Raw genomic sequence first — 57,671 nt, forward strand, 5'->3', positions numbered from 1 at the left:
CGGGTGTCCCCGGCCGGTGCCGGCCCCTCGGCCGGACCCGCGGCAGGACCCTCGGCGGGCCCCTCGGCGGGCCCCGCGGCGGGCCCCGCGGCGGGCCCCGCGACCGGGCCCGCGACCGGGCCCGCGACCGGGCCCGCGACCGGGCCCGCGCCGACCGGGGGACCGGCGCCGAGCATGAGGCGCTTCGGAGCGGTGGCCGCCGGCCAGCTCGTCTCGATCGTCGGATCGTCGCTGACCGAGTACGCGGTCCCGCTGTGGATCTACATCACCACCGGCTCCCTCGTGGACTTCGCCCTCTTCTCGGTCCTGGCGCTGCTGCCCGGCATGCTGGTCTCCCCGCTCGCCGGCGCGCTCGTCGACCGCCACGACCGGCGCCGCATCATGCTCGCCGGAGACGCGGGCGCGTTCGGCACGCAGCTGGTCCTCGGCCTGCTGCTGTGGACGGGGAACCTGCAGGTGTGGCACGTCTACCCGCTGCTGGTGGTGCTCTCGGTGGCGCTCGCCTTCCAGCGCCTGGCCTACAACTCCGCGATCCCGCAGCTGGTGCCCAAACGCTTCCTCGGCCATGCCAACGGCGTCGTCCAGATGGTCACCGGCACGGCCCAGCTCGTCGTCCCCCTGGCCGCGGTCGGGCTGATGGCGGCGGTCGGGCTGGAGGGCATCCTCGTCCTGGACGTCGCCTCCTACGTGTTCGCGATCGCGGTCCTGCTCCTGGTCCGCTTCCCGAAGACGATGGCGGCCAGGCGCCGCGAGTCGCTGGCGGCCGAGATGGTCGAGGGCTGGCGGTTCTCCTGGGGCGACCGGTGGTTCCGCGCCATGCTGGTCTTCTTCGTGGTGCTGAACGTCTTCCTGTCCCCGCTGTTCCTGCTCGTCTCACCGCTCGTGCTGGGCTTCGCCACCCTCGACGACGTGGGCCGCGTCTCGTTCTGCGGCGGTCTCGGCGTGCTCCTCGGCGGCCTGGTGATGGCCGTCTGGGGCGGCCCGCGCCGCCGGCGGATGCGCGGCGTCCTGCTCGCCACCCTGGCACTCGGCGGCTGCTGCCTGGTCACCGGTCTGCGGGAGGACCTGGTGGTGATCGCGCTCGGCGCGTTCGGCATGTCGTTCTGGTTGACGGTGCTCAACGGCGTCTACGCCACGATCGTGCAGGTCAAGGTGCCGCAGCGGTTCCACGGCCGGGTCATGGCGCTGAACCAGCTCGTCGCCTGGTCCACCCTGCCGATCGGTTTCGGCCTGGTCGCGCCGTACGGCAGCGCCCTGTTCGAGCCGCTGCTGCTGCCCGGCGGGCCGCTGGCCGACGGCGTCGTCGGCGCGGTCCTCGGCACCGGGCAGGGACGCGGCGTCGGCCTGATGTACGTGCTGTTCGCGGTCGCCATCGCGGTCACCGCGCTGGTCGCGCTGCGGAACCGGACCCTGTCGCGGTTCGACGCGGACATGCCGGACGCGCTCCCCGACGACCTGGTCGGCCTGCGCGCGGTCCGGGAACGCGCCGGTGCGGCGGAACCGGCCGGTACGGCGGGACGGCAGGGACCGGCCGGCGGGGCGGGGAGGGAGGAGCCCGCCGAGGAGACGACCGCGGCGGCCGCCCCGCGGCGGTGAGGCGCCGCCCCGCGGGCGCTCCGCCGCGGTGAGGGGGCACCTCACCGCGGGCGTCCCGCCGCGGTGAGCCGGCGGGACGGCCGCGGAGCTCAGGCGCGCAGCCGCAGCCCGCGAGGGGTGGGGTGGAACCCGGCCGCCTCCAGGGCCGCGGCGAGCGGGGAGTCGTTGATCGCGGCGCCGTCGGCCCGCTCCACGGTCAGCTTGCCCAGCGCACCGTCGCGTACGGCCAGCGCCAGGGCGTCGACGGCCGGCCGGAGGCGGTCGTCGCCGGCGAACGAGAGCAGGGTCTTGCCGCCGCGCTCGACGTAGAGCGCCAGGTGCCCGTCGACGAGCACCACCAGGGCGCCCGCCTTCCGGCCCGGCTTGTGGGCCACGTCCCCCGGGTGGGCGGGCCACGGCAGCGCGGCGCCGTACGGGTTGGCCGGGTCGGCCGCCGCCAGGACCACGGCCCGGCGTTCGCCGCCGCCGGAGGGGGCCCGCCACGGCTCGGCGGGGACGGAGGGCGAGGCGGTCGCGCGCATGCGGTCGACGGCGCCCGGCAGGGCGAACTGGGCACCGCCCAGCCCTTCGACGAAGTAACCGCGCCGGCACCGGCCGCTCTCCTCGAACGCGCGCAGCACCTGGTAGACGGCGGCGAACCCGCCCGGCAGCCGCTCGGCCGCGACCGCGCCCCGGGTCAGCACGCCGTGCCGCTCCAGCAGCACCTCCGCCTGGGCGTGCGCGCGCTGGGTGGCGTCCTCGGCCGGGGCGGGCAGCGCCCACCAGCGCCCGCCCACGGTCGGCGGGCCGCTCCGGGAGGGCAGCACGGCCCGCCTGCGGCGGGTGGACGCCGGGCGGTGCGCGGGCCGGCCGGTGCCGAGCACCGCCCGCAGCGGGGCCAGGGTGTCACCCGTGATCCGTCCCGCCCACACCAGGTCCCACACCGCCGCCACCAGCGTCCGGTCGTCGGGGACGCCCCCGAGCAGCGTGCCGGTGCGGTCCGTCAGCTCGCGGAAGAACAGCGCGCCCCCGCCGCCGAGGGACTCCAGGACCGCCTCGTGCACCGGGGTCACGGTGATCTCGGCGGCCGGGGGCATCAGCAGCGGGGCGGTGTCGGCGAAGTAGAGGGAGACCCACCCGTCGCCGCCGGGCAGCGACCCCTGCCCGGCCCAGACCACCTCACCGGAGGAGGTCAGCTCGTCCAGCAGGGACGGGTCGTAGCCGGGCACCCGGGAGGGCAGGACCAGCGTCTCCAGCGCCGAGGCGGGCACCGCCGCGCCCTGGAGCCGCTCGACGGCGTCCACCAGCGCGTCGATCGGCGGCCTGCCGGGGCGCGCGCCGCCGATGATGCCGTGCCAGGCGGGGGAGAACGCGGCGAGCGCCTCGGCGGGGACCGGCTCGACCTCCTTGCGGAGCCGGGCCAGCGACCTGCGGCGCAGCAGGCGCAGCACCCCCGCGTCGCACCACTCCTCGCCCCGGCCGCCGGGACGGAACTCGCCGCTCACCACGCGGCCGGAGGCGGCCAGGCGGCGCAGCGCGTCGGTGACGACGGCCGGGCCGAGGCCGAACCGGGCGGCGGCGGTGGCGGCGGAGAAGGGCGCGCGGGTGCGGGCGTGCCGGGCGAGCAGGTCGCCGAGCGGGTCGTCGACCGGTTCCAGGAACACGTGCGGCACGCCCACCGGGAGCGGCGTGCCGAGCGCGTCGCGCAGCCGGGCGGCGTCCTCGACCGCGGCCCACTGCTCCTGCCCGGCGACCCGGACCCGGATCGCCCGCCGCGCCGCCTCCAGAGCGTCCAGCCAGGCCGGGTCGCCGCCGCGCAGGCTCACGTCGGCGGGCACCAGGGGGCCGTGGGAGCGGAGCAGGTCGGCGAGGTCCTCGGCGTCGCGCAGCGGCCGGTCCAGCCGGGCCAGCTCGCGCTCGGCGTCGGCGATCACGTCCGGGTCGAGCAGCTCGCGCAGGTCGGCCTGGCCGAGCAGCTCGGCCAGCAGGCTCGTGTCGAGTGCGAGCGCCTGGGCGCGCCGCTCGGCCAGCGGGGCGTCCCCCTCGTACATGAACGCGCCGACGTAGTCGAAGAGCAGGGACGCCGCGAACGGCGACGCCTGGGACGTCTCCACCTCCACCAGCCGGATCCGCCGGGCCGCGACGTCGCGCATGAGGGCGACGAGTCCCGGCACGTCGAACACGTCCTGCAGGCACTCGCGCATCGTCTCCAGCACGACGGGGAACGAGCCGTAGCGGCCGGCCACGCCGAGCAGGTGGGCGGCCCGCTGGCGCTGCTGCCACAGGGGGGTCCGCCGGCCCGGGCTGCGGCGCGGCAGCAGCAGCGAGCGCCCGGCGCACTCGCGGAACCGGGCCGCGAACAGCGCCGAGCCGCCGAGCTCCTCGGTGACGATCCGCTCGATCTCGTCGGGGTCGAAGACCGCCACGTCCGAGGGCGGGTCGGAGAGCGTGTCGGGGATGCGCAGCACGATGCCGTCGTCGGAGTGCACCGCCTGCACGTCGACGCCGTAGCGCTCGCGCAGCCGCCGCCCGATCGCCAGCGCCCACGGGGCGTGCACCCGCGCGCCGTACGGCGAGTGCACCACGACCCGCCAGTCGCCCAGCTCGTCGTGGAAGCGCTCGACCAGGAGCGTGCGGTCGTCCGGCACGTATCCGGTGGCCTCGCGCTGCTCGGCGAGGTAGGCGAGCAGGTTGGCGGCGGCGGAGCCGTCCAGGCCCGCCGCCCGGACCCGGGCCCGCGCGGTCTCGTCGTCCGAGCCGGACAGCTCGCGCAGGAACGCGCCGATCGCCCGGCCCAGCTCGGCGGGACGGCCGGGGGTGTCGCCGTGCCAGAAGGGCAGCTTGCCCGGCTGCCCCGGGGCGGGGGAGACCAGCACCCGGTCGGCGGTGATGTCCTCGATCCGCCAGGAGGTCGCGCCCAGCACGAACACGTCCCCCGCCCGGGACTCGTAGACCATCTCCTCGTCCAGCTCGCCCACCCGGGACGCCTTCTCCCCGACGAGGAAGACGCCGTACAGCCCCCGGTCGGGGATCGTGCCGCCGTTCGTCACCGCCAGCCGCTGGGCGCCCGGCCGCCCGCGCAGCACGCCGGTGACCCGGTCCCAGACGATGCGGGGACGCAGCTCGGCGAACTCCTCGCTGGGGTAGCGCCCGGCGAGCATGTCGAGCGTCGCCTCCAGCGCGCTCCGGGGCAGCGTCCGGTACGGCGCGGCGCGGCGGACCAGGCTCTCCAGCTCGTCGACGGTCCACTCGTCCAGCGCGGTCATCGCGACGATCTGCTGGGCGAGCACGTCGAGCGGGTTGCGGGGGTAGCGCAGCTCCTCGATCTCACCGCGCTTCATCCGCTCGGCCACCACGGCCGTCCGGACCAGGTCGCCGCGGTACTTGGGGAAGATCACGCCGCGGGAGACCGCGCCCACCCGGTGCCCGGCCCGGCCGATCCGCTGCAGGCCGCTGGCCACGCTCGGCGGCGCCTCCACGCACGCGACCAGGTCGACCGCGCCCATGTCGATGCCGAGCTCCAGACTGGAGGTGGCGACCACCGCGGGCAGCCGCCCGGACTTGAGCGCCTCCTCGATCTGGGAGCGCTCCTGCTTCGACACCGAGCCGTGGTGCGCCCGGACGATCTCCGGGGGCGCGCCCCCGCCCGCCCCCGCCTGGGCCATCATCTCGGCCGGGGTGGCGGTCGGGGCCGGGGGACCGGGAAGGCCGTCCGGCGGCGCGTCGGCTCCGGCCCGCCGCTCCCAGGCCAGCTCGTTGAGGCGGGCGCACAGCCGTTCGGCCAGCCGCCGGGAGTTGGCGAACACGATCGTCGAGTCGTGCGCGCCGATCAGCTCGAAGAGCCGCTCCTCGACGTGCGGCCAGATCGACCGCCTGGCCGGCGGCCGGGCCGGCCAGGCGTCGCCGGAGTCGTCCGGGCGGGGGGCGGCGTCGAGCTCGGTCATGTCCTCGACCGGGACGACGACCTCGACCTCGACGACCTTCTCCGACGGGGGCTGGACCACGGTCGCCGGGCGGGGACCGCCGAGGAAGGCGGCGACCTCGCTCACCGGCCGGACGGTCGCCGACAGGCCGACGCGCTGGGCGGGCGCGGGGAGCAGCGCGTCGAGCCGCTCCAGGCTGAGCGCCAGGTGCGCGCCGCGCTTGGTCGCCGCCACCGCGTGCACCTCGTCGACGATGACGGTCTCCACGCCGCGCAGCGACTCGCGGGCCTGGCTCGTGAGCAGCAGGAACAGCGACTCGGGCGTGGTGATGAGGATGTCGGACGGCCGGGCGGCGAACCTGCGCCGCTCCTCGGCGGAGGTGTCGCCGGACCGGACCGCCACCGAGATGTCCGGCACCGGCAGCCCGAGCCGCCGGGCGGTCTGCCTCAGCCCGGCCAGCGGCGCCCGAAGGTTGCGCTCGACGTCCACCGCCAGGGCCTTGAGCGGGGAGACGTAGAGCACCCGGCACCGCCGGGGGGCACCGCCGTCCGCGGCCCGGGAGCGCCGCCGCCGGCCCGCGGCGGGCGCGTCCCGGGTCTCCGCGGCCCGGGTCTCCGCGGCCCGGGTCTCCGCGTCTGCGGTCCCGGAGACCGCGGCGGCCCCGGGACCGGTCTCCTCCACCGCGGGGCGGGCGTCCGCCGTGCGCTCGGCGGCCAGGCGGTCGAGCGACCACAGGAACGCGGCCAGGGTCTTGCCGGACCCGGTCGGGGCGACCACCAGCGTGTTGTCGCCCCGGGCGATCGACTCCCACGCGCCCTCCTGGGCGGCGGTCGGCGCGGCGAAGGCTCCGGTGAACCATTCCCTGGTCACCTGGGTGAAGTGGGCGAGCGCTGATCCGGTCACCGTCTCATAGTGCCGCGTGCCACCGACAGAGTCCGCGGGCCGGAGCCGCCGGCGGCGCCGTTCCGCCGGACGGGCCGTCCGGGCCGGGACCGCCACGACCGGTCCCTGCGGCAGGCCCGGCGGGCGGACGGGCGCGGCCCCGGCCTCCGGGGCCCCGGGTCTGCGGAGCCCGCGTCCCGGCGGGGCACGCCCGCCCCGGTGTGACAGCGTCGTGACAGCCGCGTGACAACGGCGTGACGTTCCGGAAAGGTTGAGTCACTCCCGGCACGGAGAAATAGCTCAGACACAGCGCGTCCGGGTCCGGCCCCGGGTCCGGGCGGGCGACCGGCACACCGAGCGATGGGATGGCGATGAGCGTCGACTATCCGGCCATCGAGACGGCACGAGAGCGGATCAGGGAGGCGCACCTGCGGGCGCACCGCCCGCCCAGCAGCGCCAGAGGGCTCCACCACTTCGCCCTGATCTGCTCCGACGTCGAACGGACGATCGCCTTCTACCAGGACCTGTTGGAGTTCCCCCTCACGGAGATCTTCGAGAACCGCGACTACCGGGGCTCCAACCACTTCTTCTTCGACATCGGCAACGGCAACCTGCTGGCCTTCTTCGACTTCCCCGGGCTGGACCTCGGCCCCTACGCCGAGGTCCTCGGCGGGCTCCACCACATCGCCATCTCGGTGGACCCGGTGACCTGGGAGCGGCTGCGCGGGCGGCTGGAGGCGGCGGGCGTGCCGCACCAGATCGAGAGCGGCGCCTCGATCTACTTCAGGGACCCCGACGGGACCCGGCTGGAGCTGCTGGCCGACCCCCTCGGCGAGATGTACGGCTCCCGCGTCATCTGATCCCGGCGGCGGCCGGAGGGCGGGGACCGCACTGCGCGGCCCCCATACTGGGAGCATGCGCCTGTCGGATTTCTGGAAGCGGATGAAGCTGCACTTCGGCGACGCCTACGCCGAGTCGTGGGCCCGCGACTACGTCATCGCGGAGCTGGGCGGCCGGACCGTGGACCAGGCGCTGGCCGACGGTTTCGCGGCCAAGGACGTCTGGCACGCGGTGTGCCGGGTGTCGGACGTCGAGGCCCGCCTTCGCTGACGCGTTCCCCGGGCTGAAGGCCGGAGTGCTGAGGACGATCCGGCGGCGGCGCCGTGGCCCGCCGCGGGGACGCCGGATCGGCGGCGGAACGCCGGTCCGCGGCGGTGCGCCGGTCCGCGGCGGTGCGCCCCGGATCCGGGCGTCGGCCCGGGGCGGGACGGGAGGCGGGGCCGGCGGCGGAGCCGCGGGCCGGGACCGCCGGGTCAGGGGTCGGGCGGCCGTTGCGGGGCGGATCCGCCCGGCGGGTGAGCGGGATCGTCGCCCAGCAGCTTGCCGATCAGTTCGGCCACGTGGGCCGGGTCGCCGGTGCCCTCCTGGCCGCTCGGCGACCACAGGAGGAGCCAGCCCTCCCGGGCCGGGGTGGCGAAGACGATCGTCTGCTTCCCGGTGCCGGGATGCCAGATCCACAGCACGGGGTCGCCGCCGCCGAGCATGCGGCCGACCAGCCCCCGCCCGGGCAGCTCCGCGGCCAGGGACTCGAGGTGGGCCAGGCGTTGCCGGCTGAACGTGTCGGTCAGCGGGTCGGTCACTGTGAGGCCCCTCCGGATCGTTTTGGCTCCAGGATTCCCCCAGGTCAGGCGGGGTTACAACAGGTCCGGCGGAATGCCCGGGAATGTCGCCCGGCAGAGAGGCCCGGCGGTACGGCGGGGCGCGCGCGGCGGCGGGACGCGTGTCGCGATCGAGCGACCATCGAACAGTCGTTCGGCTATATTGGACGGGTCAGCCCTAGTGGCGTGCTCTCCGGAAAATGTCGGTGGCACCCCGTAGCTTTCTGGCAACACCGATTCGAACCGCAACCCTCCCAGGGGGCTCCCAGTGGCAGCTAACGACCGCGAGAAGGCGCTCGAGACCGCGCTCGCTCAGATCGAGCGGCAGTTCGGCAAGGGCTCCGTCATGCGTCTCGGCGACGAGACCCGCGCACCCATCGAAGTGATCCCGACCGGCTCCATCGCGCTGGACGTCGCGCTCGGCATCGGCGGCTTCCCGCGCGGTCGCATCGTCGAGATCTACGGCCCGGAGTCCTCCGGTAAGACCACCGTCGCGCTGCACGCGGTGGCCAACGCCCAGCGCCAGGGCGGCATCGCGGCGTTCATCGACGCCGAGCACGCCCTCGACCCCGAGTACGCCAAGAAGCTCGGCGTCGACACCGACGCGCTGCTCGTCTCCCAGCCCGACACCGGCGAGCAGGCGCTGGAGATCGCCGACATGCTCATCCGCTCGGGCGCCATCGACCTGCTGGTCATCGACTCGGTCGCGGCGCTGGTGCCGAAGGCCGAGATCGAGGGCGAGATGGGCGACAGCCACGTCGGTCTCCAGGCCCGCCTGATGTCGCAGGCCCTGCGCAAGGTCGCCGGCGCGCTCAACAGCACCGGCACCACCGCGATCTTCATCAACCAGCTCCGCGAGAAGATCGGCGTCATGTTCGGCTCGCCGGAGACCACGACCGGTGGCAAGGCGCTGAAGTTCTACGCCTCGATCCGCCTCGACGTCCGCCGCATCGAGACGCTGAAGGACGGCACCGAGCCGGTCGGCAACCGCACCCGGGTGAAGGTCGTCAAGAACAAGATGGCCCCGCCCTTCCGGGTGGCCGACTTCGACATCCTGTACGGCGTCGGCATCTCCCGCGAGGGCGGTCTGATCGACATGGGCGTCGAGCACGGCTTCGTCCGCAAGTCCGGCGCCTGGTACACCTACGAGGGCGACCAGCTCGGCCAGGGCAAGGAGAACGCCCGCAACTTCCTGCGGAACCACCCCGACATGGCCAACGAGATCGAGAAGAAGATCAAGGAGAAGCTCGGCGTCGGCCCGAGCGTGGACGCCCCGGCCGCCCCGCCGGCGGCCCCCGCCGCCCCGGCCGCCGCTCCTTCGGGCCGTGGCGCGAAGGCCGCCGCGGCCAAGGCCGCCGACGCCTGAGGCGAGCTGATCCACGGTGACGGGACCTGACTCCGGTCCGGCCGGCGGGGCCGGGCCGCGGGACTGGGGGGCCTGGCCCGATCTGCCCGAGCCGGACGCCCCCGGCGCGGCCCTGCCCGACCCGGGTCCCCCCGGAACGGGCAGGCGCGGCGAGCGTCCGCGCCGCTCCCGCCGCGGCGCGGCGGGAGCGCAGGCGCCGGCGGACGCCTGGGAGGCCTTCACCTCGGGCGCGGGCCCGGTCGGGGACGGGCCCGCCGCGGGAGGCGACGACGGACCGGCAGGCGGGGGGCGCCGCGGCGGCCGATCCGCCCGGCGCGCCCGAGACGGTGACCGCGGGAGCCGCCGGGGGCGGTCTCGGAGCGGTTCCGGGGGCTTCCTCCCGGACGGGCCGGTCGAGGGGTCGCCGGCGAGCCGGGGCCCCGACGCCGACCCCCAGGCGGTGGCGCGGGCGATCTGCCTGCGCCTGCTGACCGCGGCGCCGCGCACCCGGGCGCAACTGGCGGAGGCCCTGCGCAAACGGGAGGTGCCCGAGGACGCCGCCGAGGCCGTGCTCGAGCGGTTCTCCGAGGTCGGTCTCATCGACGACGAGGCGTTCGCGGCGGCGTGGGTGAGCTCGCGCCACGCCGGGCGGGGGCTGGCCCGGCGCGCGCTGGCCTCGGAGCTGCGGCACCGCGGCGTGGACGAGGACACCGTCAAGGAGGCGGTCGGGCGCCTCGACCCCGAGGAGGAGGCGGAGACCGCCCGCCGTCTCGTGGAGCGCAAGCTCCGCTCGACGCGCGGGCTCGACCCCGCCGCCCGGACGCGGCGGCTCGCGGGCATGCTCGCCCGCAAGGGCTACGGTCCCGGTCTGGCCTTCCGGGTGATCCGTGAGGCACTGGAGGCCGAAGGGACGGACGACCCCCTCGGGGAGGCCGATCCGGACCACCCCTTCGGCTGAGATCCGGACCGCCCTTTCGACTGAGGGGAACACGCGGGCCAGGAGACCTTTGCTTGCTCGTTACCTCTTCGACGCTTAATCTCGACTCCAGTGAGGAGTTACTCCGCGCAGCGCGGATTGTCATAACGGTGAACTACGGACGAACGAGCTTTACGGCGCGGGCGGGCGAGGTGCCGGTCAGGAGGGCCGGCGCGCTGCCGCTCCTGGGTTGACATCTGTCCTGGTGGCTGTACCGCTTGGACTTTCCGTGCCGTGCGTGTGACCCCTCGGGTGCTCGGTGATGGCAAGGCGAGGAGGGCGGAGCGCGCATGGATCCGGTTGTGGTCGTCGTGTTGGCAGGGGCACTCGTGGTGCTCGCCGGGACGACGATAGCCGTGCTGGTCCTGCTGCTGCGCCGTACGCAGGCCCCGGCCAGGACGAGCGGTCCCTCCCCCGAGCAGCTGGCCGAGGTCTACGCCGAGCTGGAGGAGGTCAAGCGCGAGGCGGCCGAGCTGCGCAGCCGGGCGGAGAAGGAGGCCGGGGAGATCCTGCGCCGCTCCGAGATCGCCGCGGAGAACGCCTCGCAGATGCGCCGGGAGGTCGAGGCCGAGGCCAAGGTGCTCAAGTACGAGCTCAAGGAGCTCCGCGCCGACCTGGAGCGCAGGGAGAGCCGGCTGGCCGAGCGGGAGCAGCGGCTCGACGAGGAGGCCCGGCGCCAGGCGGAGCGGGCCCGCAAGCTCGCCGAGACCGAGACCGAGCTGGCCGACCGCCGTGCCGACCTCGACCGGATCGCCGAGGAGCGCCGGGCCGTCCTGGAGCGCGCGGCCGGGATGACCAGCGCCCAGGCCAAGGCCGAGCTGGTCAGGGAGATCGAGAACCAGGCCAAGCGCGAGGCCGCGCTGATCGTGCGGGAGATCGAGAGCGAGGCGCGCCGAGAGGGTGAGAAGCGCGCAGCCAAGATCGTGACGCTGGCCGTCCAGCGCGTGGCCACCGAGCAGACGGCCGAGTCCGTCGTCAGCGTGCTCCACCTGCCGGGCGACGAGATGAAGGGCCGCATCATCGGCCGCGAGGGCCGCAACATCCGCGCCTTCGAGTCGACCACCGGCGTCAACCTCATCATCGACGACACCCCCGAGGCGGTGCTGCTGTCCTGCTTCGACCCGGTCCGCCGGGAGATCGCCCGGCTGACCCTGGAGAAGCTGGTCCTGGACGGCCGCATCCACCCCCAGCGCATCGAGGACGCCTACGAGCGCAGCAAGGCGGAGGTGCAGGAGCTGTGCGTGCGCGCGGGCGAGGACGCGCTGGTGGAGCTGGGCATCACCGACATGCACCCGGAGCTGGTCGCCCTCCTCGGCCAGCTGCGCTACCGCACCTCCTACGGGCAGAACGTGCTCGGCCACCTCGTCGAGTCCGCGCACATCGCCGGGATCATGGCGGCCGAGCTCAAGCTCGACCAGATGCTGCTCAAGCGCTGCACGCTCCTGCACGACATCGGCAAGGCCCTCACCCACGAGGTCGAGGGCAGCCACGCACTGATCGGCGCGGAGATCGCCCGCCGGTACGGCGAGCACGAGGACGTCGTGCACGCGATCGAGGCGCACCACAACGAGGTCGAGGTCCGCACGGTGGAGGCGGTGCTGACCCAGGCGGCCGACGCGATCAGCGGCGGCCGCCCGGGGGCGCGCCGCGAGTCGCTGGAGGCCTACGTCAAGCGGCTGGAGCGGCTGGAGGAGATCGCCCAGTCCTACGAGGGCGTGGAGAAGGTCTTCGCCATGCAGGCGGGCCGTGAGATCCGGGTCATGGTGAAGCCCGACGCGGTCGACGACATCCAGGCCTCGGTCATCGCGCGCGACGTGGCCAAGCAGATCGAGGAGGAGCTCACCTACCCGGGGCAGATCCGCATCACCGTGGTCCGCGAGTCCCGCGCCATCGAGTTCGCCCGGTAGGGCCCGGTTCCCTCCCGGCAGGGGCAGCGGCGGGGCGGCTCCCGGACGGGGCCGGGGAGACCACCGTGCCCGCCGGCCGCGGGGCGGTCCGCCTCTCCGCGGAGGGGTCCGCCTCCCGTGGCGGGACCCGGCGGCCCTTCGAGGGGCCGCCGGGCCGTCCGCCGGAGCCGCCGCTCCGGCTCCGTTCACGACTTCCGGTTGCGTATCGGCATGTCGCGGATGATCGACCAGGTCAGCGCGAGGCCGAGCACGAAGGTGGCGGCGCCGACGCCGAGCGCCAGTCCCAGGGAGTGGGGCAGGTCGAGGGCGAGCCGGTCACCGATGAACGGCAGGCCGAGGTGGTCGGTGCCGACGGCGCCCTCGTTGAGCAGCAGCAGGCCGATCCCGACCGGGATCAGCAGCAGCCCGCCGCCCTCCCACCGGTAGAAGCCGGCCCCGATGAAGGTTCCCGAGACGATCCAGGTGACGAACTCCAGCAGATACTCGACGAAGACGAGCGGCACCTGCGTCGGCTCGGTGAACAGGTGGACCTTGTCGAGGGCCTGCGGCCGGCCGGCCAGGTTGTAGACCAGCGCCTCCAGCAGGTAGCCGAGCGTGATCAGGGCGGACAGGAACGGGGCGAACAGCGCGACGGTGACGGCGGCCTGGGCGCCGAACTGGCGGCGGGTCTGCCCGTGCGCGACGTACATCGGCAGATACTGCCGGACCAGGGCCACCCCGGTGAACAGGGCGTACCACCGGGGCAGCTGGACGGCGGCCTCCCAGGCGCTCTGGCTGAGCGTGCCGAAGACCGCGACGCCGGCCGCGATCACGGCGACGACCACGACGTAGCCGGCGAACAGCAGCAGGGCGAAGTAGGCGTTGGCGGCGAGGAGCCGGGTGGGGAATCTCATCGGGTCTCTCCGGTGCGGAGCTCTGCGGCGGGGGACTCTTCTCCGGTTCCGGGGGCCCCGGGTGCTCCGGGTCCTCCGGTCAGGTGGACGAACAGGTCCTGCATGGCGATCGGCCCGAGGTCGAGCCCCGCCGCGGCGGCCTGTCCGCGCCGGGCGTCGTCGAGGTCGCCGTAGACCATCGCCGACGCGGTCGGGCCGAGCCGCCTGGTGCCGAGCACCTTCAGCCCGGCGGTGAACGCCTCGACCTGTGCGACGGGCCCGGTCACGGCCGTTCCCCGGGCCAGCAGGGTGTGGCTCTCCTCGTGCGCGACCAGCCGGCCCCTGTCGATGATCACGACCTCCTCGAAGAGGGGGCTGACCTCCTCGATGAGGTGGGTGGACATGATGATCGTGCGGGGGTGCGCCATGTAGTCGGCGAGCAGCGCGTCGTAGAAGGCCTGCCGGGAGGGCGCGTCCATGCCCAGGTACGACTCGTCGAACATGGTCAGCGGCGCCCGGCCGGCCAGGCCGATGACCACGCCCAGCGCCGAGCGCTGCCCCTTGGACATCTCCTTGACGTTCTTCTTCGGGTCGATGCCGAACAGGTCCAGCAGCGAGCGGGCGTAGGCGCCGTCCCAGTCCGGGCGGAGCCACTCGGCGAAGAAGATCGCGTCCTCGGCGGTGCCGATGTCGACGGTCTCGCCGTTGTCCCGGATCAGGCTGATCCGGGAGGTGACGGCGGCGTTCTCGAACACGGGCCGTCCGTCGATCCGCACGCTGCCCGCCGTCTGCCGGCGGAAGGCCGCCAGGATCGAGAGCAGGCTCGTCTTGCCCGACCCGTTCCGGCCGAGCAGCCCGTAGATCTTCCCGCCCTCCAGCTCCAGCGTCAGGCCGTCGATCGCCGTGGTCTCGCCGTAGCGCAGGACCAGGTCCTCGGTCTCGATCCTCATCGCCCCTCCAGTTCCCTGATGCGCTCGATCACGTCCTCCAGCGGGATCCCGACGGCTCTGGCCTCGGCGACCATCGGATCGACCCTGTCGGTGAAGAAGCTCTTCCTGCGCTCGGCCCGGAGCATGTCCCGGGCGTCCGGGCTGACGAACATGCCGATACCTCGTTTCTTGTAGAGGACGCCTTCCTCGACCAGCTGCTGGAACGCCTTGGCCGCCGTCGCCGGGTTGATCCGGTAGAAGGCGGCGTACTGGTTGGTGGACATGACCTGCTCGTCGCCCTTCAGCGCCTCGCTCAGCACGTCCGCCTTGATGCGTTCGGCGATCTGCCGGTAGATGGGGCTCCGGTCGTCGAACATGACCACCTACTTCTATGGTTAGTTACTCCACCAATGAACCATAGAAGGCAGCAGGGCGCCCGTCAACCGATGGGGCCGCTGCGGCCGCGTTCAGGTGCGGGCATACCGGTGGGAACCGCTGCGGCAGCCCTCAGGCGCGGGCACGCCGACGGAAGCCGCTCGGGTGCGGGGACGCCGGAGCCCGGCCGGAGCGGGAGGTCCCGCGCCGGCCGGGCCGGGCGAGCGGGCGCCGGGTCCGGGCGCCGGCTGTCAGGAGAAGATCTGCTGGTAGAAGGCCAGCTCGGTGGCGAGCGCCGCGCTGCGCGTCTCGGCGCGGCGGAAACCGTGGGACTCGCCCTCGAAGGTGATGTAGGTGCAGGGCACGCCGCGCTCGGACAGGGCGTCGGCGAACGCCTGCGACTGGGCCGGCGGCACCACCGGGTCGGCCAGGCCCTGCAGCAGGAGCATCGGGCAGCGCACCCCGGCCACCTGGCCGAGTGGTTCGCGGGAGCCGTACAGCACGGGGTCGGCCGGACCGACCAGCCACTCCACGTAGCGGGACTCGAAGTCGTGGGTCGTCTCGGCGAACGGCCCGAGGGCGCTCACCCCGTAGTAGGAGACGCCCCCGGCGAACGCGCCGGAGCGCGCGCAGGCCGCCATGACGGTCCAGCCGCCCGCGCTGCCGCCCCGGATCGCGATCCGCGCCGGGTCGGCCAGCCCCTCGGCGGCCAGCCACTCGGCCGCGGCGATCGCGTCCTCCACGTCGACCACGCCCCACTGGCCGCGCAGCCGCTCGCGGTAGGCGCGGCCGTACCCGGTGGAGCCGCCGTAGTTGACGTCGGCGACGCCGATGCCGCGGCTGGTGAAGAACGCCTTCTCCAGGTCGAGCGCCGTCGTGCTGTAGCCGGTCGGCCCGCCGTGCACGAACACCACGTACGGCGGCGCGCCCTGCCCGCGGGCCTCGGGGTTGGACGGCGGGTAGACGTGGGCGTGCACCCGGCGGCCGAACCTCCCCTCGATCTCCACGGTGCGCGGCACCGGGAGGTAGGCGATGTCGGGCAGCTCGTCGACGTCGCGCCGGAGCGCCTCCACCCGCCCGGTCACGGCGTCCACCCGGACGACCGAGCGGGGCACCGCCGGGCCGTACCCGATCCCGGCGAGGGTGCGCCCGTCGGCGGCCAGGGCGGGCAGCCACCCGTCGTAGGGCACGTCGAGGTCGGTGAGCGTGCCGCTGTCGGGGTCGAGCACGCCCAGCCGCAGCTCGCCCTGCCCGTGCAGGACCGCCAGCCGGCCGTCGTCCAGCACCGCGTACGGCGAGCCGCCCAGCTGCCAGAGCGGCCCGGCGAACTCCTCCTCGGCCGGGTGGAGGGCCTGCGGGGAGGTGCCGTGGATGCCGACCCGGTAGAGGTTCCACCAGCCCGACCAGTCGGAGACGAGATAGAGGCTGCGGTCGTCGCGCCACTGCGGGGCCAGCACGGACTCGGTGGCGCCGCCCTTGACGGTCCAGGAGGCGCCGTCCGACAGCCGGGTGACCCGCAGCTCGGTGCCGTTCCACGGCATCAGCGGGTGGTTCCAGCAGATGTAGGCCAGGTGCTCGCCGTCGGGGGACAGGACGGGGCAGGCGTAGAAGTCGCTCCCGGCGACGCGCTCGCGCGGCTCTGCGCCGCCGTGCAGGGGGACGGAGACGATCGACCGGCTGACCTTGCCGCCCCCGCCCGCGGCGTCGCCGTCGTGGTGGCGTTCCTGGACGCACCAGACCTGCCCGTCCCGGACGGTCAGGTCGGCGTAGCGGAGTCCGGCCTCCCGGTCGGGCTCAGGGGTGATCGGCCGGGGTTCGGCGCCCGGCGCCAGCAGGTAGAGGCGCTGGTCGGCCTGGTCGGCGAAGACGACGCTCCGGTCGGGCCCCGGGCCGGGGACCACCGCGTAGGAGCGCCCGCCGTACTCGTGGACGCGGCTCCTGGCGCTCCACGGGGCGGGCAGCAGCTCGTGCCGGGCGCCGTCGGCGCCCCGGTGCATGATCGTGGTCCGCCCGCCCTCGGCGGGGCGGTCCTCGGTCCACCACACCTCGTCGCCGAGCACGGTGGGGAAGCCCAGGTGCAGCCCCGAACGGGCGACGTCCGAGGTGGAGATGGGGGAGGGCCAGGCGGCGTACGGCAGGACATCACGCTCTGCGGGCATGCCGTAATCCTGCCCGATAACACGCCGTGTGTCGCCGGTATGACGTTCAGAGGTCGCGGCGGGCGAGGAGCGGAGCGGGCGGGGAGGGCGGCGCGCCCGCCCTCCCCGCGGTCCGGTCAGTCCATCCCGGAGACGCCGCCGCCGGCCGCCCCGGCGGCCCCGGGCGGGGCGACGGGGGCCGCGGCGGTCTTCCGGCTGCGCCGGCTGCGCCGCTCCAGCCACGTGGCCAGGGCGCTCAGCGCCAGGTTCAGGCCGACGTAGATGATCCCGATGACGATCGCCGCCGGGATGAGCGAGCCGAAGAAGACGGCGGGGAGGATCTTGAAGCCCGTGTTGAGCAGGTCGACGTAGGCGATGATGTAGCCCAGCGCGGTGTCCTTGAGCAGCACGACGAGCTGGCTCACGATCGCGGGCATCATCGCGGTCACCGCCTGCGGCAGCAGGATCATCCGCATGACCTGGTTCTTGCGCATGCCGACGGCGTAGGCCGCCTCGGACTGCCCGCGCGGCACGGCCTGCACGCCCGACCTGACCACCTCGGCCAGCACCGACCCGTTGTAGAGGGTCAGTCCGGCGACCACCGCCATGAAGGCGTAGTCGGCGCCGCCCAGGACGCTGGGCGCCAGGTAGAAGATGAAGAAGATCAGCAGCAGCAGCGGGATGGCCCGGAAGACCTCCACGACCGCGCCGGCGGGGATCCTGATCCAGGCGTGGTCGGACAGGCGGGCCAGGCCGAACACGGCGCCGAAGGCCAGCGCGAGGACCGCGGCCAGGCCCGCCGCCTCCAGCGTGCCGAGCAGGCCGGGGAAGATGTGCGTCGTCCAGGTCTCCCAGCGCAGGAAGGGCTCCCAGATCCGGCCCTCCCACTGCCCCTTCTCGTCGAACTTGGCGTAGACGAAGTACAGCAGGCCGGCGATCGCGGCCAGGGCGGCGACCGTGTAGACGGCGTTGCGCACCCGGGCGCGCGGGCCCGGGGCGTCGAAGAGGACGGAGGCGCTGCTCATCGGGCCACCGCCAGTCTCCGGCTCAGCCAGCCGGTGAAGAAGCCGATCGGCAGGATCACGACCATGAACGCCACCGCGATGCCGAGGAAGATGGGGATCGACGCGCCGGTGTCGTCGAAGGTGTCCTTCATGACGAACGCCGACTCGGCGAGGTAGCCGCCCGCGACCGCCACCGTGGTGTTCTTGATCATCGCGATGATCACGCTGCCGAGGGGGGCGATCACCGTGCGGAACGCCTGCGGAAGGATGATCAGCCGCAGGGACTGCAGGAAGGTGAGCCCGATGGCGCGAGCCGCCTCGGCCTGCCCGAGCGGCACCGTGTTGATGCCCGCGCGCAGCGCCTCGCAGACGAAGGCCGCGGTGTAGACCGACAGGCCGATCACGACCAGCCAGAACGAGTTGGTGCGCGGCGTCTCGGAGATGGTCAGGCCGAGGGTGTCGCTGAGTCCGAGCGCGGAGAACGCCAGCACGAGGGTGAGCGGCGTGTTGCGCACGATGTTGACGTAGAGGGTCCCGGCCGCGCGCAGGACCGGCGTCGGCGCCACGCGCATCGACACCAGGACCGTGCCGAGGATGAGGGAGAGCACGGCGCACACCGCCGCGAGCTTCATGTTCTCCAGGAAGCCCAGGGCGAGGTCCGGCGCGTACTTGATCAGATCATTCAATGGTGCTCCACAGCGAAGACGGCGGCGGCCGGTGCCCCCCGGCGGGGGTCACCGGCCGCTCGCGTGGGGCCGGACTACGCGCAGGGCTCGAACTGCGGGGCGCCCGTCGGCGCCTTGAGGCCCTGGGCTCCCGCGAACCACTTCTGGAACAGCTGCTGGGCGGTGCCGTCCTGGTACATCTTGGTGATCGCCGCGTTGACGGCCTCACACGTCTTGGTGTCGCCCTTCTTCAGGCCGACGCCGTACTTCTCGTCGGTGAACGGCTGGCCGAGGATCTTGAAGTTCCCGCCGGCCTGCTTGGCGAAGCCCGCCAGGATCAGGTCGTCGGTCGTCACCGCGTCCAGGTTGTTGCCGCCGAGCTTCTGCACGCACTCGGAGTAGTTGGCGGCGCCCACCAGCTCGGCGTCCAGGTCCAGCTCGCCGTCCGGCGGCGGGTCGGTGATCCGCTTGTAGGAGTTGGAGCCGGCGGCCTGGCAGATGCGCTTGCCCTTGAGGTCCTCGGGCTTGGTGATGCTGGTGTCGTCGCCGCGGACCATGACGTCCTGGTGGGCCACGATGTACGGCCCGCCGAAGGTCACCTTCTCCTTGCGGCTGTCGGTGATCGAGTAGGTCGCGAAGATGATGTCCACGGTGCCGTTGGCGAGGAAGGCCTCGCGGTTGGAGGACGCGGACTCCTTCCACTCGATCTCGACGTCCGCGCCGCCCGCGAGCTCCTTGATGACGTACTTGGCGACCTCGACGTCGAAGCCCTCCGGCTCGGCGCCGGTCTTCAGGCCCAGGCTCGGCTGGTCCCACTTGGTGCCGACGACGACCTTCTTGGCGCCCTTGACCTTGTCGACGACCGAGCTGTAGGCCGCGGTGTCGCCGCCGCCTCCGCTGTCGCTCCCGCAGGCCGCGAGGCCCAGGGTGAGCGCGCCGGCCGCGGCGATCGCCGCACCGATACGCAGTACTCGCATGTTCCGTTTCCTCTTCTTCATTCGGGGTGAGCAGCCTGGCCGGAAGGTCTCAGTGCGTCAGGATCTTGGAGAGGAAGTCCTGAGCCCGCTCGGTCCGGGGGTTGGTGAAGAACTCGTCGGGCGTGTTCTCCTCGACGACCTGCCCGTCCGCCATGAACACCACGCGGTTGGCCGCGCGCCGGGCGAATCCCATCTCGTGGGTGACGACCATCATCGTCATGCCGTCGCGGGCCAGCTCGATCATGACGTCGAGCACCTCCTGGACCATCTCCGGGTCCAGCGCGGAGGTCGGCTCGTCGAACAGGATCATCTTGGGGTCCATGGCCAGCGCCCGGGCGATGGCCACGCGCTGCTGCTGGCCTCCGGACAGCTGCGCCGGGTACTTCGCCGCCTGGCTGGCGATGCCGACCCGCTCCAGCAGCTCCATGCCGCGCTGCTCGGCCCGGGCCCGGTCGACGCCCCTGACCTTGACCGGTCCGAGTGTGACGTTCTCCAGGATCGTCTTGTGCGCGAACAGGTTGAAGGACTGGAAGACCATGCCCACCTCGGACCTGAGGCGGGCCAGCGCCTTCCCCTCGGCGGGGAGCGGCTGCCCGTCGAACGTGATCGTCCCGCCGTCGATGGTCTCCAGCCGGTTGATCGTACGGCACAGCGTCGACTTGCCCCCGCCGGAGGGGCCGATCACCACCAGCACCTCGCCCCGCGAGATCGTGAGGTTGATGTCGCGCAGCACATGGAGGCTGCCGAAGTGCTTGTTGACCCCTTCGAGCACGACAAGAGGAGTCGCGTCCCCGTTCTGCGTCATGGAGACCAACGTAATTCCGTAAAGGGCACCCCAGGCTAACCCTGCGGTACCGATCCGGTCACGACCTGCCCGAACGCGGCCCGCCCGGCCGTCCGGGGGGCGGCTCGGGGGCGCCGCGGGTCGGGGGAGCGCCTACCCTTGTATACCGAGATGACTGCCACCGCCAAGAGCCCCCGCACGTACGAGGTCCGTACCTACGGGTGCCAGATGAACGTGCACGACTCCGAGCGCCTGTCGGGCCTGCTGGAAGACGCGGGATACGTCCCCGCCCCGGAGGGCGACACGGCCGACGTGGTCGTGTTCAACACCTGCGCCGTGCGGGAGAACGCCGACAACCGCCTCTACGGCAACCTCGGCCACCTGCGCCCCGCCAAGGTGCGCAACCCCGGCATGCAGATCGCCGTGGGCGGCTGCCTGGCCCAGAAGGACCAGGGCGAGATCGTCCGCAGGGCGCCCTGGGTCGACGTGGTGTTCGGCACGCACAACATCGGCTCGCTGCCGGTCCTCCTCGAGCGCGCCCGGATCGCGCAGGAGGCCCAGGTCGAGATCAAGGAGTCGCTGGAGACCTTCCCCAGCACGCTGCCGACCAAGCGCGAGTCCGCCTACGCGGCGTGGGTGTCGGTCTCGGTCGGGTGCAACAACACCTGCACCTTCTGCATCGTGCCGTCGCTGCGGGGCAAGGAGAAGGACCGCCGCCCCGGCGACATCCTGGCCGAGGTGCGGACCCTGGTCGGCCAGGGCGTGCTGGAGGTCACGCTGCTGGGGCAGAACGTCAACACCTACGGCGTGGAGTTCGGCGACCGGCTCGCCTTCGGCAAGCTGCTGCGGGCCTGCGGCGAGGTCGAGGGCCTGGAGCGGGTCCGCTTCACCAGCCCGCACCCGGCGGCCTTCACCGACGACGTCATCGCGGCCATGGCCGAGACGCCCAACGTGATGCACCAGCTGCACATGCCGCTGCAGTCCGGTTCCGACCGGATCCTCAAGGCGATGCGCCGCTCCTACCGGGCCGAGCGCTACCTCGGCATCATCGAGCGGGTCCGCGCCGCCATGCCGGACGCGGCCATCTCCACCGACATCATCGTGGGCTTCCCCGGCGAGACCGAGGAGGACTTCCAGGCCACCCTGGACGTGGTGCGCGCCTCGCGCTTCGCGAACGCCTACACCTTCCAGTACTCCATCCGGCCCGGCACGCCCGCCGCCACCATGGACGGCCAGGTCCCCAAGCAGGTCGTGCAGGAGCGCTACGACCGGCTGGTCGAGCTGCAGAACGAGATCTCCTGGGAGGAGAACAAGAAGCAGGTCGGCCGGACGCTCGAGGTGCTGGTGGCCGAGGGCGAGGGCCGCAAGGACGAGGCCACCCACCGCCTGTCCGGCCGGGCCCCCGACAACCGCCTGGTCCACTTCGTCCCCGGCGACGAGGTCCCGCGCCCGGGTGACATGGTCAGCGTCGAGGTGACCTACGCCGCGCCGCACCACCTGGTGGCGGACGGGCCCGTGCTGGCGCTGCGCCGCACCCGCGCGGGCGACGCCTGGCAGGCCCGCCAGGGCGCCCCGGCCTCCGGGGGCTCCGGCGTCATGCTCGGCATGCCGTCGATCGGCCGTCCCGGGCCCGCCGCGCAGGAGGCCGCGCCGGGCTGCGCCGTCCGCTCCTGAGGGGGCGCGGCCCGCGCCGCCGGGCCGGGGCGTCGCCGCCGGCGCCGAGCGGGACCGTCAGCCCGCGCGCTCCGGCCCCGACCAGGCCGAGGAGCCTGCGCAGCGCGGCCGAGGCGCCCACGACCCGCATGCCGTACGGCAGGGCGCCGGCGGCGCGCGCCAGCGCCGCCGCGCATCCGGCGTCGGCGAAGGCCAGCCCGCCCAGGTCAACGGTCACCGGGCCGTCGGCGGGCAGGTCCTCGGCCAGCCCGGCCAGGACCGCCTCCAGGGCGTCCCTGCAGGTGCGGTCGGCCTCGCCGGTCAGGCGCAGCCCCACCGGGTCGGCGGTGCGCGCCAGCCGCAGCCGCGGGCGCCAGTCGTCCGCGGTGCGGGGGGAGACGGTCGCGGGATGGGCGGCGGCGATGCCGCGCAGCCGGTCGTCCGCGAACAGCCGCTGGTCGTACATGCAGACCACGGTGGCGTACCCGTCGGCGAAGATCCGGCCGGCCTGCGCCTCGTACCAGGCCAGCCGCTCGGTGCCGTCCACCCGCGGGGAACGTGCGGCCCACGCCATGTCCGCGATCACCCGCAGGCCCGGGTATCCCTCCCGGCGCGTCCGGACCAGCTGCCCGCGCCAGCCGTCCAGCATCGCCTCGGCGTCGAAGCGCCCGGTGGCGAGGTAGGAGTCGTCGGCGGTGTGGAACGCCACCCGGCCGAGGGCGCCGGCGGTCCCGACGTCCACCCCGCGGTCCGCGAGCGCCGACCGCAGCGTCCGCGGCGCGGTCCCGTCGGTGAAGCACATCACCTTCTCGCCCGCCCGCAGGCCGGCGTCGACGAAGTCCAGCATGGTCGTCAGGCGCTCGTCGTCGCCGCGGAAAGCCCAGCAGACGTGGTCGCCCGGCGCGAGCCGGTCCACCGCGGTCGTCATCAGCAGGTCACCGTGTCCTCGTCGGTCTGCGCCGTTACCCCTGATCTACCGTCGCGACCATTACACCCGACCGCGCCCGCCGCGCGCCAGGGCTGCGTGCCGTTCCGTTCCTCCGCGGCCGCCGTGAGCCGGGGTGCCGCGCCTCCGCGGCCGGGGCGGGCCGGGGCGGGCCGGGGCGGCCCGCTCCGGGGTCAGCCGGTTTCCAGGCGGGCGCGCAGCTCGCGGGCGGTGACCAGGACGTGCTCGACCTCGGCCGGGGTCGGCCAGGGGGCGCTTCCCGGCCGCAACAGCGTGGCGCGGACCGCGCCGAGGTGTTCGACGGAGCTGCGGTGCAGGCCGCTCCGCTCGGTCAGCCACGCCACGACGCCGGTGTGGTCGTGCAGCGGCCGGGTCACCAGGTCCCAGGTGCCGAGGATCTCGGCCAGTTCCTCCGCGCGGAGCGGGACACCGCCCCGGCGGCCCGCCGCGGCGGCGGTCAGCTCCGCGCGGGCGACCAGCTCGGGCTCGGCGGTGCGGTCCCACGGCGAGGACGGCGCGGCCTGCGGCCACGGGTCGGCCGCGTAGAGGTCGGAGAGCTCGGGAGCCGAGCCGGTCACCGAGAGCAGCGCGGCCAGCTCGGCCGCCGCCTGCCGGTGCCCCGCCAGCGCCGCCTGCCGGAACCAGTGCCGCCCGCCCTCCAGGTCGCCCCGCTCCGCGATGAGCAGCAGCGCGAAGTTGAAGGCGGCCTCCGCGTCGCCGCAGGCCGCCGCCCGGCCGAACCAGTGGCCCGCCGCCTCGGTGTCCTTCAGCTCCACGCAGACGAACCCGGCCGTCCGCTGGTCGCCGACCCGCCCCGCCTGCGCGGCCTGCTCGAACCAGGCCCGGGCGGCCCGCAGGTCGCCGCGGGAGAGCGCGATCCCGCCGAGCCGCGAGGCGGCCCCGGGATGCTCCTCCCGGGCGGCCAGCCGGTAGAACACCTCGGCGCCCTCGGGGTCGCGGTGCGCGGCCAGGAGCAGGCCGAGATGGTAGGCGGCGTCGGTGTGGCCGGCCCGGGCGGCCGTCTCCCACCAGCGCAGCGCCTCGTCCTCGTCCCCGCAGGCGTAGCAGAGGAAGCCCAGGTCGTGGGCGGAGGCCAGATCGCCGTCCAGTGCGGCCCCGCGGTGCCACTCCGCGGCCTGCCGGGTCTCCCCGGCGTCCTCGCAGAGCAGGGCGAGCCGCCGGGCCGCGGGCCGGGAGCCCGCCCGGGCCGCGGTCTCGAACCAGTGCCGGGCCGCGGTCAGGTCGCCGTGCCCGTCCAGCAGGAGCGTCGCCAGGTTCAGCGCGGCCTCGGCGTCGCCGCCGGCCGCGGCCAGCTCGTACCAGCACGCGGCCTCGTCGAGGCTGCCGTGCTTCTCGTGCCACACGCCGAGGTTGAAGGCGCTGTCCAGGTCGCCCCCGGCCGCCGCCCGCTCCCACCAGTGCCGGGCCGCCGAGCGGTCGCCCCGCTGCGCGTGGCGGCGGCCGAGCAGGTGCGCGGCGCGCACGTCCCCGCCCTGCGCGGCCAGCACCAGGGCGGCGTCGTCCGCCCCGTCCAGGTCACCGTCCTCGGCGCCCCGGGGGGCGGGCACCATGGCCGGTGTCGCCGTCCCCGGGTCGTCCGGCCACCACCTCATGTCGTCCTCCTCGCCGACGTCCCGCCGACAAGGCACAGATTCGCATGTGACCGATCGGACGCGGAGCGTAATCACCGCTTCCGTGGCGGGGATTTATCCGACGAAGTTCACGAAGCCCACGTACATCCCCATGGAGCAGACGTAGCGCAGCGTGCCCGGACCGTGCGGGGCGAGCCGTACGACCGCGGGGAGGACCACGTCACGGCCGTCGACGGTGAGCGTCCGGGTGCAGCCGGGGGCGCCGGAGAGACGGAAGACGAGCTCGACGGGCACCCCCGCGCGGGCGGTGACGACCCCCGGCCGGTAGCCGCGGCCCGTCGCCCAGACCTCGATCCGCTGGACGCCGCCGGCTCCGGCGGACGGGACCGCCGGCGCGGCCGCCGCCGCGCCGCCCGGGGCGGGCGTCCAGCCGCCCAGCCGCAGCCCGGAACCGGCCGTCCACACGCCGGCGACCAGCACGGCCACCCCCGCCACCGCCGCCGGCCGGCCCGTGGCCACCCGCCGCAGCACCAGGCCGAGCAGGGCGAACGCGGGCGAGCTGCCCACCGCGAACCCGGCCAGGGCCGCGGCCCCGCCCGCCACCGAGCCGGTGGAGACCGCCGCGGCCTCGACGCCGAGCGTGACCCCGCAGGGCACGAGGACCGTCGCGGCCCCCAGCAGCAGGGCCCGTCCCGCGTCCGGCGGCGCGGCGGCCCCGGGCGGCGCGTCCCCGGAGCAGGCGGCGGGCCGGCGGACGAGCATCCGGATCCCGAAGCAGGCCACCGCGATCCCGGTCGCGACGAGCAGCGCCGCCCGCGCCGCGGGGGACGGCCGGACGGCGGAGCCCAGCAGTCCCAGCAGCGCCCCGGCGGCCGTGTGGGAGGCGAGGCGCCCGGCCAGGAACAGCAGGACGGACCCGCGGCCCGAGGAGGGCCGGTGCTCCCGGGCCGCCCCGGAGGGCCCCCGGGGCGCCCCGGAGGCCAGCCCCGCCAGCAGCCCGCCCTGCACCGCCGCGCACGACGCGGTGCCCGCCACCAGCCCGGCGGCGAACCCCCCGGTGAACAGCGCGACCGCCTCCACGCTCAACGAACGCCCCCCGCCCAGGTGCCCACGGTCCGCACGCTAGCCGCCCCGGGAGGGCGCGAACAGTCACATTCCACTCACCGAGGGCTACGTCCGCGTGACCCCGGGCCCGCCCCGTCCGGGACCCCTCCGCCCCGGACGGCCGCGTCCTCGGGCCCGGCCGGGGCGGCCCGCCCGTGACCGGCCCCGTCCGCGGCGGCGCCGGGCGTCCTCAGGCCCAGCCGGGGCGGACCAGGCCGGACTCGTAGGCGATGACGACGAGCTGGGCGCGGTCGCGGGCCTGGAGCTTCGTCATGGCGCGGCTGACGTGGGTCTTGGCCGTGGCCGGGCTCATGAACAGCTCCCGGGCGATCTCGTCGTTGGTCATGCCCGTGCCGACCAGGGCGAGGACCTCGCGCTCGCGGTCGGTCAGCGCGGACAGGTCGAGCGCGGCGGCGGGCTCCTTGGCGCGGCTGGCATACTCGGAGATCAGCCGCCGGGTGACGCCGGGGGAGAGCAGGGCGTCGCCGGCGGCGACCACCCGGACGGCCTGGATCAGCTCGGCGGGCTCGGTGTCCTTGACCAGGAAGCCGCTGGCGCCGCCGCGGAGGGCCTCGAAGACGTACTCGTCCAGCTCGAACGTGGTCAGGATGACGATCCTCGGGCCGGGCGGCATGCGCCGGGTGGCGGTCAGGCCGTCCATGCCGGGCATCCGGACGTCCATCAGGACCACGTCCGGCCTGTGCTGCGCGGCCAGGGCGAGGGCCTCGGCCCCGTCGGCGGCCTCGCCGACCACGGTCATGTCGGGCTGGGCGTCGAGCAGCGCCCGGAACCCGGCCCGGACCAGGGCCTGGTCGTCGGCGAGGACGATCCTGATCACAGTGCCTCCTCCGGCTGTCCCGGCGCGGGCAGCCTGGCCTCGACGCGGAACCCCCGCCCGCAGGGGCCCGCGGTCAGCGTGCCGCCGAGGGCGGCGGCACGCTCGCGCATGCCGGGGATGCCGTTGCCGCCGCCCAGATCCCGGTCGGGGCCGGCGGCCGGCGGTCCGCCGCCGGAGTCGGTGATCCGGATCAGCAGCTCACCGGGACCGTACTCCAGCAGGACGGCGACGGTGGAGCCGGGGGCGTGCCGCCGGGCGTTGGTGAGGGCCTCCTGCACGATGCGGTACCCGGCCCGGTCCACGCCGGGCGGGAGCGGCCGCGCGCGGCCCGCGGTCTCCACGGTGACGGGCAGGCCGCTCCGCTCGACCAGCTCCTCCAGCCGGTCGAGCCCGGCGGTGGGGGAGCGCGGCGCCCCGTCGCGGAGCACGCCGATCACGGAACGCATCTCGGTGAGCACGTCCTTGGAGGCGTGCTTGATCGTGGCGAGCGCGGTGCGGGCCTGCTCGGGCTGGTCGTCGATCAGGTGCAGCGCGGTGGAGGCCTGCACGTGGATGAGCGAGATGTTGTGGGCCAGCACGTCGTGCAGTTCCTGGGCCATGCTCAGCCGCTCCTCGCTGGCCTGCCGCCGGGCCTCCTCCTGCGCGGTCCGCTCCTGCTCGGCCCGGTGCTCGGCCTCGGCCTTGCGGCGCTCGGCCTCGCGCTCGCGCCGGACCCGGACGAACTCGCCCCCCGCCATCAGGACGCCCATGACGGCCGCGATCGCGATGGAGTGCCACAGGCCGGGGCTGGGTACGGGCGCCAGCCAGGTGGTGTGCACGAGGAAGAACACGTAGTCCGCGGCGGCGGCGGTCCAGGCGGCCCGCCGGTGGCCGCGGAGGAGGGCGTTGAAGAGCGCGATGCCGGGGCTGAAGAAGATCGGCCCGTAGGCGTGGCCCCGGCTGACGAAGACGACCATCGTGGCCATGGTGAGGACCAGGGTGAGCACCGGCTGGCGGCGGCGCAGGGCCAGCGCGAGCCCTCCGCCCAGCAGCAGGGCGTCACCGAGCGGGTCCGCCGGGACGCTGCCCGGCTGGTTCAGCTCCGCCTGGGAGTTGGACGCGACCTGTACGGCTCCCACGATGATCGGGAGCAGCCGGTCGGTCCAGCGGGGTCGGGAGCGCACGCCAGCACCCTAACCCGCACCCCCGACCTGGGCGTCCTTCCGGTGACGGAGGAGCCGCTACATCTTCGGCGGTACAGGTGCTGACAACACTGACAAGTTGGGTAAAGCTCAGCGCGGGAGGACATATGATCACTCATCGCTCTGCCGTACCGCTGGTCGGGGTTCTGCTCGCCGGTTCCGCCGTGCTCACCCAGCCCGCCGCGGCGGCCCCGCCGGCCGAGACGGTCGGCGGAACCGGGAAGACCGGCAAGACGGCCGTCGCCGAGGGGTACGGCGGCGCGGTCTCCACCGTGGACCTCGACGCGAGCGAGGCCGCACTGCGGGTGCTGCGCCGCGGCGGCAACGCCGTGGACGCGGCGGTCGCCGCGGCGGCCGTGCTCGGGGTCACCGAGCCCTACTCGGCCGGGCTGGCCGGAGGAGGCTTCCTCCTCTACTACGACGCGCGGCGCAAGAAGGTCCACACGATCGACGGCCGCGAGACGGCCCCGGCGGCGATGACGGCGGCCTCCCTGGAGGGGATCCCGTTCGAGGAGGCCGTCACCAGCGGCCTGTCGGCCGGCGTGCCCGGCAGCGTGGCCCAGTGGGAGCTGGCGCTGCGCCGCTTCGGCACGCTCTCGCTCCGCCAGGCGCTGCAGCCCGCGATCGAGGTCGCGCGCAGGGGGTTCACGGTCGACCAGACGTTCCACGACCAGACCGCGGCCAACGCCGCCCGCTTCGCGGACTTCACCTCCACCGCGAAGCTCTTCCTCCCCGGCGGCGCGCCGCCGAAGGTCGGCTCGACCTTCCGCAACCCCGAGCTGGCCGAGACCTACCGCCTGCTCGGCCGGTACGGCCCCCGCTGGCTGTACGGCGGGCGGCTCGGCGAGGAGATCGTGGCCACCGTGAAGAGGCCGCCGGTGGCGCCCGGGTCCACCCGCACCGTCCGGCCGGGGCTGATGGAGCTGCCGGACCTCGCGGCCTACCGGGCGCTGGAGCGGCCGCCGACCAAGGTCTCCTACCGGGGCATGGACGTCTACGGCATGGCGCCCCCGTCCTCGGGCGGCTCCACGGTCGGCGAGGCGCTGAACATCCTCCAGGCGCTGCCGGAGGTCGGCCTGCACGAGTACCTGGAGGCCTCCCGGCTCGCCTTCGCCGACCGGGGGAAGTACGTCGGCGACGTGCCCGGCGTGCCCCTGCGGCAGCTGCTGTCCGACGGCTTCGCCAAGGAGCGCGCCTGCCTGGTCACCGAGCGGGCGATGGCGCACCCGGCCCCGGCCGGCGAGCCCGACGGGGACTACGGGCCGTGCCCGGCGGCCACCCCGGCGGCGACCGCGCAGCAGGCCCCCGAGGGGCCGGAGACCACCCACCTGGTGGTGGCGGACCGCTGGGGGAACGTGGTGGCCTACAACATCACCATCGAGTCCACCGGCGGCAACGGCATCGTCGTGCCCGGCCGGGGGTTCCTGCTCAACAACGAGCTGACCGACTTCACCTTCGGCCCGGCCCCCGGCGACCCGAACCTGCCCGGCCCCGGCAAGCGGCCCCGCTCGTCCATGGCGCCGACGATCGTCCTGGACGGCGGGAAGCCGGTGCTCGCGCTGGGCTCGCCCGGAGGATCCACGATCATCACGACCGTGCTGCAGATCCTGGTCAACCGCTGGGAGCTCGGCATGTCCCTGCCCGAGGCCGTCGCCGCGCCCCGGGCCACCCAGCGCAACACCGCCCAGACCCAGGCGGAGCAGGCGTTCATCGACCGCCACGGCGCCGAGCTGAGCGCGCGCGGCCACAGCCTGGCCCTCAACCCGGAGATCGGCGCGGCCACCGCGGTGGAGTTCCTCGGCGGGGGGAGGCTCCAGGCCGTCGCCGAACCCGCCCGCCGGGGCGGCGGCAGCGCCCTGGTGCTGGTCCCGGCGCGGTAGGCGGTCCGGGCCCCGTCCGGTCACGTCTGCTCCCGGTCCCGCCCGGTCCCGCCCGGTCCCGGTCCGGGTCCCGGTCCGGGTCCGGGGCGGCCGGCCCCGGACCCGGACCGGCGGGGCTCAGCGGATCAGCTCGTATGCCTCGGGCCGCACCCGCCGGGTCCGCGCCCAGTACTCGAAGGTGAAGCCCGGCCAGAGGGTCCGGTTGACGCCGCGGGAGTCGAGGTACCAGCTCCTGCAGCCGCCCTCGTTCCAGACGAGGGCGGAAAGGCGCCGCTGGAGCCGGTCGTTGAAGGCGCGCTGGGCCTCGGGCCGGACGTCCAGCGCCCTGGCCCGCGTCCGGGAGAGCAGCCGCAGGCACTCGATGATGTAGTGGACCTGGGACTCGATCATGAAGACGACCGAGTTGTGGCCCAGGCCGGTGTTGGGGCCGAGCAGGAAGAACAGGTTGGGGAAGCCCGAGACGGCGACGCCGTGGTAGGCCTCGATCCCGTCCTGCCAGGCGTCCTGGATCTTCCGTCCGCCCCTGCCGGTGATGCGCTGCTCGTTCAGCGCGTCCACGACCTTGAACCCGGTGCCGTAGACGATCACGTCGGCCTCGGTCTCCCGGCCGGAGGCGTCCACGATCGAGCCCTCCCGGATCTCGGTGATCCCGTCCGTCACGAGGTCGACGTTCTCCCTGGTGAGCGCGGGATAGTAGTCGTCGGAGAGCAGGATGCGCTTGCAGCCGATCGTGTAGTCCGGGGTCAGCTTGGCCCGCAGCGCCGGGTCGGGGACCTGCCGCTCCAGGTGGCGGCGGGCCATGGCCTCGTGCACCCTCATCAGGCGGGGGTCGACGGTGAAGCCGAGCGCGCGGGTCTCCAGCGCCCAGTAGACGGCGCTCCGCAGCGTGCGGGCGGCGCCGGGCAGGGCGAGCAGCCGCCTGGCCCGCTCCGGGAAGGCGAAGTCGGGCTTGGGCTGGATCCAGGGGGCGGTGCGCTGGTAGACGGTCAGGTGCGCGGCCCGCTCGGCGAGGTGGGGGACGAACTGGACCGCCGAGGCCCCGGTGCCCACCACCGCGACCCGCCTGCCCGCCAGGTCCACGGAGTGGTCCCATCCGGCCGAGTGGAAGGCCGGGCCGCGGAAGCGCTCCCGGCCCGGGATCTCCGGGAACGACGGGATGTGCAGGGCGCCGATGCCCGAGACGACCGCGTTGGTGGTGAACGACTCCCCGTCGGCGGTGCCGACCCGCCAGTGCCGGGCCGCGTCGTCGTACTCCAGGGAGACGACCTCCTTGCCGAACCTCAGGTGCGGGCCCAGGCCGTACTTGTCCGCGCAGGCCCGCAGGTAGTCGCGGATCTCCCGCTGCGGGGAGAACATCCGCGACCAGCGCGGGTTGAGCTCGAAGGAGAAGGAGTACATGTGCGAGGGGACGTCGCAGGCGCAGCCGGGGTAGGTGTTGTCCCGCCAGGTGCCGCCGAGCTCGCCGGCCTTCTCCAGGATCACGAAGTCGTGGTAGCCGGCTTCCTTCAGCTTGATCCCCATGCAGAGCCCGGCGAAGCCGGAGCCGATGACGGTGATGCCCGGGCGAGTCTTCATCCGCTCTCCTTATTGGACTTATAGTCCAATGTAGCGAGCGGGGCCGCCCGGCGTCCATCCCGGCACCGGGGAGACCGGCCGGTCGGTATGTTCCTGTGCCAGGGCACACGAAAAGCGCCGAGGGCGGTGCCGTCGGCGCGGGCGTACGGCGGGGCGGCCACGGGCCCCGCCGGGCGGTCAGAGGATCAGGTAGGCGGCGACGGCGGCGACGATCAGCACCGCGAGCACGGCCACCACGATCGGCACGACCGGGGAGCGCTTCTCCTGGGCCGTCTCCTCGGGGTCCTTCCGCTGCGCGAACGCGCGGAACTGCTGGGTGTTCCCTGCGGGGTCGATCTGGGGATCAGACATGGGGTCGACTTTATCGACAGATCGCGACTTTTCAACACGGGTTCCGGGAGCTCGGCGGGCGGACCCGCGCCCGCCGAGCTCCCGGGGCGCCCCCGGACTCCCGGCGGCACGGGCGTGGCGCGGTCCTGGGGACGGGACCGCGGTCCCGGCCGGATAGCGTTGTGCCATGCTCCGGATCCTGTTCTCTCCACGCGTGATGGTGCTCCACCTTCTCGCGGTCGGAGCCCTCGTCGTGTGCGGCCTGCTCGGCCGCTGGCAGCTCGGGGTCTTCGAGGACTCCGGCAGGCCGCGGTCCGCCCAGGACCCCGCCCCGGTGGCGGTGAGCACGCTCACCCTGCCCGGCAAGCACCTGACGAGCGACCTGGTCGGCCGCAAGGTGACGGCCGAGGGCTCCTACGACGCCTCCCGGCAGCTCCTGGTGGCCGGGCGGGACGAGGGACTGTGGATCCTCACCGCGCTCGACCTGGGCGACGGCACCGCGATCCCGGTCGTGCGGGGCGCGGTCTCCGCTCCCGGCGAACCGGCGACGGCCGTGCCGGAGGGGAAGGTGACCGTCACCGGGCGGTTGCAGGCGTCGGAGTCGGCCGACAGCGTGCCGCGCCGGGTCCGGAAGCTGCCCGAGGGACAGGTGCTGACCGTGTCGTCGGCGGAGCTGATCAACCGGTGGCAGGGCGTGAGGCTGCGCGACGGGTTCGTGGTCGCCACCGCCCAGTCGCCCGCCCCGGCCGTCGCCGCCGCGCCGGTCCCGGCTCCCCCGCCGACGGAGCCGGGCGGGCTGACCTGGCGCAACCTCGCCTACGCCGCCCAGTGGTGGATCTTCGGCCTGTTCGCCGTCTTCATGTGGTGGCACTTCGTGCGCGACGCCGTGCGCGGCGCGAAGGCGGCCCCCGGCGCGGGCGCGGAGCCGGGCGGGGGGTCCGGTGGAGACCCCGGCCCCGGGCCGGGCTCCGGCGGGCGGCCGAGTCCGGCCGCCGTCTGAGCCCGCATATCGTTGAACGTCCCGACTCCAGACCCCGAGGTAGACACCGTGGAATCCGCCCTCAAGCCCTTCCGCGTCATGGCGTACATCGTCGGCGTGATGCTGCTCGTCCTGACCGTGTGCATCGTGCTCAGGTACGGCTTCGGCATCGAGGGGCCGTCGAAGATCGTCTCCCCGATCCACGGCTTCCTCTACATGGTCTATCTGGTGACCGCGATGAACCTGGGCATGAAGGCCCGCTGGACGTGGCAGTACATCCTCGGCGTGATGCTGGCCGGCACCGTGCCGCTGCTCTCGTTCGTCTTCGAGCGCAAGGTCACCCGCCGCGTGGAGGGCGAGATCGCCGCCGGGACCGCCACCGCCTGAGCCGGGACCACCGCGGCCCGGCCGGTGGCGCCCCGCGGGACCCGTTCCCGGCGGGAACGGGTCCCGCACCGCCGCTCAGCGGCCGATGCCCCGCCGGCGGGCGCGCTTGAGCCGCTCGCGCTGGGACGGGTCGAGCATCATGTAGCCGACGACCGGGGCCGCGACGACGCCGAGGACGACCAGCAGGGTCAGCCAACCCGGCAGGAAGATCCACGAGAGCACTACGGCCGCTCCGGCGCCGATCGCGTACTTCTGGATGGGCGACATCCTCAACATCCTCCGAACGCGGAGCGCACGCCCCGCCTGGTGCCATTCTGCGTCGCCGGTTCAACGAGCGGGCCCCCGGCCGGGTTCCATTCGAGATATATCGCGGTTACCGCCCCGTGGCGGTGGTCCGGCGGCGCCCGGCCGGGGCCCGCTCCACCGGCACCGCGGCCGGCACGGGGATCCGGACCGCGTCCGCCGCGGTGGCCGCCATGGGAGCCCGGACCGCGTCCGCCACGGCCGGGACGCGCACCGGCGGGTCGGGCCGCCGCCCCTCGGCGGCCTGCCGCAGGGCGGCGCGTAAGGTGCTCTCCCCGAGCCGGTCGCGGGGCTCCTTCGCCAGTACGGCCAGCAGCACCGGGGCCAGGTCCCCGGCTCGGGCGGGCGGCGGCGGCTCCTGGGTGAGCACCGCTCCCAGGTGGCGACGGGGGCGTCGCGCCGGAACGGCCCCCGCCCCTCCACGGCGGCGCAGAGCGCCGCCCCCAGGGACCACAGGTCGGCGGCCGGGCCGTCGCCGGTGCCGCGCAGCCGCTCCGGGGCGATGTAGCCGGGGGAGGTGCGGGTCGAGCGTGACCTCCTTGACCGCGACCTCGCGCTGGAGCAACTCGTCCCGGGCGCGCCAGACCACGCCCGTCCCGCCCGCGCCGAGCCGTTCGACCGTCCGGTAGCGGCCCGCGAGCACGGGGAGGCCGCCGTCCGTCATCCGCTCACCTCGCTCGTCGGGGATCCGGTCCTCCGGAGGCCGAGGGGGGCCGAGGGGGCCCGCGCCGGACCGGCCACGGTCAGCCCTGGGTCTGCAGGGCGTCGGCGACCCAGCGGGCCACCTGCGTGGCGTTGCGCGCGACGCGGCCGTCGGCGTCGTCCTGGACGCCGCCCCGCTCGTACTCGACCTCGGCGACGAGGTTGCTGACGCGCAGCACCACGGTGACCCTGTAGGACCCGCCGTAGGAGGTGAGCTTCTCGTGGCCGCCCGTGATGAAGGCCTCCTCGCCGACGCCCTTGAGGTCCTGCGGCGGCAGCGGCTTGGAGTCGGCGGAGGCGGCCCGCTCGGAGACGTCCTTCTTCTTGCCGGCGAGGTACTCCCTGGCCCGCCGGACCTCCGAGCCGTCCCGCTCCTGGGCGACCAGCCGCACGCGCAGGTCGAACTTGTCGGAGTTCGGCGCGCGCCAGTCGCGGGTCAGCCAGTTGCACTCGGCGGTCTCGACCTCGGAGCTGTTGAACGCCGGGACGACCTCGGCGGCCTGCTCGTCGGTGAGCAGGCTGCAGGCGCGGGGGGCGGCGGCGAAGCGGCCCTTGTCCCCGGAGGGCGCGACGGACCCGTCCTCGCCGCCCTCCAGGACCGGGACGAGCAGGATGCCGATGGCGGCGGCCATGCTCACCAGCAGCACGCCGGTCAGCACCACGATGGAGCGGGGCACCAGCACGCCCGTCTGCGCGGCGGCGCGGCCCGCGGGGCGCCCGGCGGAGCGCGCGGTGGGACCGGTGGGGGTATCGGGCGGCCCGGCCGGGACGGGAGACGGCGCGGAGGCCGGTCCCCCGCCGGGCGGGCCGGTCGGCGAGGTCGGCGCGGCGGGGGGTACGGGGGCCGCGGCACCGGGCGGCGGGGCCTGGTTCCGGAACGGCACGGTCAGGTCGGGACCCTCCGGACGGCCGGGTGTTTCCGGACCGCCGGGTGTTTCCGGACCGCCGGGTGTTTCCGGACCGCCGGAACCCTCCTGGTGGCCGCGGTCCTCCGGAGGGCCGGGGAGCGCCTGCGGGCCGGCGGAGGGCTGCGGGGCAGGGAACGGCGGGGCGGCGTGCGGCGGGCCGCCCGGCGCCGGGAGCGGCTGCGGGAAACCGGGCCCGGCGCCGGTCGGGGAACCGGGGGCGGGCGGGGCGGCCCCGGGGACCGGCGCGGGCAGGCCGGGCACGGAGGGGGCCTGGGAGACCTCCAGCAGCAGGGAGCGCAGCTCGGCGAGGCCGGGGCGGAGCACGGGGTCCCCGGCCAGGAGGCGGACCAGGACCGGGCCGAGCGGACCCGCGTTCTGCAGCGAGGCGCCGGGCGCAGGCGGGCGGCCCTCGACGGCGGTGAAGAGGGTGGCGCCCAGAGACCACAGGTCGGCGGCGGGGCCGGTGACGCCCTCGGGGGCGGTGAAGACCGGCGAGCGCAGCGACGGCGCGGCCAGGACCACCCGGCCGTCCGGGCCGAGCAGCACGGAGCCGGGCCGGACGTCCCCGTGGGCCGTGCCGTGCCGGTGCGCGGACGCGAGCCCGTCCAGCACGGCCAGGCCGATCAGGGCGGCCCGGACCGGCGGCAGCGGGCCGCTCCGCCCGATCAGCGACTCCAGCGAGGTCTGCCCGGGGTCCGGCGGCCTCTGTCCTGAACCCCGGGGGGCGAGCGGGTCGTCCGCGAAAGCGCCGGAGACCGGCGCGGGACCGGCGTGCCTGCCCTGCGACCGGGAGTTGTCTGCCTGGTTCATCCAGCTGCCCTCTGCTTGTTCAACGCGTCCGCGACCCAGGTCGCTGCGGTGCGGGCGCCGCTCCGGATCGCGGGCCCGTCCCTGCTCTCGTCCACCACGGTGTAACCGACCTCGACGACCAGGTTGTCGACGCGGAAGGTCACATTGCTCTGCTCGAGCCTGCCGGTCCTGCGGTTCTCGTAGACGTCGTGGCCGAACGCCTCGTCCCCGACCTGCTCCACCGGGAGCGGGCCGGTGCTCCTGGCCGAGCGGGACGGGGCGGAGATCTCCTGCCACCCCCAGACGACCTGGCCGCTGGGGATGGTGAGGTTGCGCTGGTTGACGAACCGCTCGTGGGCCTGGCGCGGGCTCTTGCCCCACTGCTCGCCCTGGCCGACCGGGGTGACGGTCAGTCCCGCACCGGGGGTCGCCCACTCGCAGCCGCCCGTTCCGGTCGGCTTCCCGGCGCCGGTCAGCGCGGGGAGGAGCTGCTTGACCTTCTCCGCGGGGAGCAGCGCGCACAGGTCCACGGGGACGGTGAAGGCCCCGGGCTTCTCGCTGAGCCGTACGGGCGGGGGCGGCTCGCCGGCGGCCGAGACGAGGTGGCCGACGCCGAGGGCCGCCCCGATGACCGCCGCGATCCCGCCGATCTCCACGGCGGCCCAGACGAGCGCCCGCCTCCTGCGGGGCTCCGGTGCCGCCGCCTGCCCGGCGGGCGCCGCGGCCGGTGCGGGACCGGCCCCCGGGGGCTCCGCCCCGGGCGTCCCCGCTCCGTACCGCTCAGGTCCGGGATCGGCGGGTCCGGTGGGCTCCGGACCGGTGGACCCGTGTCCGATGTGCTCGTGTCCGGCGGGTCCGTGCCCGGAAGGTCCCTGTCCGGAAGGTCGCTGTCCGGAAGATCCGTGCCCGGAAGATCCGGGGCCGGTGGAGGAGAGGTCCGGGGCGCCGGGGGCCGCCGGGCCGTACGGGGAGGCGGCGGGTCCGGCGGGACCGGCCGGATCCGCAGGGGCGGCGGGCGCGGGGGTCGCGAACCCCGCGGGCACGCGGCCGAGCGCGACCTCCTCGAGCAGCCGGGAGACGGCGTCGAAGGACGGCCGGGCCGCCGGAAGGGGGTCCAGCATCGCCACCAGCACCGGGCCCAGCGCACCCGCCCGCCCGGGCGGGCGGGGCGGCTCGGTGAGCACCCGGCTGATCGCGCCGACCGGTGTGTCGGCGGGGTGCGGGGGCACGCCCTCGACGGCGAAGTACAGCGTGGCGCCGAGCGACCACAGATCGGAGTACGGCCCGCCGCGCTCGCCGCGCAGCCGTTCCGGGGCGATGTAGTTGGGGGAGCCGACCAGGTGGCCGGTGCTCGTGGCGCCGCTGTCGCCCTCGGCGACGGCGATGCCGAAGTCGGTGAGCACGGCCTTGCCGTCGCGCGTGAGGAAGACGTTGCCCGGTTCGACGTCCCGGTGGACGACGCCGGCGGAGTGCACGGCGGACAGCGCGTCCAGGACGCTCAGTCCCGCCCGGGCCGCCCGGGCGGGCGGGAGCGGGCCCTCCTCGTGGACGGTCCGCTCCAGGGAGGCCCCCGACAGCAGCTCCATGACGATCCACGGACGGCCGTCGTCGACGACCACGTCGTGGATGGTGACGATGGACGGATGCTTGATCCGGGCGGCGATGTTGGCCTCACGCAGCGCGGCGGCGTAGAGTCCCTGCCGCCGCCGGGGCTCCACGCCGGGGGGCAGCCGCAGCTCCTTGATCGCCACATCGCGGCGGAGCGTCTCGTCGGAGGCGAGCCACACGGTGCCCATCCCGCCCTCGGCGAGGGGGTTGAGCAGGCGGTAGCGGCCCGCCAGCACTCGCGTGTCGATTCCTGCTCACCTCGTTCACCGTCGTCTCGCGCACAGAAACATAACCACTTAGCGGGACATGGACCAATGAACAGGTCTTTTCGCCGACTCGCCGTGACCACCCTGTGCCCTGCGGGCGGCCGGACGGCCTCCGCGGTGCCTTCCCGGTGACTTCGCGGCCGCCCCGCGGCGACTGCGCGGTGTCCTTCCGGTGCCCGCTCCCGCGCGGGGCGGCCGCCGGGCCGGGATCCGAAAGGAGGGCGGCGCGGACCGGCGCCTGCTCCGGGGTCCGCCCCGAGGTGCGCGGAATCTTCACAATTCACCGCGATCCATCTGCACGGCCCGGCCCTAGGCTCCCGCTATGACGATCCCCCAGCAACGACGCGTCCTGGTGGTCGAGGACGACGAGACGATCGCGCGGGCCGTACGGCACCGCCTCGCCGCGGAGGGCTTCGACGTGCGGGTCGCCGGGGACGGGACGCAGGCGCTGGCGGCCTACGCGAAGGCCGAGCCGGACGTGGTGATCCTCGACCGGCTCCTGCCCGGCCTCGACGGGCTGGAGGTCTGCCGCCGGATGCAGGCGGCCCGGCCGGTCCCGGTGCTCATGCTCACCGCGCTGGGGGAGGAGACCGACCTGCTCGTGGGCCTCGGCGTCGGGGCCGACGACTACATGACCAAGCCGTTCAGCATGCGCGAGCTGGTCGCGCGGGTGCACGCGCTGCTGCGGCGGGTGGAGCGCGCCTCCCAGCTGGCGGTGGAGGACTCCGTCGTCCGCGTCGGCGACGTCGAGATCGACACGGCGGAGCGGCGCGTCTACGTGACGGGCGAGGAGGTCAGGCTGACCCGGACCGAGTTCGATCTGCTCCGCAGGCTCGCGGAGCGGCCGGGCCAGGTCTACGAGCGGGAGCGGCTGCTCGCCGACATCTGGGGCTTCTCCGAGGCCGCGGCCACCCGGACCGTCGACAGCCACGTGCGGGCCCTGCGCCGCAAGCTCGGCCCCGGCGTCGTCCGGACCGTCCACGGGGTCGGCTACGCGCTCGTCCGTCCCTGACGGCGGGGGCGCGGCGGGCGCCTCGGCGGTGAGGTCCCGTGAGCGCCTCGGCGGTGAGGCCCGGCGGGGATGATCGACGCATCGATATCTATTTGAGTCCATATCGGGCGAACCGCTCATCACCTCGCTCACTCGAACACTCCGGAATGCGAGACATCATGAGACCCAGAGCCGCGGCCGCCCGGCGGGAGAACGGCTCCCCCGCGGCGGGCACCGCCCGCCCGTCCCCCGCCCCGCAGGGCTCCCGTCCCGGGGAGGGCCGGGACGAGCGCCCGCTCCGGGGACCGCGCGGGGCGCCGCGCCCCCTGGACTTCCTGGGCCGGATCAAGATCAAACTCGGTGTGGTGATCCTGCTGGCCGTGGCGGCGGCGTTCGTCGTCAACGAGGTGGGCATCAACGCCGGCTACTCGCGCAACACCCGGATCGCGGTGGCCGTGGCGCTCGCGCTCGTCATGGTGCAGCTGCTGGCCAGGGGCATGACCAGGCCGCTGCGCGAGATGGCCGCCGCCGCGCAGACCATCGCCAAGGGCCGCTACGGCCTGCGCGTCACGGCGACCTCCCGGGACGAGGTCGGTGAGCTCGCCCGCGCCTTCAACGCGATGGCGGCCGACCTGGAGGAGGTCGACCGGCAGCGGCGGGAGCTGGTCGCCAACGTCAGCCATGAGCTGCGCACACCGATCACCGCCCTCCGCGCGGTGCTGGAGAACGTGGTGGACGGGGTCTCGGAGCCCGACCCGGTGACGCTCGGCACGGCGCTCGCCCAGACCGAGCGGCTGGGGCGGCTGGTCGCCCAGCTGCTCGACCTGTCCCGGCTGGAGTCCGGGGCGCGGCTGATCGAGGCCGACGACGTCGAGCTCCGCCCGCTCTGCGACCAGGCGCTGCGCGAGGCCGTGCTCGCCCGGGAGGGGGTGACGGCCCGGTGCGAGGTGCCGGACGGGCTGGCCGTGCGGGCCGACGCCGACCTGCTGGCGCAGGTGCTGGCGAACCTGCTCGACAACGCCGTACGGCACAGCCCGGAGGGCGGCGTGGTGGTCCTGTCCGCCCGGCCCGAGGGGTCCGGGGTGCGGCTGCGGGTGACCGACCAGGGGCCGGGCATCCGCGAGGAGGACCGGGCCCGGGTGTTCGAGCGCTTCTCCCGCCTGGACGCGGGCCGGGCCGCGGACGAGGGCGGCGCCGGGCTGGGCCTGGCCATCACCAAGGAGATCGTCGAGCTCCACGGCGGCTCCATCCGCGTCGAAGACGGCGTCGGCTGCCGGATGGTGGTCGACCTTCCAAGGAGGATCACGATGACCACCCCCGAACCCTCCGGCGGGCCCGGAGCCGGGGCCCCCGCTCCCGGCGGACCCGTGACGGACGCCGCCCCAGGGGCGGCGGTCCCGGGAGCCCTCTCTTCCGGGAGCGCCCCGCCCGGCGTGCCCGCAGCCGTGCCGGACGCCCCCTCCTCTCCCGCTCGGGACGCGGCCGCCGCGTCCTCCGGCACGGAGGAGCCCGCGGGCACCGGCCGGGGCGGAGCCCGGCTCCCCGCCCCGGCCGGTGCGGTGCCCGCTCCCGACCCCGGTCCCGTTCTGGGAACCGGTGCGACGCAGCAGGAGGGAGAACCCCGGCAGGGGGCTGCGGCCCGCCCGGCGCCTCCGGTCCATCCGGTGCCGCAGGCTCCGCCGGGCGCGCCCCGGCCCGTGGGGCCGGGGACCGGCCCCGGGAGCGGACGGGTCCGGCAGGCCCCGGTCCGGCGGAACTGGGCGGGCGCGGTCGGCGGGGTCCTGCTCGGCGGCCTGGCCGGGATCACCGCGGGCGTGCTGCTGGGACTGGCCGTCGGGGCGTTCTCCCCGGAGCTCGGCATCCTGACCGGGCTGGGTGCCGTGCTGGTCGGTGCCTTCGCCGGCACGGTCATCGGGGCCACCCTGCCCGACGGGACGTGGCAGGCGCACCACGGCGCGGGCCCGGTCCCCGCGGATCCGGGGTCCGCGGCGGGGGCGGCTTCCCCGGCACCCGCGAGCCCGGCGCCTGTGAGCCCGGCGCCTGTGAGCCCGGCACCCGCGAGCCACGGCCCCGCGGATCCGGCGTTCCCCGGAGGGGCGGGCGGCCCCGCGGACCGGGCCGCCGGCGCCCCGCCGCCCGGCGGGTACGTGGCCCCGCCGGTGCTCCCGCGCCCGGAGCTGCCGGACACGCCGAAGTGGCTGCTGGCCGCCTGCGCGGCCGTGGGCCTGCTCGCCGCGCTCGCCCTGCCGTACAGCTCGGTGGGGCTGGGGTTCGCGCTGGTGGCCGTGGCCATGGGGATCGCGGTGCTGCCGGCCGCCCGCCGGCGGATCACCCCCTGGTCCGCGGTGATGGGGCTGATCGCCTACGGCCTGGTCGCGGTGGCGCTCGTGCGGGACGCGGACTGGCTCGTCGGGCTCTCGCTCCTGGCCGGGTTCGCGATGGCCGCGCTCGCCCTGTCGGGGGCCGGGCGCGGCTGGCTCGGGGTGGCCCGGGGCGCGGCCTCGGTGGTGCTGGGGCTGCTGCCGACGCCGTGGTTCCTGGCGGCGTCGGCGAGGGGGCCGGTGAAGAACCTGGCGACCCGCCGGGTGGTGCCCACGCTGGTCGGGCTCGGGCTGACCGTGGTGCTGGTGGCGGTCTTCGGCGCGCTGTTCGCCTCGGCGGACGCGGTGTTCGCCCGGACCGTGGAGCGGCTGCTGTTCTCCCAGGACTGGGTGGAGACGCTGCCGCTGCGGGTGGTGACGTTCGCGGTCGCCGTGGCGGTGGTCGCCGCGGCCGTCCTGGTGGGCCTGCGGCCGGTCGCCGAGCCGGAGTGGCCCAGCCTGCGCCTGCGCGTCGGCCGCGGCCTGTGGGTGACCCCGCTGGCGGCGCTCAACCTGCTGTTCGGCGCGTTCGTGGCGATGCAGCTGACGGCGCTGTTCGGCGACGCCGACTGGGTGGTGGCGACCACCGACCTCACCTACGCCGAGTACGCCCGCTCCGGCTTCTTCCAACTGGTCGTCGTCAGCGTCTTCGTGCTGGCGATCGTGGCGCTGGCGGCGGGGGCGGTCGAGACGCCGGGCCGCGACCGCTGGCTGATGGCCGTCCTGCTCGGCCTGCTCTGCGCGCTGACCATGGTGATCCTGGCCTCCGCGATGTACCGGCTGGACCTGTACGTCGACGCCTACGGCTTCACCCGGCTCCGCGCGTCCGTGTGGGCGGCCATCTGGTGGCTCGGCGGCGTCTTCGCGCTGGTCCTCGCCGCAGGCGCGCTGCGGCTGCTGCGGCGCGGCACGTCCTGGTGGCTGCCCCGGGCGGTGGTCGTGATGACGGGCGCCGGGCTGCTGGCCTTCGCGGTGTGGAACCCGGACCTGCGGGTCGCGGAGTCCCAGCTCGCCGTCCGGGGGGTGGACCGGTTGGACCACGCCTACCTGGGCGACCTGGGGGCGGAGGCCGTACCCGCGCTGGACCGGCTGCCGGAGCCGGTGCGCACCTGCGTGCTGATGGACGTGACCCGGGCCAACCGGCTCCACCGGCCGGACCCGTGGAACGGCTGGAACCTGGCCAGGGAGCGGGCCAGGGAGGTGCTGGCCGCCCGGCCCGTCCCGCCGGGGCCCTCCTTCTGCGCGCAGGAGTCCTCGTCCCGGCTCGTCCCGGACCAGGACTGATCCGGGCCCGGGGCCGGCCGCGCTCCGCCTCCGGCGGGACCGCGGCCGGCCGTACGGGGGTCAGGGCACCCAGTGGTTGCCGGTCACGGTGATCATGACCTGGAGCTGGATGCTGGCGGCGTAGTAGCTGTCGGTGGAGATCGGGGTGGCGAGCATCTTGTTCCAGAGCGCGTCCAGCCACGCCTGGCTGCCGGAGTCGGTCATCGCCGCCACCGCGAACGGCGCGGAGAAGGCCGGGGAGGTGTAGTTCACCAGCTGGCCGCCGTCGAGCCGGTAGCCGGCGACGATCCGGTCCGGATCGCCCCCCGTCCTGCCCTTGATCCAGGAGTTCAGCTTCCGTGCCGCGGCCAGGGAGGCGGCGTCTCCGCTCGTCACCGCGTCGTTGCCGATCCGCCACGGGACCCGGCAGGCGTTCCACCAGTAGTCGCCGTCGTTGGCGCTCTCCAGCACCTCGCCCGGGGCGGGCCTGGCGGTGGTGTCCGTGTCGACCACGAAGTCGGGCAGCAGGCCGGTGCCCGGCGCGTACTTGGACTGCATCGAGGCGATCAGCTTCTGGTGGTTGGCCCGGACGGTGTCCCAGGTGGCGTCCCCGGTCGCCTTCCGGAACGCCCGGAAGTGGTCGATCATCCAGTCGGAGGGGCGGCTGATCCAGTAGTGCTCACCGCCGGAGCTGCTCCAGTCGCCCAGCTTCAGCAGCTTGGTCGTCGGGTTGAGCTCACCGGCCTTGATCGCGTTGATGTGCCTGATCGCGAGCCGCCTGTAGTCGTAGGTGCCGGAGCTGCCCCACTGGCGGTCGGCCATGAGCAGGGCGTAGGCGACGTCCAGGTCGCCGTCGGTGGCGGAGTCGCCGCCGTTGACGCTCCGGCAGGCGGTGTCCTGCTCGGCGGCGAGCAGCCCCGGGGTGATCGAGGAGGGGTGGTCGAGGACGTACTTCAGCAGGCCGTCGAAGATCTTCTTGGCGTCGGGGTCGGCCCCGGCCATGGTCGCGGTGACGACCATGCCGTACCCCTGCGCCTCGGCGACGTAGGGGTGGTCGGCGTCGGGGGAGATGATCTGGTACCACCCGTTCCCGCAGTTCTGCCGGACGAACGCGGCCTTCCAGCGGTTGTAGTAGTCGATCACCTTCTGGTCGAGGGAGGCCTGGCTCCCGCCGGGCCGTAGCATCCCGGAGGCGTAGGGGACGGTGTGGCCGCCGAACGGCACGCGCGGCCCCGAGGCGGTCGGCGTCGGCGACGGGCCCGGGCCGCCCGCGTCGCCGTAGACCTGCATCTCGTACAGCGAGTAGCCGTAGGGGGTGCCGCGGCCGGTGCCGTACATCCGGACGTAGCGGCCGGTGCCGGAGACGGCCAGGTCGTCCACGCCGCCGTCGCCGGCGGCGGTGGCGTGGACGTCGCGCCAGGAGGAGCCGTCCGCCGAGACCTGGATCCGGTACGCCCTGGCGTAGGCGGCCTCCCAGTGCAGCCTGACCCGGGTGATCGAGGCGGGGCGGCCGAGGTCGACGCGGAGCCACTGGGGGTCGGAGCCCTCGGCGGAGGCCCAGCGGGTGGAGGCGTCCCCGTCGAAGGCCTTGGCGGGCAGGAGCGTGGCGTCCTCGTTCGAGGAGGAGGCCGCCGGCCGGCCCTGGGAGAGCAGCGTGTCGGCGGCGTGGCCCGGGGACGCGGCCAGCACGGACGCCGGCGCGATCAGTCCCAGTGCCAGGGCGAGGAGGGGCAGAGGACGGTGGAGCCGCCGCGGGCGCGGTCTCGCGTGCATGGGAGCCCTCTCTGTCGTCGGGTAGCCCGGCATGGCTAGTTAGGAAAGGTTCCTAATTAAGGGAAGATGCCACCATTCCTGACATCTCGCGGTCAAGGGGGAGGGGGGCCCAAATTCCCCGGAGCGGCGCGCCCGCGGTCTCCCCGCCGGATTTCGCCGGATCCTCGCCGGGTTCCCACAGCTCAGCGCGGCCCCGTCCGTCCCCGCCCTCCGCCGGGACCCGGTCCCGGTACGGCCCGGCCGTCCGGTCGCGGATCCCGCGGCCCCCGCGGACGGATAGGGTCCTTGTCCGGACAGGGCACGCAGGCATCGCACGCACCGTGGGGGAGCCGATGAAGGGGATCGTGGATCTCGACGCGGCCGTGGGGTCGTCGCTGTTCGGCGGGGCGTTCACCTTCCCGGTGATGACCGCCCGCCGCAGCGCGCTCCGGCACAACATCGACACGCTCGCGGCCTTCGCGCGGGACCACGGCATGCTGCTCGTCCCGCACGCCAAGACGACCATGTCGCCCGAGCTGGTGGCGGCCCAGCTGGGGGCGGGGGCCTGGGGCCTCACCGTCGCCACCCCGAGCCAGGCGCTGATCCTGCGCTCCTTCGGCGTCTCGCGGATCCTGATCGCCAACCAGGTCTTCGACCCGGCGGGGCTCGACGCCCTCGCGGCGCACCTCGCCGAAGACCCCGCCTTCGAGCTGCTCTGCTTCGCCGACTCGGTGGCCGGGATCGAGGCGCTCTCCAAGCACGCCGGGCCCCGGCCGTTCCGGGTGCTGGCCGAGCTCGGTCACACCGGCGGGCGGGCCGGGTGCCGGACCCTCGCGGACCTGCTGGAGGTCGCCGCGGCGGCCCAGGCCGCGCCCGGCGTGGAGCTCGCGGGCGTCGCCGGCTACGAGGGCACGCTGGCCGCCGCGGAGGAGGTCCGGGCCTTCCTGAACCGGCTGCTGGAGGCGCTGGAGCACCTGCGGGTCGCGCGGCCGATCCTGTCGGTGGGCGGCAGCCAGTGGTTCGACGTGGTCAGCCGGGAGCTCGCCGCCTGCCAGGCGACCATCATGCTCCGCAGCGGGGCCTACGTCTCCCACGACGACGGCCACTACCGCGAGCACACGCCGTACAACCGGATCGGGGGCGAGCTGCGCGCCGCGCTGGAGGTCTGGGCGCACGTGCTCTCCGTTCCAGAGCCGGGTCTGGTGATCGCCGGCCTCGGCAAGCGCGACGCCCCGTACGACGAGGGGATGCCGATCCCCAAGGGCCCCCTCGCCGGAGCCGAGGTGGTCAAGCTCTACGATCAGCACGCGGTGCTGCGGACCGCGCCGGACACGCCGGTGCGGCCGGGGGACCTGGTGCCGTTCGGGATCTCCCACCCGTGCACCGCCTTCGACAAGTGGCGGGTCATCCCGGTGGTCGACGACGACCACGTGGTCGTCGACCTGATCCACACCTACTTCTGACCTTCCTTCCAGATCACCGAGAAGAGGACGGGTGACATGAGCGAGAAGCTCGAGCTGCGGACCGACGAGGGCGCCGCGCCGGTCGGGGCCTACTCGCAGGGCCTGGTGGTCGGCGACTTCGTCTACACCTCGGGCATGGGCCCGCTGGACCCGGTCACCGGGGAGGTCGTCGGCACCGACGTGGCGGAGCAGACGCACCAGGTGATGCGCAACCTCGGCGCCATCCTGGCCGCGCACGGCCTGGGCTTCGACGACGTGGTGAAGTCGACGGTGCACCTGCAGCACCTCAAGCGCGACTTCGGCGCCTACAACGAGGTCTACAAGTCCTACTTCACCAAGCCCTACCCGGTCCGCACGACCGTCGGCTCCGATCTCATGGACATCCTCGTCGAGATCGACTTCGTGGCCTACAAGGGGCGTTAGGGCCCGACCGACTGCGCACGGGGAGACGGTTTGGACAGCTCTGTCTACGTCCACGTCGAGGACGTACGGGGGGAGGGCCTCGGGCCGGTCCTCGACCGGATCGCCGGGTACGGCGTGACCGGCGTGACCGCGGCCGCGGCCTGCCACCGCACCCGCGACGTCACCCCGCACGGGGCCTCCCGCGTGACGGTCCGCGGGGACGGCGTGCACTTCACGCCGCCCGAGGACCTGTTCGGCGAGCTGCGCCTGGTCCCGCCGGTCCAGGCCGGGGCCGAGCGGGAGCCGCTGGCGGAGCTGCGCCGTGCCACCGCCGAGCGGGGGCTCCGGCTGCACGGCTGGGCCGCCTTCCTGCACAGCCCCGCCCTCGGCGGGACCGCCCCCGACGTGACCGTGCGCACCTGCTTCGGCGACCGCGGCTCGACCGCCGACCTGTGCCCGTCCCACCCCGACGTCCGCCGCTACGCGGTGGCGCTGGGCCGGGCCGTGGCGCGCCAGGGCGTCGACAGCGTGGTCGCCGAGGGACTGCACTTCGCCCCGTTCCCGCAGGGCTGCCCGCACGACCGGAACTTCGTCCCGCTCGGCCCGATGGACGCCTTCCTGTTCGGGCTCTGCTTCTGCGACTTCTGCCTGGGGCGCGCCGCGGACCTCGGCGTCAACGCCGAGGCCGCCCGCCGGGAGTGCGCCCGGATCGTGGGCGGCGTGCTCGACGGCGACCCGCCCGCCCAGGGGGAGGTGACCCGGGCGGCGCTGACCGCCTACGCCGGTCCCGAGGTGGTCGCCTACGCGCGGGCCCGCTCCGAGACGGTGACCTCGCTGGTCTCCGAGGTCTCGGCGGCCGTCGCGGCCGAGGGCTCCCGGCTGGTCTTCCTGGACGGCACCGGAGCGGCCAAGGGCTCCGCCGACGGGCTGCCCTCGCCGGGCCTGGCCGCCTACGACGCCTGGCAGCTCGGCGTGGACCTGGTCGCCCTGGGCGACCTGGTGCCCTCGCTCGGCGTCCTGGCCTACGCCCGCGACGCCGCCCGGATCGCCGACGACGTGGGGGCCTACCGCCGCTCGACCGGCAAGGACCGGGACCTGCGGGTGGTGCTCCGGCCCGGCCCGCCCGACACCGACTCGGCCGACCGGCTCGCCGCCAAGGTCCGCGCCGTCCGCGCCGCCGGGGCCGGCGCGGTCGACTTCTTCGCCTACGGGCTCCTGCCGTACCCGGTCCTCGACCGGATCCCCGGCGCCCTGTCGTCCTGAGGCCCCGGGGACTCAGCGCTCCCGGCCCGGTGGCCCCGGCGGTCAGGGGGCGTCCGGCGAGGGCGGTCAGGAGGGGCGTCCGGAGAGGGCGGTCGCCACGCCGAGACCGAGGTAGACGACGCCGCTCACCCGGCCCAGCAGCCCGGCCCGCTCCCGCAGCAGCCGGCCGATCGCGCCCGCCCCCGCGGCGTAGACCAGGTTGGAGCACAGGCCCAGCGCCAGCAGCGTCCCGCCCAGCACCGCCACCTGCAGCGGCACCGCCCCCGCCGCCGGATCCACGAACTGCGGCAGGAACGCCAGGAAGAACAGGATCACCTTGGGGTTGAGCAGGTTGACGACCATCGCCTCCAGGAAGACCGCGCGCAGCGGCTGCGGAGCGGTCTCCCCCGGCTGCGGCCCGCCCCCGCCCCGCAGCGCCCGCACCCCCAGGTAGACCAGATAGGCCGCCCCGGCCCACCTGACCGCCTCGAACAGGACCGCCGAGCGTGCGACCACGTAGGAGAGGCCGGCCGCCGCCGCGGCGATGTGCACGAGCGTGCCCGCCTCCACGCCGAAGGCGCTCGCCAGCGCGGCCGCCCGGCCCTGGGAGACGCCGCGGGCGGCGATGTAGAGGTGGTTCGGCCCGGGGACGAGGACCAGCGCCAGGGACGCCGCGGCGAACAGCAGGAACGTGGACATCGAGACCATGCCCCGACCATAGGGGCGGACGGTGGCCCCGCAGGAGGGCCAATCCGGAGCCTTCCCCGCGGACCAATCCGTTTCCGCCCGGCGCGTGGGATACTCGCCGACGTGGAGCCGCAAAAGGTGCAAAGCACGCTGGTGGGGCGGTTGACGGAGCTCGACCGGCTGCTCGCCGTACTGCGCTCCGCCGCCGAGGGAACGGCCGGGGTCGCCCTGGTGGGAGGCGACGCCGGCATCGGCAAGACACGGCTCGTCACCGAACTGGCCGAGCGGGCGCGGGCCGACGGCTTCGCCGTGCTCGTCGGGCAGTGCGCCGAACTGGGCGACGCCCTGCCGTACCTGCCGCTGGCCGACGCGCTGCGCGGGGTGGAGGGAGAGCTGCGCGAGGCGCTGGAGGCGCGCCCGGTCCTCGGCAGACTGCTGCCCGGCGGCGTCGACGGCGGGCCGGAGAGCGCCTCGCGCCTCACCCAGCAGCAGCTGTTCGGCTCGGTGCTCGGCTTCCTGGCCACGCGGCCCGTCCTGCTGATCCTGGAGGACCTGCACTGGGCCGACCAGTCCACCCGCGACCTGCTGGTCTTCCTCAGCCGGATGCTGCAGAGCGAGCCGGTCTGCCTGGTCGGCACCTACCGGACCGACGACATCCACCGCCGCCACCCGCTCCGCCGCGTGCTCGCCGAGCTCAAACGCCTGCCGTCGGTCACGTCGGTCGAGCTGAGCCCGCTCGACCGCGGTGAGATGGCCGACTACGTCGCGCTGCTCGGCGGGACCGACGCCCGGATGATCGACGAGGTCGTCGACCGCGCGGAGGGCAACCCCTTCTACGCCGAGGAGCTCCTCGAAGCGGCCATCGAGGGCAGCGCGATGACCGACGGCCTGGCCAGCCTGCTGCTCTCCCGCGCCGAGCAGCTCTCCGACCCCGCCCAGCGGGTGCTGCGCGGCGCGGCCGTCGCCGGGCGGAAGGTCGACCACGGACTGCTGCAGGAGGTCTCCGGCCTCGACGACCTGGCCTTCGAGGAGGCCATGCGGGAGATCGTCTCGCGCGGGCTCATCCGCCCCTCCGGAGAGTACGGCTACGCCTTCCGCCACGCCCTGCTCCAGGAGGCCGTCTACACCGACCTGCTGCCCGGCGAGCGCACCCGCCTGCACGCCGAGTTCGCCCGGCTGCTGAGCGGGCGGGGCGGCAGCGCGGCCGAGCTCGCCCACCACTACCTGGCCGCGCACGACCTCTCCGGCGCGCTGGCCGCCTCGGTCGAGGCCGGGCGCCGGGCCGAGCGGCTCGGCGCCCCCGCCGAGGCCCACCGCCACTTCGAGCGGGCGCTCGGCCTGTGGGACCGCGTCCCCGACGCCGAGAGCCTCACCGGCACCGACCACACCCGCCTCGCGCTGCGCACCGCCGCCGCCGCGGCCGACATGGGCGACAACCACCGGGCCGCCGCCCACATGCGGGCGCTGCCCCCGTCGGCCGAGGTCTGCGAGCGGCTGGCCTACTACCTCTACGACGCCGGACAGGAGGCGGAGGCGACCACCGTCGCCGAGGCCGCCGTCACGGCGGACCCCCAAGGGCCCCTGCTGGCCCGGGCCCTGGCCACCTTCGCCCGGACGGTCTTCTGGACCGCGCGCCACGCCGAGGCCGAGCCGCTCGCCGAACGGGCCCTGGAGGTGGCGCGCGCCACCGGCGCCCGCGACGCGGAGAAGGGCGCGCTGATCATGCTCGCCTCCTGCGCGGAGTACACCGGCGACCGGGCCCGCGCCGAGGAGCTGTTCGCCCAGGTCGCGGCGGCGGACTCCGGCGACCTCGCCATGGACCTGCGCGGGATCTTCCACTACGCGCGCATCCAGTCGGAGCGGGGCGCCCTGGAGGCCGCCGCCGCGACCGCCGACCGCGGCATCCGGCTGGCGGCCGAGACCGGCCTGTCCTGGAGCACGTACGGCACCGACCTGCGGTTCCTCCGATTCATGATCCACTACATCGCCGGGGAGTGGGAGCAGGCCCGCGCCAGCGGGTTCGGCAGGCGCGTCGGCACGATCCCCGAGGCGGTCCTGTCCTCGTTCGCGCTCTTCGTCGAGGTTGCCATGGGCCTGCCCGAGGTCGAGGAGCGGCTGGCCTGGCTCCGGCCGTTCTGGTCGGACACCCTCGTCGCCTACATGTCCCGGGGCCTGGCCGCCGAGCACGCCCTCTGGCGGGGAGACCCCGGGCGGGCGCTGGAGCACGTCACCGCGGTGCTCGGCGTCCTGGAACCCATGGACAGCGGATGCATCCGCATCGGCGCCGTCGGCCTGTGGGCCCTGGCCGAGCTGGGCCGTACCGACGGGGCCGACGAACTGCTCGCCCGGGCCCGGGGCGGGTCCCGGGCCGGCATGGGCCGGGAGGGCAAGGCGTGGCTGCTGCGGGCGGAGGCCGAGTGGCACCGGGTCCACGGCCGCCTCGACGCCGATGCCTGGCGCGCGGTGGTGGAGGCGTTCGACTACGGGTTCGTCTACGAGGTCGCGCGCTCCCGGTGGCGGCTGGCCGAGGCGCTGCTGGCCGCCGGAGACCGCACCGCCGCGCACCGCGAGTGGGAGCAGGCGGCCAAGACCGCCGACTCCCTCGGTGCGCGGCCGCTGGCCGGGGCCCTGGCGGAACTGGGGCGCCGGGCGCGGTTCGGTCCGGTGCGGAGGCCGGACCCCGCGGGGCGGGCCGGAGCGCAGGGCCGGGCGGAGCGCGGCGCGGGCCGGACGGGGCCGGAGAGCCGGGTCCAGGCCGGGGCGCTGACCGGCCGCGAGCGGGAGGTGCTCGCCCTGGTGGCCGAGGGGCTGCCGAACCGGGAGATCGGCGAGCGGCTGTTCATCGCCCCGAAGACGGTGAGCGTGCACGTCTCCAACATCCTCGGCAAGCTCGGCGTCTCCTCCCGGACCCAGGCCGTCGCCGCGGCCCGCAGGGCGGGGCTGCTCTGACCGCGGCCCGTGGGGCGGGGCTGGTTTGACCGCGGCCCGTGGGGCGGGGCTGGTTTGACCGCGGCCGCGGGGCGGGCGTGTTCTGACCGCGGCCGCGGGGCGGGCGTGTTCTGACCGCGGCCCGCGGGGCGGGCCGCGCGGGGGCCTGGCGGCGTGATCCGCTCCGTGCGGTGGAGGCCGGCTCGTGGGGGCTTGGTCGTGCGGTGGAGGCCGGCTCGTGGGGCGGAGGCCCAGGTCTGCGGCGGAGGCCTGGTCGTGGAGCGGAGACCCGGCCGTGCGGTGGAGCGCGCTTCGGGAGGGGAGAAGGACCTCGGGAGCGGGGCCTTCGGGAGCGGGGAGGGGTCAGCCCCTCCCCGGGAGGAGGTCGCGGACGACCTGGATGAGCTCGGCCGGATCGAACGGCTTGGGAAGGTAGGCGTGCACCCCGATCTCCTCCCCGCGCCGCTTGTCCTCCTCCTGCGCGCGGGCGGTGATCAGGACCACCTTGATGTGGCCGGTGTCCGGGCCGCTGCGCAGCCGGGTGGCGGTCGTCCAGCCGTCCAGCCTCGGCATCATGACGTCCAGCGTGATCACGTCGGGTTTCACGTCGCGCACCCGGTCCAGGCAGTCCTGCCCGTCGGTGGCGGTCTCCACCTGGAAGCCCTCCAGCGTGAGGTTGACCGCGATGAGCTGCCGGATGACCTCGTCGTCGTCGACGACCAGTATCTTGCCCAGAACCTCGTCCACGGCCGCCAAGCTAACCCGTCTGGAACGATCATGCGAGGCTTTCGGCGGATACGGGACTCCGGCGGAACCCGGCTCCCGGTGGGGAGGCCGCCTCCTCGGTACGCAACCCGGTCCCCGATGTGGAACCCGGCCCTCGGCACGGGGACGGGGATCCCGGAGAACGATCGGGACGGGAGCCCCGGAGGACGTCCGGACCGGAACCCCGGAGGACGTCCGGACCGGAACCCCGGAGGGCGTCCCACGCGGGCGGTCGGCCGTCCACAGGTGGTGGGAGCGCTCGGCAGGCCTTCCACAGAACCAGGTTCGGCTCCATGGTGATCACCCCGCTCTGCGGATCCTGAGGCCTCGACCGCCCATCGAGCCGAGGAGGTCCGCACATGATCGTCGCTCTCACCGTCGCCGCCGCTCTCACCGCAGCACCCGCCGGTGACGCGGAAGCCGTCCAGACGTGGCCGTCCTGCCCGTCCTCGCTCCACGGGCTTCCGGGCCGGCTGCGGCACTGGATCCCCGAGGAGGTGTGGTCCATGATCACCGGCCTCTGCGGGAGCGGGCGGACGACCGGGTCCGCGGCCGCGCCGGGCGTTCCATCCGGGCGGGCGCCCGCCCTCCGGCCGGGGCAGGGCTCCCATCCCGTGCCCGCGCCCGGACTGCGACCCGCGCCCAGGCCGGGGGAGCCGGAGCGGCCACCGCTCGCACCCGCCGCACCGCGACCGTCGGGGAAGCCGTCCGAGGCAGGCCCGCCGAGGTCTCCGGAGCGGCCGTCCGTGCCGAGGCAACGGGATCCCGAACCGGAGAAGCGGCCGTCCGTGCCGCGGCAGCGCGAGCCCAGATCCCCGGAGCGGCCGTCCACCGTCCGGACCCTCCCCTCACCCGGCCGGACGGCGGCGGCCGCCGCCCTGCGCAGGATCGGCACGCCGTACGTATGGGGCGGAGGGTCGAGCACCGGTCCGACGCGAGGCGGCTTCGACTGCTCGGGGCTGGCCATGTACGCCTGGGCCAAGGCCGGAGTCAAGCTCACCCACTACACCGGAAGCCAGTTCCGGCAGGGCCGCCGGGTGTCCCTCTCCCGGCTCCGCCCGGGCGATCTGGTCTTCTTCGGCGGCGGCACCGGTGACCCCACCCACGTCGGCATCCACGTGAAGAACGGCGTCATGGTCCACGCCCCCAAGGCCGGTGACGTCGTCAGGACCGTGGACTTCACCGGCTCCTCCTACTACCGCGCCCGCTACCGCGGAGCCGTCCGGCCCTCCACCCGCTGACCGAGCGACCCCTGAGATCATCTGTTGGGCATTCGAGTTGCCGGTTCGCTGCCGAATGCTGGTAGCCTAATCACTCGTTGGCCCCCTTAGCTCAGGGGATAGAGCACCGGCCTCCGGAGCCGGGTGCGCAGGTTCGAATCCTGCAGGGGGCACCAACAGAAGGCCAGGGCAGATATCGTCTGCCCTGGCCTTTCGCTCGCTCCGGCGGAGGCCTCGTCCTTGTCATCCTGCGACGACCGGAGACACCGGATGACGCACGCTGCGGGACAGCCGTGGGACATGATCGTCCTGCTCGCCCTGGGCCGGAGGAGCTTCGGCCGCCGGGTCTCCTATTGCCTCTGACCGGTTCGCGCTGGCATCATCCGAACATGATCGAGAGAATCGAGTCCTGCGTCCGCCGGTGAGCGCGACGACCGAGCCTGAATCGCTCGGACCCCGAACCGCTCTGTTCGACCACGCGCTGCACCTGCATCGGCAAGATCCGGATTCACCCCTACCGGCGCGCGTTGCGCTCCCGGCTGGTGCCGATTGCGTGACCGCACGTGCTCCATCTCCTGCTGCGGTGCCGTCGTCGGCTCAATCCCAATGGTTGAACAGCAGCTCGCCGAAGGTCTCCGGCTTCCAATAGGCGATCTCTCGGTGTTCTGCGTCGCCGAGGTCTGAGGTATCGATCAAGTCGATGGGGGTCTCCAGTTCGCTTCTCGTCAGGAGGCGGAAGGCACCCGAAGACCTCAGCGCCACTCCGAGATCATTCCGGTCGTCGATGAAGACCACATGGCCTGCCGGAACTCGGGCAAGCGCGATGAACGGCAAGTGCGTGTGCCCGAGCACCGCTGCGCTCAGCCCTCCACACCTGATCACGGCTGTGTGGAAGTTCGGTGTGACCCCAGGTGGCGTGATCTCCAGGACCCTGCCGTGCACGAGCCGGGCCGCCTGGTGGCAGACGGAGGCGAAGACCCGCGGATCCACCAATGGAAGCGGTTCCGCTACGTGATCTCGGAATCCTGTCGCGCCTCGTGGCGGGCGAATCACGCCCGAGCCTCGTTCGATCGGCATCGGCGCTCCTGGCTGTCGGTTCGAGGATGGTCTCAGCATAGGGATCCGGTTCGCGCCGGCGCCTCATGATGAGCATGGGCGACGAACCGTACGGGGCCGGGAGAGCGGGAGAAAGCGCAGGTGATCGGCCATCGCTCGTATGGAGCGACGATCCGCTGTCACGGTGATCGCCATCCGTTGCTCCGGGGGCGTGTTGATCGGCGGGAGCCATCCCGCCTCCCGGGGGCGTGTCGGTTCCGTGATCCGGCGGAGACCTCCAGGACCGGTTCGCCGGGTCATGGTGGTCCCGGACGCGGAAGGCAATCATGACGATCGGAGACAGGTAGGTGTCGCAGGCTCTCGCGCGGCTCGTGCGGTCCTTCGCGGACGAGGAACTGGTCCTGGACAGGGGGAGCCCGAACACGGAGGCGCGAAGCAACCTGATGGTCTTCGGCTTCGATTCCGAGGACTTCGACGCGGCACCCGTCGGACAGGCTCTCGGTGCGGTCGGCGATCGGCTCCGTGAACGGTTCGCCGACGTTCCGGGGCCGGTGACGTTCTACGCCCGGTACGACGAGCAGGCCGGCCAGTTGCGCTGCTCGGTCGCCTCTGCCGAGCCGGACGGTCTGCCGTTCGGGGGCCGGTCCCGGCCCGTGAGCACTCCCGCGCCCGCGCTCGCCCTCATGGCTGCCGATGATACGGATCCCGGTGTGGTGCCCTGGACCGACCTCGAAGGGGCGTCCGCCGAAGAAACCGCTGATCCGGACGAGGGCGCCGGGCGTCCGTTCCCGGTCTTCACCGTGAGGCTCACCCGGTCCTGACATGGGCATCGCAGATCGCCGAATTGTTCTTGTGATTCGATCCGGCGGTGCCGCACAGGGCCGGTCACACCATCGTCCCGGCGCCACCGGGCGGGCGCTAGGGTGACGTCGTGATCAACAAGCCGCCGGGATGGTCCTACCCGGTCGTCTTCTCGGCCGCGGCGGCCGTCATCCTGAATGTGGGCCAGCTATCCGTACTGGTACGGAATCGAGATGTTCTTGTTCGCGATCCCGGTAGGCTCGCTGCTGCTCGCTTACTGCTGCGGCAGCCGGGGGTCTCCTCGGTGGGTGCCGGTACCACCAGGCCCGAGCAGGTCACCGAGAACGCCGCGGCGTCCGGCAGGACGATCGACGAGGCCGCTTTGAAGCGCGTGGACGAGGTGCTCGGAGACCTCGTCGACCGGGGTCCCGGCAAGACCGCGCAGATGATGGCGGTCAAGCCGGACTGGATGAGAACCGCACACTGACATCGGGCTTCCACGGCGGGTTCCGCCGGGCCCGGTCATGCGCGGAAGGCGCCGACCCGATCCGGCCGGTGATCCGCCCGGTCCTCCGCTTCTCCGCCGTCCTACGCCGCCCGCCGTCCTACGTGATCCGTCGTCCGTCGCTCGGCGGCGACCTCCCACCGGCGTGCCCGGCTCACCCCCGCGGGGCCGGAGCACGGAGAGCCGCCGCGACCCACGCGAAGAGTGCGGGGTCCTCCTCGCCCGTGCTGGGCGGTGTCCCGTTGATCAGGGCCACCAGGGACAGGTACCTGCCGTGAGTGGCGTCGTACCGGTCCTCCTCCTGGGGATCCTCACGTCGCATCTCCTCGACCAGCAGGAAGGCCGTGGCCAGTCGTTCACGCGACTCGGCCGTGGCCTGCCCTCCGGCGACCTCGGCGGCCGCGTTCGCCATGCGAGCGACCAGCTCCTGCGTCCGTGGAGAGTCCGGCGGCAGCCCGGAACGGTACGCCGTCAAGATGTCCTCCCCGATCTCCGCCCCCTCCCTGTGGACGAAGTCCCACACCGGCGCGGTGGCCAGGCGCCGTCCCGGGAACGTGGCGTAGGTGTCCTGGAGGTAGGAGCGGACCGCGCGGCGGAACTCCTCGTCCCGCACCAGGTCGGCCAGCTCGATCCATGCTTCGAGCTGGGCGGCGGTGGGGTCCTCCGGCAGCTGCGGCCGCATCGTCCGCAACCGCTCGACGAAGCCGGGGGGGACGTCGAGGTCTCCGCCGACCTCGTTCCAGAAGTCGTCGATGATCCGCTCGCGCTCCTCGTCGGGCATCGAGACGAGTTTGTGCATCAGGGCCGCCTGCGCGGCCGTGCCCCCCTGCTTGACGAGGGTCCTCAGCACGGCTCGTCTGGCCCGCAGGGCACGCTCCCGGCGCTCGACGAGCTCCAGGTGCGCTGCGAGGAGGTCGTGCAGTGACGTCTCACCGTCGAGCAGCCGGCGGATGTCGTCCAGTCCGGCGTCCAGGTCGCGGAGGGTGCGGACGAGTTCCAGACGGGCGATCGCGCGGATGTCGTACAACCGGTGGCCCGCCTCGGTCACGTGTGTGGGCGGGATGACCCCGGCGTCGGAGTAGAACCGGATGGCGCTGACGCTCAGACCGGTCCGGCGCGCCACGTCCCCGATCGGGTACAGCTCGTTGTCGTCCATACCGTCACTATGGGATCTCAAGCGGCTTGAGACTCAAACCCGCCCGCACAGGCGTGCACGGTCCCGCTCGAACCTCGGCCGAGACCCTCCGGAGCGACAGGCGCCCGCCTGGTCCCGAACCGCTGCGGTTCCGTCGGAGGCCGTGGCGCGTCCCTGCTCCCGGGCGGGGCGGCCGACGCCGGACCCGTCGGTCGGCGTGCTCCGGCGGACGTGAGACGCGGGTCACATCCGGCGGTGTCACAGGGGGGCGGCCCGCACCGTCTCGGGGGTGTAGCCACTGACGACCACAGAGGAGCACACCATGGACGCGCGACTGGACTACTTCACCTCCCCGACCGCCGGCAAGGTCCTCAAGCACTTCGTGTCGGCGGGCAGGGCGCTCAAGGACTCGCCGCTGCCGGCCGCCACGCAGGAGCTGGTGGCGCTGCGCGTGAGCCAGATCAACGGCTGCGCCGTCTGCATCGACATGCACACCAAGGAGGCCGCCGTCGGCGGCGAGACCTCGGTGCGGCTGAACCTGGTGGCGGCGTGGCGGGAGGCCACGGTCTTCACCGAGGCCGAGCGCGCCGCGCTGGCGCTGGCGGAGGAGGGAACCCGGGTCGCGGACGCGGCCGGCGGGGTCGGCGACGAGGTGTGGGCACGCGCCGCCGAGCACTACGACGAGGAGCAGCTCACCGCGCTGGTGGTCCTGATCTCCTTCATGAACGCGGCGAACCGGCTGAACGTCATCGCCCGGCAGCCGGCCGGCGGCTACGAGCCCGGGCGGTTCCACTGAGCGGAGCCGGTGACCGGCCCGGGGCCAGGCATCGGGCCGGTCACCGGGTTCGGAGGCGTCCCTCCGGCCGTCCGGGTGGTCATCGGCGGATGCCCGCGCCGGTCGGTACGGCCGGCCGCGCGGGAGGGCTCCGAGGCGGCGGCCCGGCGCTTCGCCAGTGACGCGTGTCGCCATCATGAGGGCGGAGAAAGGCGGCCGTGGGAGATCCGCACCCGCGTGTATTTCGGAGATCACGCGAAACTTTCACGCCTCAATGTCCAGGCATGATTTATCGAGGAAGGCCATTGTCTAGGATTAACGCACTCATTTGATCACCTTCACTTTTCGGGCATCGTTGACAACTTTCAAGGCCGGGCGAACACTGTCGCCATCGACGGACCCCACCCCTGTCGATCCGGAGACCTGCCGCGGTCCGGTCCTCCGGGCGTCGGCCGCACGACGAGCGGCCGGCCTCCGCCGCGCCGTACGGCGCCTGCGTGCGGTGGTCGTCACTCCGGCCGCCGACGGTCCCGCAGGGCGCACCGTGCCGCCGGTCCCCGTCGGCCTTCACGAGGAGGAAGCACGCACATGAACGACGTCCCCGCCCGCCCGGCAGGCCGCGGACGCGGCCGCGCCGGGCTGCTCTTCGGCCGTGCCTGCGCCGCGGTCGTGGCGCTGGTCGTGGCGTTGGCACCCGGCACCGCCAACGCGGCCCCCGTCACGTCCAACCAGACCGGCAACAACAACGGCTACTTCTACTCGTTCTGGACCGACAGTCCCGGGACGGTCTCCATGGAGCTGGGGTCCGGCGGCAACTACAGCACCTCATGGCGCAACACCGGGAACTTCGTCGCCGGCAAGGGCTGGAGCACCGGCGGGCGCAGGAGCGTGAGCTACTCGGGCAGCTTCAACCCGTCCGGCAACGCGTACCTGACCCTCTACGGGTGGACGAGGAACCCGCTCGTGGAGTACTACATCGTCGACAACTGGGGCACCTACCGGCCCACGGGAACGTACAAGGGCACGGTCACCAGCGACGGCGGTACGTACGACATCTACGAGACGACGCGGACCAACGCCCCCTCCATCGAGGGCACCAGGACCTTCAAGCAGTACTGGAGCGTCCGGCAGTCGAAGCGGACGGGCGGGACCATCACCTCCGGCAACCACTTCGACGCGTGGGCCCGCCACGGGATGAACCTGGGCAGCCACGATTACATGATCATGGCGACGGAGGGATACCAGAGCAGCGGGAGCTCCAACATCACGGTGGGC

47 protein-coding genes and 1 tRNA gene (2 of these 48 only partly in view) are annotated in these 57,671 nt (G+C 74.3%); 22 read left to right on the plus strand and 26 right to left on the minus strand.

Going from position 1 to position 57,671, the window contains the following annotated elements; translation table 11 throughout:
- A protein-coding gene (locus ABD823_RS07285; protein WP_344857159.1) for a non-ribosomal peptide synthetase/MFS transporter crosses the window boundary here: on the plus strand, positions 1-1,596 show its final stretch. Its footprint begins 4,200 nt before the window's first position; only the last 1,596 of its 5,796 coding nucleotides appear in the window; its start codon lies beyond the left edge, outside the window; its stop codon occupies positions 1,594-1,596.
- A gap of 89 nt (positions 1,597-1,685) precedes the next feature.
- On the opposite strand, the gene ABD823_RS07290 is transcribed toward ABD823_RS07285, so the two are convergent.
- A complete protein-coding gene (locus tag ABD823_RS07290) occupies positions 1,686-6,401 on the minus strand; it encodes an ATP-dependent helicase (protein WP_344857161.1) in 4,716 nt (1,571 codons plus the stop codon).
- A 350-nt stretch (positions 6,402-6,751) separates the two neighbouring features.
- Between ABD823_RS07290 and ABD823_RS07295 the strand changes: the two genes are divergently transcribed.
- Positions 6,752-7,240 (plus strand): VOC family protein, encoded by a 489-nt coding sequence (locus ABD823_RS07295; RefSeq protein WP_344857163.1) that lies wholly within the window; start codon positions 6,752-6,754, stop codon positions 7,238-7,240.
- 55 nt (positions 7,241-7,295) lie between these two features.
- Positions 7,296-7,490: a DUF3046 domain-containing protein gene (locus tag ABD823_RS07300; protein WP_344857164.1), complete on the plus strand. Its 195-nt coding sequence runs from the start codon at positions 7,296-7,298 to the stop codon at positions 7,488-7,490.
- 203 nt (positions 7,491-7,693) lie between these two features.
- Here ABD823_RS07300 and ABD823_RS07305 read toward each other — a convergent pair whose 3' ends face one another.
- The gene (locus ABD823_RS07305; protein ID WP_344857165.1) at positions 7,694-8,020 is read right to left on the minus strand and encodes a hypothetical protein; all 327 of its coding nucleotides are present in this window, start codon (positions 8,018-8,020) and stop codon (positions 7,694-7,696) included.
- Positions 8,021-8,306: 286 nt separating this feature from the next.
- On the opposite strand from ABD823_RS07305, the gene recA reads away from it, so the two are divergent.
- From recA to rny, 3 genes are all read left to right on the plus strand, one after another.
- Positions 8,307-9,404 (plus strand): recombinase RecA, encoded by a 1,098-nt coding sequence (gene recA / locus ABD823_RS07310; RefSeq protein ID WP_344857167.1) that lies wholly within the window; start codon positions 8,307-8,309, stop codon positions 9,402-9,404.
- 16 nt (positions 9,405-9,420) lie between these two features.
- On the plus strand, positions 9,421-10,341 hold the full coding sequence (recX, locus tag ABD823_RS07315; RefSeq protein WP_344857168.1) for a recombination regulator RecX: 921 nt from the start codon (positions 9,421-9,423) through the stop codon (positions 10,339-10,341).
- 308 nt (positions 10,342-10,649) lie between these two features.
- The gene (gene rny, locus ABD823_RS07320) at positions 10,650-12,266 is read left to right on the plus strand and encodes a ribonuclease Y (RefSeq protein WP_344857169.1); all 1,617 of its coding nucleotides are present in this window, start codon (positions 10,650-10,652) and stop codon (positions 12,264-12,266) included.
- Positions 12,267-12,451: 185 nt separating this feature from the next.
- Here the strand turns inward: rny and ABD823_RS07325 are convergent, their stop codons facing one another.
- The 8 genes from ABD823_RS07325 to ABD823_RS07360 all read right to left on the minus strand — a co-directional run bounded on the left by ABD823_RS07325 (position 12,452) and on the right by ABD823_RS07360 (position 20,031).
- The gene (locus ABD823_RS07325; protein WP_344857171.1) at positions 12,452-13,159 is read right to left on the minus strand and encodes a hypothetical protein; all 708 of its coding nucleotides are present in this window, start codon (positions 13,157-13,159) and stop codon (positions 12,452-12,454) included.
- Positions 13,156-14,088, minus strand: a complete 933-nt coding sequence (locus ABD823_RS07330; RefSeq protein WP_344857172.1) for an ATP-binding cassette domain-containing protein — start codon at positions 14,086-14,088, stop codon at positions 13,156-13,158. The genes ABD823_RS07325 and ABD823_RS07330 overlap by 4 nt, the downstream gene beginning before the upstream one ends.
- Positions 14,085-14,444: a GntR family transcriptional regulator gene (locus tag ABD823_RS07335; RefSeq protein WP_344857174.1), complete on the minus strand. Its 360-nt coding sequence runs from the start codon at positions 14,442-14,444 to the stop codon at positions 14,085-14,087. Before ABD823_RS07335 ends, ABD823_RS07330 begins: the two co-directional genes overlap by 4 nt.
- A gap of 249 nt (positions 14,445-14,693) precedes the next feature.
- Positions 14,694-16,601: a S9 family peptidase gene (locus tag ABD823_RS07340; RefSeq protein WP_344857175.1), complete on the minus strand. Its 1,908-nt coding sequence runs from the start codon at positions 16,599-16,601 to the stop codon at positions 14,694-14,696.
- Positions 16,602-16,717: 116 nt separating this feature from the next.
- Complete coding sequence (locus ABD823_RS07345) at positions 16,718-17,605, minus strand: amino acid ABC transporter permease (RefSeq protein WP_344857177.1); 888 nt, start codon at positions 17,603-17,605, stop codon at positions 16,718-16,720.
- Positions 17,602-18,270, minus strand: coding sequence for an amino acid ABC transporter permease (locus ABD823_RS07350; RefSeq protein ID WP_344857178.1), 669 nt, complete (start codon positions 18,268-18,270; stop codon positions 17,602-17,604). The genes ABD823_RS07345 and ABD823_RS07350 overlap by 4 nt, the downstream gene beginning before the upstream one ends.
- A 74-nt stretch (positions 18,271-18,344) precedes the next feature.
- Entirely contained in the window at positions 18,345-19,226 is an 882-nt protein-coding gene (locus ABD823_RS07355) for a glutamate ABC transporter substrate-binding protein (RefSeq protein WP_344857179.1), read from the minus strand.
- A gap of 49 nt (positions 19,227-19,275) precedes the next feature.
- Positions 19,276-20,031 carry an amino acid ABC transporter ATP-binding protein gene (locus ABD823_RS07360; RefSeq protein WP_344857181.1) on the minus strand — a complete coding sequence of 252 codons (756 nt, stop codon included), beginning with the start codon at positions 20,029-20,031 and terminating at the stop codon, positions 19,276-19,278.
- A gap of 150 nt (positions 20,032-20,181) precedes the next feature.
- Between ABD823_RS07360 and miaB the strand changes: the two genes are divergently transcribed.
- Complete coding sequence (gene miaB, locus ABD823_RS07365; protein ID WP_344857183.1) at positions 20,182-21,684, plus strand: tRNA (N6-isopentenyl adenosine(37)-C2)-methylthiotransferase MiaB; 1,503 nt, start codon at positions 20,182-20,184, stop codon at positions 21,682-21,684.
- Here the strand turns inward: miaB and ABD823_RS07370 are convergent.
- From ABD823_RS07370 to ABD823_RS07390, 5 genes are all read right to left on the minus strand, one after another.
- On the minus strand, positions 21,605-22,591 hold the full coding sequence (locus ABD823_RS07370; RefSeq protein WP_344857185.1) for an MEDS domain-containing protein: 987 nt from the start codon (positions 22,589-22,591) through the stop codon (positions 21,605-21,607). The two genes, miaB and ABD823_RS07370, sit on opposite strands and share 80 nt — an antisense overlap.
- Before the next feature lie 191 nt (positions 22,592-22,782).
- On the minus strand, positions 22,783-24,222 hold the full coding sequence (locus ABD823_RS07375; RefSeq protein ID WP_344857186.1) for a tetratricopeptide repeat protein: 1,440 nt from the start codon (positions 24,220-24,222) through the stop codon (positions 22,783-22,785).
- Between the two features lie 93 nt (positions 24,223-24,315).
- Positions 24,316-25,281, minus strand: coding sequence for an urease accessory protein UreH domain-containing protein (locus tag ABD823_RS07380; RefSeq protein WP_344857286.1), 966 nt, complete (start codon positions 25,279-25,281; stop codon positions 24,316-24,318).
- 214 nt (positions 25,282-25,495) lie between these two features.
- Complete coding sequence (locus tag ABD823_RS07385; protein WP_344857188.1) at positions 25,496-26,143, minus strand: response regulator; 648 nt, start codon at positions 26,141-26,143, stop codon at positions 25,496-25,498.
- Positions 26,140-27,306, minus strand: a complete 1,167-nt coding sequence (locus ABD823_RS07390) for a sensor histidine kinase (protein WP_344857189.1) — start codon at positions 27,304-27,306, stop codon at positions 26,140-26,142. Before ABD823_RS07390 ends, ABD823_RS07385 begins: the two co-directional genes overlap by 4 nt.
- A 125-nt stretch (positions 27,307-27,431) precedes the next feature.
- Here ABD823_RS07390 and ggt point away from each other — a divergent pair, with 125 nt between their 5' ends.
- Entirely contained in the window at positions 27,432-29,204 is a 1,773-nt protein-coding gene (gene ggt, locus ABD823_RS07395) for a gamma-glutamyltransferase (RefSeq protein WP_344857191.1), read from the plus strand.
- A gap of 117 nt (positions 29,205-29,321) precedes the next feature.
- Here the strand turns inward: ggt and ABD823_RS07400 are convergent, their stop codons facing one another.
- Together ABD823_RS07400 and ABD823_RS07405 are read right to left on the minus strand one after the other, a co-directional pair.
- Positions 29,322-30,779, minus strand: a complete 1,458-nt coding sequence (locus ABD823_RS07400) for a flavin-containing monooxygenase (RefSeq protein ID WP_344857192.1) — start codon at positions 30,777-30,779, stop codon at positions 29,322-29,324.
- A gap of 177 nt (positions 30,780-30,956) precedes the next feature.
- Positions 30,957-31,130 (minus strand): hypothetical protein, encoded by a 174-nt coding sequence (locus ABD823_RS07405; RefSeq protein ID WP_344857194.1) that lies wholly within the window; start codon positions 31,128-31,130, stop codon positions 30,957-30,959.
- A 166-nt stretch (positions 31,131-31,296) separates the two neighbouring features.
- Here ABD823_RS07405 and ABD823_RS07410 point away from each other — a divergent pair, with 166 nt between their 5' ends.
- Both ABD823_RS07410 and ABD823_RS07415 read left to right on the plus strand, forming a co-directional pair.
- The gene (locus ABD823_RS07410; RefSeq protein WP_344857195.1) at positions 31,297-32,109 is read left to right on the plus strand and encodes an SURF1 family protein; all 813 of its coding nucleotides are present in this window, start codon (positions 31,297-31,299) and stop codon (positions 32,107-32,109) included.
- Between the two features lie 48 nt (positions 32,110-32,157).
- Positions 32,158-32,475, plus strand: a complete 318-nt coding sequence (locus ABD823_RS07415) for a DUF3817 domain-containing protein (protein ID WP_344857197.1) — start codon at positions 32,158-32,160, stop codon at positions 32,473-32,475.
- 75 nt (positions 32,476-32,550) lie between these two features.
- Here ABD823_RS07415 and ABD823_RS07420 read toward each other — a convergent pair whose 3' ends face one another.
- The 4 genes from ABD823_RS07420 to ABD823_RS07435 form a co-directional block, all read right to left on the minus strand.
- On the minus strand, positions 32,551-32,742 hold the full coding sequence (locus ABD823_RS07420; RefSeq protein WP_344857199.1) for a hypothetical protein: 192 nt from the start codon (positions 32,740-32,742) through the stop codon (positions 32,551-32,553).
- 106 nt (positions 32,743-32,848) lie between these two features.
- Complete coding sequence (locus ABD823_RS07425; protein WP_344857201.1) at positions 32,849-33,442, minus strand: hypothetical protein; 594 nt, start codon at positions 33,440-33,442, stop codon at positions 32,849-32,851.
- A gap of 79 nt (positions 33,443-33,521) precedes the next feature.
- Complete coding sequence (locus ABD823_RS07430) at positions 33,522-35,198, minus strand: protein kinase family protein (protein ID WP_344857203.1); 1,677 nt, start codon at positions 35,196-35,198, stop codon at positions 33,522-33,524.
- Entirely contained in the window at positions 35,195-37,021 is a 1,827-nt protein-coding gene (locus tag ABD823_RS07435; protein ID WP_344857205.1) for a serine/threonine-protein kinase, read from the minus strand. Before ABD823_RS07435 ends, ABD823_RS07430 begins: the two co-directional genes overlap by 4 nt.
- Positions 37,022-37,373: 352 nt before the next feature.
- Between ABD823_RS07435 and ABD823_RS07440 the strand changes: the two genes are divergently transcribed.
- Positions 37,374-38,063, plus strand: a complete 690-nt coding sequence (locus ABD823_RS07440) for a response regulator transcription factor (RefSeq protein WP_344857207.1) — start codon at positions 37,374-37,376, stop codon at positions 38,061-38,063.
- A gap of 158 nt (positions 38,064-38,221) precedes the next feature.
- Entirely contained in the window at positions 38,222-41,686 is a 3,465-nt protein-coding gene (locus ABD823_RS07445; protein WP_344857208.1) for a DUF4153 domain-containing protein, read from the plus strand.
- 60 nt (positions 41,687-41,746) lie between these two features.
- On the opposite strand, the gene ABD823_RS07450 is transcribed toward ABD823_RS07445, so the two are convergent.
- Entirely contained in the window at positions 41,747-43,438 is a 1,692-nt protein-coding gene (locus tag ABD823_RS07450; protein ID WP_344857210.1) for a glycosyl hydrolase family 8, read from the minus strand.
- 332 nt (positions 43,439-43,770) lie between these two features.
- On the opposite strand from ABD823_RS07450, the gene ABD823_RS07455 reads away from it, so the two are divergent.
- Genes ABD823_RS07455 through ABD823_RS07465 form a run of 3 tightly spaced genes read left to right on the plus strand, consistent with a single transcriptional unit; the run spans position 43,771 to position 46,545 of the window.
- Positions 43,771-44,880 (plus strand): alanine racemase, encoded by a 1,110-nt coding sequence (locus tag ABD823_RS07455; RefSeq protein ID WP_344857212.1) that lies wholly within the window; start codon positions 43,771-43,773, stop codon positions 44,878-44,880.
- A gap of 36 nt (positions 44,881-44,916) precedes the next feature.
- Positions 44,917-45,303: a Rid family detoxifying hydrolase gene (locus tag ABD823_RS07460; protein WP_344857214.1), complete on the plus strand. Its 387-nt coding sequence runs from the start codon at positions 44,917-44,919 to the stop codon at positions 45,301-45,303.
- Positions 45,304-45,333: 30 nt separating this feature from the next.
- The gene (locus tag ABD823_RS07465) at positions 45,334-46,545 is read left to right on the plus strand and encodes a hypothetical protein (protein WP_344857216.1); all 1,212 of its coding nucleotides are present in this window, start codon (positions 45,334-45,336) and stop codon (positions 46,543-46,545) included.
- Positions 46,546-46,611: 66 nt separating this feature from the next.
- Here ABD823_RS07465 and ABD823_RS07470 read toward each other — a convergent pair whose 3' ends face one another.
- Positions 46,612-47,232, minus strand: coding sequence for a LysE family translocator (locus tag ABD823_RS07470; protein ID WP_344857218.1), 621 nt, complete (start codon positions 47,230-47,232; stop codon positions 46,612-46,614).
- Between the two features lie 117 nt (positions 47,233-47,349).
- On the opposite strand from ABD823_RS07470, the gene ABD823_RS07475 reads away from it, so the two are divergent.
- Positions 47,350-50,160 (plus strand): helix-turn-helix transcriptional regulator, encoded by a 2,811-nt coding sequence (locus tag ABD823_RS07475; RefSeq protein ID WP_344857220.1) that lies wholly within the window; start codon positions 47,350-47,352, stop codon positions 50,158-50,160.
- 342 nt (positions 50,161-50,502) lie between these two features.
- Here the strand turns inward: ABD823_RS07475 and ABD823_RS07480 are convergent, their stop codons facing one another.
- Complete coding sequence (locus tag ABD823_RS07480; protein WP_425566577.1) at positions 50,503-50,865, minus strand: response regulator; 363 nt, start codon at positions 50,863-50,865, stop codon at positions 50,503-50,505.
- An 827-nt stretch (positions 50,866-51,692) separates the two neighbouring features.
- Between ABD823_RS07480 and ABD823_RS07485 the strand changes: the two genes are divergently transcribed.
- Positions 51,693-52,145, plus strand: a complete 453-nt coding sequence (locus ABD823_RS07485; RefSeq protein WP_344857223.1) for a C40 family peptidase — start codon at positions 51,693-51,695, stop codon at positions 52,143-52,145.
- An 80-nt stretch (positions 52,146-52,225) separates the two neighbouring features.
- Positions 52,226-52,300 (plus strand) — tRNA-Arg (locus ABD823_RS07490).
- A gap of 421 nt (positions 52,301-52,721) precedes the next feature.
- Here the strand turns inward: ABD823_RS07490 and ABD823_RS07495 are convergent.
- Positions 52,722-53,201 carry a hypothetical protein gene (locus tag ABD823_RS07495; RefSeq protein ID WP_344857225.1) on the minus strand — a complete coding sequence of 160 codons (480 nt, stop codon included), beginning with the start codon at positions 53,199-53,201 and terminating at the stop codon, positions 52,722-52,724.
- 422 nt (positions 53,202-53,623) lie between these two features.
- Between ABD823_RS07495 and ABD823_RS07500 the strand changes: the two genes are divergently transcribed.
- Positions 53,624-54,001: a hypothetical protein gene (locus ABD823_RS07500; protein ID WP_344857226.1), complete on the plus strand. Its 378-nt coding sequence runs from the start codon at positions 53,624-53,626 to the stop codon at positions 53,999-54,001.
- Positions 54,002-54,111: 110 nt separating this feature from the next.
- Positions 54,112-54,468: a hypothetical protein gene (locus ABD823_RS07505; protein WP_344857228.1), complete on the plus strand. Its 357-nt coding sequence runs from the start codon at positions 54,112-54,114 to the stop codon at positions 54,466-54,468.
- Positions 54,469-54,640: 172 nt separating this feature from the next.
- On the opposite strand, the gene ABD823_RS07510 is transcribed toward ABD823_RS07505, so the two are convergent.
- Positions 54,641-55,642: a helix-turn-helix domain-containing protein gene (locus tag ABD823_RS07510; protein WP_344857230.1), complete on the minus strand. Its 1,002-nt coding sequence runs from the start codon at positions 55,640-55,642 to the stop codon at positions 54,641-54,643.
- A gap of 301 nt (positions 55,643-55,943) precedes the next feature.
- Between ABD823_RS07510 and ABD823_RS07515 the strand changes: the two genes are divergently transcribed.
- Complete coding sequence (locus ABD823_RS07515) at positions 55,944-56,417, plus strand: carboxymuconolactone decarboxylase family protein (RefSeq protein ID WP_344857232.1); 474 nt, start codon at positions 55,944-55,946, stop codon at positions 56,415-56,417.
- Between the two features lie 567 nt (positions 56,418-56,984).
- Positions 56,985-57,671, plus strand: the 5' portion of a protein-coding gene (locus tag ABD823_RS07520; RefSeq protein WP_344857234.1) for a glycoside hydrolase family 11 protein. It continues 321 nt past the right edge of the window; 687 of the gene's 1,008 nt are visible here — the first part of the coding sequence; the start codon lies at positions 56,985-56,987; its stop codon lies off the right edge, out of view.

It is taken from the genome of Planomonospora alba, assembly GCF_039534085.1.
Taxonomy (GTDB): Bacteria; Actinomycetota; Actinomycetes; order Streptosporangiales; family Streptosporangiaceae; genus Planomonospora_B; species Planomonospora_B alba.

Bases quoted from the DNA above. Each gene is read 5' to 3' on its own strand.
- ABD823_RS07295 (WP_344857163.1), top strand. From the start codon at position 6,752: ATGAGCGTCGACTATCCGGCCATCGAGACGGCACGAGAGCGGATCAGG.
- ABD823_RS07300 (WP_344857164.1), top strand. From the start codon at position 7,296: ATGCGCCTGTCGGATTTCTGGAAGCGGATGAAGCTGCACTTCGGCGAC.
- rny (WP_344857169.1), top strand. From the start codon at position 10,650: ATGGATCCGGTTGTGGTCGTCGTGTTGGCAGGGGCACTCGTGGTGCTC.
- ABD823_RS07325 (WP_344857171.1), bottom strand. From the start codon at position 13,159: ATGAGATTCCCCACCCGGCTCCTCGCCGCCAACGCCTACTTCGCCCTG.
- ABD823_RS07330 (WP_344857172.1), bottom strand. From the start codon at position 14,088: ATGAGGATCGAGACCGAGGACCTGGTCCTGCGCTACGGCGAGACCACG.
- ABD823_RS07335 (WP_344857174.1), bottom strand. From the start codon at position 14,444: ATGTTCGACGACCGGAGCCCCATCTACCGGCAGATCGCCGAACGCATC.
- ABD823_RS07340 (WP_344857175.1), bottom strand. From the start codon at position 16,601: ATGCCCGCAGAGCGTGATGTCCTGCCGTACGCCGCCTGGCCCTCCCCC.
- ABD823_RS07345 (WP_344857177.1), bottom strand. From the start codon at position 17,605: ATGAGCAGCGCCTCCGTCCTCTTCGACGCCCCGGGCCCGCGCGCCCGG.
- ABD823_RS07355 (WP_344857179.1), bottom strand. From the start codon at position 19,226: ATGCGAGTACTGCGTATCGGTGCGGCGATCGCCGCGGCCGGCGCGCTC.
- ABD823_RS07360 (WP_344857181.1), bottom strand. From the start codon at position 20,031: ATGACGCAGAACGGGGACGCGACTCCTCTTGTCGTGCTCGAAGGGGTC.
- miaB (WP_344857183.1), top strand. From the start codon at position 20,182: ATGACTGCCACCGCCAAGAGCCCCCGCACGTACGAGGTCCGTACCTAC.
- ABD823_RS07370 (WP_344857185.1), bottom strand. From the start codon at position 22,591: ATGACGACCGCGGTGGACCGGCTCGCGCCGGGCGACCACGTCTGCTGG.
- ABD823_RS07375 (WP_344857186.1), bottom strand. From the start codon at position 24,222: ATGAGGTGGTGGCCGGACGACCCGGGGACGGCGACACCGGCCATGGTG.
- ggt (WP_344857191.1), top strand. From the start codon at position 27,432: ATGATCACTCATCGCTCTGCCGTACCGCTGGTCGGGGTTCTGCTCGCC.
- ABD823_RS07400 (WP_344857192.1), bottom strand. From the start codon at position 30,779: ATGAAGACTCGCCCGGGCATCACCGTCATCGGCTCCGGCTTCGCCGGG.
- ABD823_RS07405 (WP_344857194.1), bottom strand. From the start codon at position 31,130: ATGTCTGATCCCCAGATCGACCCCGCAGGGAACACCCAGCAGTTCCGC.
- ABD823_RS07410 (WP_344857195.1), top strand. From the start codon at position 31,297: ATGCTCCGGATCCTGTTCTCTCCACGCGTGATGGTGCTCCACCTTCTC.
- ABD823_RS07420 (WP_344857199.1), bottom strand. From the start codon at position 32,742: ATGTCGCCCATCCAGAAGTACGCGATCGGCGCCGGAGCGGCCGTAGTG.
- ABD823_RS07425 (WP_344857201.1), bottom strand. From the start codon at position 33,442: ATGACGGACGGCGGCCTCCCCGTGCTCGCGGGCCGCTACCGGACGGTC.
- ABD823_RS07430 (WP_344857203.1), bottom strand. From the start codon at position 35,198: ATGAACCAGGCAGACAACTCCCGGTCGCAGGGCAGGCACGCCGGTCCC.
- ABD823_RS07440 (WP_344857207.1), top strand. From the start codon at position 37,374: ATGACGATCCCCCAGCAACGACGCGTCCTGGTGGTCGAGGACGACGAG.
- ABD823_RS07445 (WP_344857208.1), top strand. From the start codon at position 38,222: ATGAGACCCAGAGCCGCGGCCGCCCGGCGGGAGAACGGCTCCCCCGCG.
- ABD823_RS07450 (WP_344857210.1), bottom strand. From the start codon at position 43,438: ATGCACGCGAGACCGCGCCCGCGGCGGCTCCACCGTCCTCTGCCCCTC.
- ABD823_RS07455 (WP_344857212.1), top strand. From the start codon at position 43,771: ATGAAGGGGATCGTGGATCTCGACGCGGCCGTGGGGTCGTCGCTGTTC.
- ABD823_RS07460 (WP_344857214.1), top strand. From the start codon at position 44,917: ATGAGCGAGAAGCTCGAGCTGCGGACCGACGAGGGCGCCGCGCCGGTC.
- ABD823_RS07470 (WP_344857218.1), bottom strand. From the start codon at position 47,232: ATGGTCTCGATGTCCACGTTCCTGCTGTTCGCCGCGGCGTCCCTGGCG.
- ABD823_RS07495 (WP_344857225.1), bottom strand. From the start codon at position 53,201: ATGCCGATCGAACGAGGCTCGGGCGTGATTCGCCCGCCACGAGGCGCG.
- ABD823_RS07500 (WP_344857226.1), top strand. From the start codon at position 53,624: ATGGTCTTCGGCTTCGATTCCGAGGACTTCGACGCGGCACCCGTCGGA.
- ABD823_RS07510 (WP_344857230.1), bottom strand. From the start codon at position 55,642: ATGGACGACAACGAGCTGTACCCGATCGGGGACGTGGCGCGCCGGACC.
- ABD823_RS07515 (WP_344857232.1), top strand. From the start codon at position 55,944: ATGGACGCGCGACTGGACTACTTCACCTCCCCGACCGCCGGCAAGGTC.